Source organism: Desulfofundulus salinus, from assembly GCF_003627965.1.
In the GTDB taxonomy this organism is placed as follows: Bacteria; Bacillota; Desulfotomaculia; order Desulfotomaculales; family Desulfovirgulaceae; genus Desulfofundulus; species Desulfofundulus salinus.
In genome coordinates, this window is sequence record NZ_RBWE01000001.1 from 1856222 (window position 1) to 1900211 (window position 43990).

Sequence of the window (43990 nt, forward strand, 5' to 3'; positions counted from 1 at the left end):
CCCCTGTGTGCAGGGTTAATAAATAAGCCAGATTATGTCCCCACCTGATTGCAAGGTGGGGTTTATTTTACGCTTACACTGGATTGTGGGGGGCAAAGATGTAAGGGTGGAGTGGAACAGTAACGGCTCACATATTGATGCCGACTGGGTACAGTTGTGGCGCACGGATTCCACGTCAGGCATCTGGATGCCGGTGAAAGACATAACAGGCAGCGAAATAAACTCTTTTACGTGGACGGATACAATGGTTACTGCCGGCCTGAATTACAAGTACCAGATCCGGGCTTATAACACGTCTAACTGGTCCTGGGATGTGATCTGGGAATCGGATTGGGCAGTAAACCCCCGGCCCTTTAACGCCCCCGGCGGGCTAAAAGTAACTTACCGGGGGGACACTACGGCAACTGTAACCTGGACACCGGTAAACGGGGCAGATCAGTATCAGGTTCAGGTCAGCACTGACGGGGGAGTTACCTGGCAGACATCAACCGTCAGCGGCCCTCCCGTAACGGTCCCCAGGCCCTGCCAGGTGAGAGTTAAGGCCGGGACTCACGCAAGGAGCCAGTGGTCGGGTGTGCTTACGGTACAGTAAAAGGTTAACTTGCTTCCAGGCTTGCATAATTGACCTGTAGCGCGAGATGTTTTGTCCTGAAGGTAATCACATTAACCCGGTAATTATCTCTTGCTACAGGGCAAATTAGGAGGGAGGTGGGATGAGTGTTTTTCAAACAGACGCTGGTGACGTTCTGAATAAATTGTGGATGGTTGTGCAATTTCTAGCCCCCATATATGCGATAGCCTTTGGAATGCTTGGAGCACGTATGCTTATTGAATACGGGCTCGGGAAACTTATGGATAAGTTTTTCCCGGCAAAGTCCAAAACAACTGCCAAAACTAAAAGTTCCACTACTACCAGCCAACGGCGCCGCCGGGCTTCAGTATATGTCAGCTCGGAAAGAAACCCCCAAATCAGGAGGACCAAAACAGGGGTTTATGTTTACTATGATTAATTCATCAGGTCCCGGGTAGAAAGAACACCCGGGGCTTACTTTATTGCAAAAAGAATGCAGTTTTTATTCATTGTGCGAAGGCCTAACATACCTCAAAATGGTATCAGGGGGTGTAATCATGGGTGTCTTTGAGTTCTTCTTTGCGGCCACGGCAGGAATAGCGGCAGGGTTAGCCGTGGTGGTCATACCCTCCATGTATGTTTACAATAGGTATTTTAACTCCTCAAGGAGGAATAGGGCGTGATCTTTAAGCGAAAGAAAGAAGCGGTCGATGACGTTATACTGATAAACGAAAACGAGATAAGGATTCTCGAAGTGACGGCACTGGACGAAAACTCCGTCCATGCCGGCAACCTTGTCCTGCCCCGGGCTGACGCGCAGGTAAGGTATTACCCTGGGGGCGGTAGGGCGTTTATCTATGGGTACACCGGCCCTTACCTTGCCGAAAGTCAGAACATCGCGGATCTAGAAAAATCCGTTGTGCTGAAAAACATGTTTAACTACGGATCAGCTTCTAAGCTGCAAAATATACAGTTCTATGTCATGCTAGCGGCCCTGATTATAACCATTTTTCTTTTACGTAATTAGGGGGGTAAAAGATGGCCGAAGAAACTACCACCAGTGGGGGCAAGACCCTCCAGGATATAATGTCTAACGAGCTCTTTGCCAGTTCCCGGGGTGACCTGGTGGAAACCCTGCGGTTTATGGAGGGACACGGTACCCCTCTGAGTGAAATGCAGGTGCAGGGGGTAGCCCTCTTGCGCTACCTCCAAACCAGGAGAGGGGATAAAACTTACGAGCCTATTATCCAGACCATGACCAAGATGGCAAAAGATATTACTCCTCCCGGAGTGTTCGTCGAGGTCATCGAAAAGATGACACTGGGCGGTTTTGTGACCGGGAAAATAAACCTCCGCAAGGCTTTTGGAGGAGATAAATAATGTATGTCTGGGTTTTCCAAGGCAACCTGGGGGAAGGTAAGACGTTCGGAATGAGTGTCCTGGCTCATTATTTCGCGGCCAAGGCCCGCCGGGCCGGGATACCGGTGGATCTGTACGCAAATTACGGGCTGAAAGGTGCCCGGCAGCTGAACCATTACACTGATTTTTACCGGGTGGCGAAAAGCCCAAACTCAATCTGCCTTTTAGACGAGGCCCACGTTAACCTTGACTCCCGGCTGTTCCACCGGGGGGCAAACATCTACATGACGCAGTTCTTTTTCTACCTCCGAAAGCTCCATTCCAGCCTTTTTATGACTACCCCTCACATTCGCAATCTGGATTCGCGAATGCGGCAATTAACCAACATTCTTGTTGTCTGCCAGAGGGTAGGTGGGGGGTTTATGTATGACATATACGACTACCAGGCTGAAAGGCTCTTGAGGCGCAGGTTTATGCCCAAATATATCGTTCAGCAGTTGTTTGAGGTGGGGTTGTACGATACCCACGCCATCATCCGCAGCATTGAGTTTCCGGCCAACGAGCGGACCTTTGACAGCTTTTTGACAAAACTCATAGCGGTTAGAGACGGAGCGGATTTAAACGCCGTAATGGGGAAAACAGAGGACCCGGAAGAGATGGAAGAGGGTGAAGAGGTTGAACAAGAACCAGCACCAAGAAACAGAAAAAGAACGGCCCACGGCGTGTAAGTCCTTAGGAAATCCCTGGGGGACGGAACAACTTGACTGGCGCATGGTTGACGGTAAGTGGGTCAAGGATCCGGGGTGGTGGAGGAAGATCCCCCAGGCCAAAAGACGCACATAATACCTTCGGCTAATGTCTCTTAGGCGCAGGATACGGCCGGAACCGGAACGGAGTTATACGGGTTTCCGGCCTCATTATCTATTAAAAATGGCTTCGCATAATGCGGGAGGGGTAAATTTGATTAATTCCCCCGTCCGGGTACCGGAAGAAAACTTTACCCCCGGGGTGATTCGCAACGAGAAAAGAAAATACCCCCGGGTTAATCCGCCGAGGATATGCAGAAATTGTAAGCAAAACGACAACGGTTACTGCAATGTGTTTGGTAACTGGCATTACCGCCCTTCTGATTGCCTGTTTGCGGAAAAGTATGAAGGTGACCAGAGAATGGAGGAAGCATGATGCGGAAAATCCAAATCCGTGCTGACAGGATTCTCCGTCAGATAGCCCGGCGTCATAAGGATGAACTGTTCTTAACCGAGGTAAAGAACGGGCCGACGCTATTTGGTGAAGGCCTCCTGATCATGGACGCCGTGGCCGTAAAAAAGTCCTGGAAGAAACCCTGCATCACAGGGTATGAAATAAAAACCAGCCGGCAGGATTTTCTACGGGATAACAAGTGGCCCTACTACCTGAAATACTGCCACCGCCTGTACTTTGCCTGCCCGGCGGGATTGATCGCGCCGGAGGAGGTGCCGGAAGATGTAGGACTTATCTACTACAACCCTGAAAAGGACTGTATCCACACCAAGAGGGCCGCCGCCTTCAGAGATATTGAGATACCTTGGAAAATGCTGTATTACATGCTCATATGCCGGTCCAAATCGGACAGGCACCCGTTTTTCAGCAGCCAGCGCGAATACTTGGAGGCATGGGTTCAGGATAAAGCCGAGCGAAAAGAGCTTGGCTGGCGGGTTAGAAACAAAATGACTGAAAAGATCGAGGAATTGACGAAAAGGGTAAGGGATCTAGAGTTTGAACTATCTTTGCAGAAAAGAGAAATCGAGGTTTTTAAAAGAGTTAAAGATATTCTGGCGAGATATGATGTCAACATCTACAACGGCGAGATAGAACGGAGCTTGGAGAATGTCCTGAGCCGCGGAACACCTCCAGTATTTCGGGACAAGCTGCGGGTAATCGCCCGGGAGGTGGAAAAACTCATGAAATTAACGGAAAGGATAACATGCCTGCCTGCGGAGCAATTAACATACAGCGCGATTAACGAAGGTGATCAATAGTGCAGGAGTTTCTTAATACCCTGGACGGCAGCACCGCCCGGGCATACCGGGAGGACCTGACCGACTTCGCCCGGTGGTTTGCCCATACCAACGGGCAGGATCCCACCCCGGAATTAGTGACCGGCATCGACCTGCGGGAGTACCAGGGGCACATGCTGGCGGTGCGCGGCCTTAAACCGGCCACCGTGAACCGCCGGCTGGCCGCCGTCCGGGCCTGGCTCCGGTGGGCCAGGGAGAACGGAATAATAGAGGACCTGCCTTCCTTCCCCCGCCGGGCAGCCGAACCCAAAGGGGCTCCCCGGGCGCTATCCCGGGTGGAAGAGGCCCGTTTCCTTCGGGCCGTGGAGAGGGAAGGATCTCCCCGTGATCAGGCCCTGATTGCCCTCATGCTCCATGCCGGGCTGCGGGTGGGAGAGGCTGTCCGCACCCGCACCGCCGATGTAGAGATAAGTGAGCGCAAGGGTAAGGTGGTGGTCCGGGCGGGCAAGGGGATGAAAAGGCGGGAGGTGCCACTGTCAGCCGAGGCCCGGGCCATGATCCGGCCCTGGCTTTCCCAGGCCCGTGGGGAGTGGCTTTTCCCCGGCCTGGGTGATAAACACCTTTCCACCCGGGCCGCCCAGGACGTAGTGAAGAAATACGCTTACCTGGCGCGGCTGGACGTTGAACACGTTACCCCCCACGTCCTGCGGCATACCTTTGCCACCCGGCTTTTGCGCCAGGGGGTGGATATAGTGGTGGTTGCCGCTTTGCTTGGACATGCCCGCATAGACACCACCGCCAGGTACACCCGGCCCGGGTGGGCTGACCTGGAACGGGCCGTGGAAGGCTTACATGAATCCGTTAACAAAGGAGGCGTATCAAATGCGTAAAGTATGTGCTGTCCTGTTAATTATGCTGGTGGCGGTTGCGGGTTGTGGCATTAAGAACGGCAACGGTACAAAAGATGGTGAGGGCAAAAAGGTAATCAAGGTGGGATTTATCGCTCCCCTGACAGGAGACAGGCGAGTACAGGGGGAAGCAGCCAGGAGAGGCTTTGAGCTTGCCATACAGCAGTATAAGGGTGACTTTAAAATTGTGCCTGTTATAGCTGATGACCGCAACAACGACATGACCTCTAAGGTTGCCAGAAAGCTTATCGAGCAGGACAAAATTGTAGCTCTTGTAAGTCCCCTGGCCAATCCTGCCCTGAACAACGATAAGGTGATCCTGCTAACCGGCACCCAACGGGACTTAGAACCTGATGCATTAACCAAGCTTACCTATGGCGTTACTAACCTGCTGCTCAACGCTATCAACAACGCGAACAGCGACAATCCGGTTAAAATTAAAAATGCACTAAACCAGGAGGCGAAAATCCTTGAGAGTAATTGAGCATAACGGCAGACTGAAGGTGGACTGGCAGGCAGTACGGAACCGGAACAAAGGCTGTATATGCGTCGAAAAAGACTACCAATTCCCCGGAGGGTTCTATTTACGGCATAAGGAAACCCCTTACTACCTGACCGCCAGCAGGTACGACATAGAATGCATGATCGAAAATGCCCTGGCCGCCCTGGGGCTGAATACCGGCCCGATCATCGTGCCCACCCGGGAACAGGCCGACATGATCAACATGATGATCCAGCCCACCATGGAGGTCCTGGACACCCGGTTACCCGGGGCAAACGGGTGGTTTTTAAACCTCCTGTGGGCCGTCCTGGGTAAGGTGAAAGTACATCCCCGGGCGGTAAATATTGCCGATGGTGCCCAGTCCGCCATAAATGGCCTGGAAGGGCAGGATGATATGCTGCAGCGGTTTCTTTTTGAGTTAACCCCGGAAGAAAGAGAGAAACTTTGGGCGGTGGTGAGTGAGTGGTGCCAGAGGTAAGACCGACATTTGATGAGATATACATGGACGTGGTGGACGTCATCTCCCGCCGGTCCACATGCCTGCGCAAAAAGGTGGGGGCGGTGATTGTGGTGGACCGGCGCATCCTCTCCCACGGTTACAAACACTGCATTGATACGGGACGTTGTTTGAAGGATTTAGCCGGCCGGGAAGACTACAAACCCTGCGTCCACGCCGAGCAGAACGCCATCTGCCTCTGTGCCAAGCGCGGCCTGGCTGTGAAGGGCGGGACCATGTATGTGAACGCGGATCCCTGCTTGACCTGCGCCAAGCTGATTGTCTCCTGTGCTATTTCCCGGGTGGTAGTGCGCCGGGAAGGGCATACGGACGAGGGAATAGAGTTTTTGTGGCGGCATGGTGTGAGGGTGGAGGAGTGGCGGTGAGTAATCCCCGGGCTCAGGCCCGGGGATTTTTGTTTTGTTTGCTTTTGGGGCATATTATTGTATTATCGGATGTATAAGGGAGCTTGTGGAAGGTGGAGCATCATTTTAGGCGGAAAGCCAAAATTGCAAAATATAGATTGGTTGCATATACTAAAGTTACGAAACATAGAGATAATGGAAGAGAGGGGGCGGTGAACGTGACTCAATTTGTCCAAAAAATTCATAGCATTAAACTGCCACCTCATCAAATGAGAGAACTTGGTTTGTCTGAAGGCTGGCAAAAAAAGGTTCCGGCTCAATACATTGAAAAGGTAGTAAAAACCGCTGAGAGGTTTAAAAAAGATCTAAGGGAGTTGTCCAAACGTTAAAAAGGTAAAGTATCTGAGCCTCGAAGAATTGTTGATTATTCATTATGTTGTGGCAGATGAGTATTTTAGTGAGTTTTACGGCAGGGATGGCGACGAAGAGAGAGGGGTTAAAGACCCCTCTTTAGTGCTTTCCGCCCTCGGTGCTCCAAAACACACTTTTGATGGGAAGGAGCTGTACCCGGATATACTGTCCAAAGCTGCTGCTTTATTTCGTTCGATAGCCCAGAACCATGGCTTCTATAATGCCAACAAACGGACGGCGATGATGGCTACGATAATTTTCCTAGAAGAAAATGGCTATGAGGTTATTGCACCAAAAAACAAGATGTATCGGTTAGCAATGAAAATAGTTATGGATAAACCAAGTGTCAATAATATTGCGCGGACTTTAAAAAAATATACCAGAGTCCCGGAGCGCAAGCCTAAGTCTAAGCTTGAGGTGTACTGGGATAAGATAATTAGCTTGATAGAAAACCTGCGCGATTGAAGATATAGCGAGGTTTGTTTAGCTTAAGTATCTTTTCCGCTTGCCGTCGCGGGCTCTAACTGTCCCGGTTTGGCCAGGTTCCTGGTCGGCGCTGCGCAGGAGTCGAGTGGTAAAGTGGCCCCCGAGGAAGTGACCCCGGGGGAGGTTAAGAAAAAGGATATTTTACGGGAATTCGCAGGTTCAAATCCTGTCATCCCGACCAGTATTTTTTATGGCGGAATGAACCCGGGTCAAGCCCGGGTTTTGTTTTTGACGCTTGACAAACCTGTTTCCCTGGTGGGTAATCCATGCTATAATTTATATTAATTGATTACGGTTATTTTCAGGAGGGGATAGTTTTGAAACTACTCATCATGGGGCCGCCAGGGGCCGGGAAGGGTACCCAGGCCGAAATGCTGGTGAAGGAACTGAATATTACACACATTTCCACGGGAGACATGTTCCGGGCAGCAATTAAAGAAGGTACGGAGATGGGAAAAAAAGCTAAGGAATATATGGATAAGGGCGAATTGGTCCCCGATAACGTGGTCGTGGGCATGGTGCGGGACCGCCTGCAAAAGCCCGACTGTAAGAAGGGCTTCCTGTTGGATGGATTCCCCCGGACCCTGGCCCAGGCCCAGGCACTGGATGACACTCTTCAAACCATGGGCATCCGGCTGGATGCAGTAATTAACATTGCCGTACCCCGGGACAAGCTTATGGCTCGCCTCACCGGCCGCCGGGTCTGCCGCGGTTGCGGCGCCAGCTATCATATTCTGTTTAACCCACCCCAGGTGGAGGGTAAATGCAATAGCTGCGGCGGCGAGCTCTACCAGCGCAGCGATGATAACGAGGAAGCGGTAGCCAACCGCCTGGATGTTTACGAAGCCCAGACCCAACCGTTAATTGATTATTACGCCGGCAAGGGGTTGCTCAAAAATATTAACGGTGACCAGGAAATTAAAAAGGTGCTGGAAGACATTCTGGCCAGCCTGAAATGATAAATTTCCTCAAAGCCCCCGGAATTTTACCGGGGGCACATTTAACTTAATTTTTGTGAAAGGAAATGGTTATGCAGTGTTATGCCGGTCTGGCACACATTTACGATTTTTTATTGGCCGGGGTGGACTTTGAGGGCTGGGCCGACTACCTGGAGGAAATTCTACTGCGATTTAACTATCACCCCCGCACGATCCTGGATCTAGCCTGTGGTACGGGGAACACCACCCTGCCCCTGGCCCGCAGGGGTTACCAGGTCATGGGATTGGATCTCTCCCCGGCCATGGTTGCCATTGCCAGGGAGAAGGCTGCAAAACAAGGGCTGGCGGTAAATTTCTTTACAGCCGATATGCGTTCTTTTCAGCTTAAGGAACCGGTAGACTTGATTACCTGCTTTCATGATGGATTAAACTATCTAGCAGACTACAGGGACCTGGAAAGGACCTTTCAACAGGTGAGAAAAAACCTTACGCCAGGTGGAATGTTCGTTTTTGATTTAAATGCCATTCAGTGGTTGGCTGGCACCACCCCCGAAGTAACCGTAGTGGACGAACCGAATTTCACCCTCGTCTGGCAGAGCTGTTACCGGTCTTTCGACTGCAGCTGGGAAATCCACCTCACCGCTTTTATCCGGGAGGGGGAATACTACTATAAATTTACCGAACAACACCGGGAGTACGGCTACACGCCGGAGCAGGTACGGCAGGCCTTACAAGCCGCGGGTTTTAAGCATCTCGCTTCCTACGATGCCTTTTCCTTTACCCCCATTCATACAGAAAGCCGGCGCCATTTTTATGTGGCCCAAAGGAGTTGATTGCGTGTCCGCACCAAACATCCCACGGGTGGTTTTTGCCATCATTGGCGGGTCAAGCACCTTTAGCTTAAATTTCCCTCAAGATCTGGGTGCTCCCGATGTCCAGGTTCTGGCTGAAAACCTGGTTTTCCCCACTCCCTACGGTGACAGTCCTCCTTTAAAATTATTTACCCTGGGTGAGAAAAAAGTGTTGACGGTAAAAATGCACGGCTGGCGCCGGGGGATACACCGGGGTAAGGCCTCCCAACAACTATTCTGGGTGCTGAGGGAAGCAGGAGTAAAGAGAATTTTGGCCGAGGGCGGGGTAGGGTCCATCAACCACCTGCTTAAGCCCCGGGATATTCTGGTTGCCTCGGATTACCTGGACTTTTCCATGCGCAAAGACGTGGGCCTTGATGGTGAATTCTTGCTCACCATGCGCCAGCCCGTTTGTCCTGTCCTCCGGAATGCCCTGATTAACGCGGCTGAAAAAAATACCCCGGAAGGGGGGCGGGTCTTTGACCGGGGGATATATGCCGTTACCGACGGACGTCATTTTGAAAGCCCGGCCGAGGTAGCCATGCTCGGACGTTTAGGAGCCGATATAGTGGGGCAGAGCATGTGCCCCGAGGTTTATCTGGCCAGGGAAATTGGTGCCTGCTACGGCAGGGTGGATATAGTGACCAACTACGCCGAGGGTGTGATCAGGGAATGGGAGCACTGGGAACTGGCCGACATTTTTTATCATGAAGCGCACCGCATGGGGGACATTCTCCTGGAGGCTATGCGCCAAATCGATGACCGGCAGGAATGTGGTTGTGCAGATTTACGCCATCCCACCCTGCTCAAGGAATAAATTACCAGACAAAATACCCGGGTGCCTTTAATATAGTTTTAGTGTAATCGGGTTACAAGGAGGTGGATGGGCAAGAGGAAAGGATTCCCTGCCACAATTAATAAATTGTCCAGAAATCTCCAAAAAACATGAAAAAAGCTATGTGGAGCGCCAATAAAGGCGCTCCAAAATTTTTATCCTCCCACAAGGAGAGTTTAAAAGGATTTTTGAATATTTTGTGGAATTAACTTACCGTTTAGTTAAAAAATATGACTAACCCAGCCAAAACAAAAGGGAGGTGACGGTGCCCGGGAGGAAACAAAAGCTTGTTTGGCAGCTCGCAATCTAAAAAGAAGGAGGTACGACCCGTGCGTAAGAAATTATGGTCTATCCTTTTAGTTGTGGTGCTCAGTCTGGTCCTGGCGGTTACGGGCTGTGGCGGCCAGGGTAAAACGGGAACCCAAGGCGCCTCGGGGGAAAAGGTAATCAAGATCGGGTTTATTGCCCCCTTGACCGGCGATGTAAAAACCTTTGGTGAATCAGCCCAGAAAGGTTTTGACCTGGCTTTAGAACAGGCCGGATATAAGGCAGGGGATTATAAAATTGAAGTTTTTAAGGCCGACGACCGCAACGACGCCACAGAAGCCGTCAACGTAGCCACGAAACTGATCACCCAGGATGGCGTCAAGGCCATTGTAGGCTCCCTTACTTCCTTAACTACCATCCCCATTTCCAAGTTTGCCAATGATAACAAGGTGGTCTTAATTAGCGGCACGGCCACCAGCCCCAAGGTTACTGTAGATGAGGGTAAGCGCAAAGAGTATATCTTCCGGGCCTGTTTCATTGACCCCACCCAGGGCACAGTGGCAGCAAAGTTTGCACTGGAAGAACTCAAGCTAAAAACTGCCGCCATCCTCTATGACCAGGGTAACGACTATACCATTGGTCTGGCCAACAACTTCAAGGAAGCCTTCACTGCCGGCGGAGGACAGGTACTGGCCATGGAAGCCTATGCCAAGAATGATACCGATTTCTCCGCAGTGCTGACTAACATTGCCAAGAAAAACCCGGACATTCTGTACCTGCCCGATTATTACCAGAAGGTCAGCCTGATAGGCAAACAGGCCAGGGATAAAGGCATCAAGGCCGTATTTATCGGCGGTGACGGTTGGGACTCCAGCGACCTGGATTACACGACCATGGAGGGCGGTTATTTCACCAACCACTACTCCGCACAAGACCCCAGGCCGGAGGTACAAAACTGGGTCAAGCAATTTAAGGAGAAGTACAACCAGGAGCCCGACGCCTTTGCTACCCTGACCTACGACGCCACCAACCTGCTGCTTAATGCCATTAAGACCGCAAACAGCGATGACCCGGCCAAGATCAAAGAAGCCTTGCAGAACACCAAGGACTTCTCCATCGTAAGCGGCGAAAAAGTTTCCTTCGACGAGAACGGCAACCCGATTAAGCCGGTAACCATACTCAAAATTGAGGGCGGCAAGCAGAAGTTCGTCACGGCCATCAAGCCCAATTAAAACAGCAACAGGAAGCGGGGAGGCGGGAAACCCCTCCCCGCATTCAGATTGGTTGACTGCAGGAGGTTTAGTGGAGTGGAGCATTTCCTGGAACAGGTGTTGAACGGCTTACAACTGGGACTCATGTACGCCCTGATTGCCCTGGGCTACACTATGGTTTACGGAGTAGTGCAGCTGATTAACTTCGCCCACGGTGACGTCTTTATGGTGGGGGCTTTTCTCGGCTACTTTGGCTTTGCCGTATGGGGGCTGCCCCTGCCCGTGGCCATACTTACGGCCATGGTGGCCTGTGCCCTGCTTGGGGTGATCATTGAACGGGTAGCTTACCGTCCCTTGCGTTACGCCCCGAAAATTGCCGCCCTGATTAGCGCCATTGGTGTATCTCTCTTTTTAGAATACTTCAGCAGCCTTAAGTTCGTATTTGGCCCCAATTACCGGGTGGTGCCGCGACCTTTTCCTGAAGTGCACTGGAATATTGCCGGCCTCTCCGTCAGCAATATTCAAGTGATCGTTTTTGTGGTTGTTCTGTTCATGCTTATCCTGCTCCAAATACTAATTTACCATACGAAAACTGGCATGGCCATGCGCACGGTAGCCGTGGATCATAACGCCGCCCGGCTGATGGGCGTAAATGTGGATACCACCATATCCATTACCTTTGCCATCGGGTCGGCCTTTGCCGCCCTGGGAGGCGTTTTATACGCCATTGCCTATCCCCAGATTCACCCCTTCATGGGTATCATGCCCGGTTTAAAGGCCTTTACCGCCGCCGTACTGGGCGGAATCGGGATTATTCCGGGAGCAGTACTGGGCGCGCTTATTATGGGTCAGGTGGAAACCCTGACTTCCGCGTATATCTCTTCCCAAATGCGAGATGCCATTGCCTTTGCCATTTTGATTCTGGTTCTCCTATTCCGGCCTACGGGGCTGTTGGGCCGTACGGAAGCAGAAAAAGTATAACGTCATAAAGCAGGTGAAGGGGCAGATGAAATTATCACGCAACACGTTTATCTTTTTTGCAGGGGCAGCGTTCTCCTTTGCCCTGGTCAAGGCCATGCAATTTAGTGGGATGCTTACTCCCTACTGGCAACTGGTGCTGGACCAGGCCCTGATTATTGTCATCGGTGCCCTGGGGCTTTCCATCATCTACGGCTTCACCGGGCAGTTTTCTTTGGGCCACGCAGCTTTTTACGGTCTGGGAGCTTATACAGCCGGAGCCCTGGACAAGGTCTATGGAAACGGCAATATGCTGTTTTTCTTCCTATCCCTCCTGGCCGGAGCCGCGGTAGCAGGTCTGGTAGCATTGCTGATCGGCCTGCCTATTTTAAGATTGCGTTCCGACTACCTGGGCATCGCCACCCTCGGGTTTGGAATTATTGTTAGAGTAGGCATGGAAAACGGCAACAAGCTGTTCCCGGTGCTGGGTGGAGCCACGGGGATGAGCGGCACACCCCAGGTAGCCCACTTTGATCTGATCTTTATCTTGACACTGATTGTAATTCTGCTGGTGCGTAATTTCATTTTTTCCACTTACGGTCGTGCCTGCACCTCCATCCGGGAAGATGAAATTGCTGCCGATGTAATGGGCATTGATACCACCCGTTACAAGGTCATGGCCTTTGTCCTGGGCTGTGCCTTAGCGGGCCTGGCCGGAGGCATTTACGCCCACCGTTATCCCTTTTTACACCCGGCCAGTTTTGATTTCCTGAAATCCTTTGACTTCCTCCTCATTGTGGTGCTGGGCGGACTGGGGAGTATGACGGGCACTATTGTCACGGCAGTGGGCTGGGTTTTCTTGCTGGAAGTTTTGCGTGTGGTCCTGGGACAAAACTTTATTGACTGGCGCGGAGTTATTTATGCCCTCATTCTAGTCGTTTCGATTATCGTCAGACCCCAGGGTCTTTTCAGCGGCAAGGAATTGCGGTTATTAGTCCCTGATCATCTGAAAATGGTGACCAGAAAGGAGCACACCCATGCCGGTTCTGGAAATTAGTAATCTGTCCAAAGCCTTTGGCGGCCTCAAAGCAGTGAACAATTTTAACTTAAGACTGGATGAGGGAGAGATTGTCGGCCTCATCGGCCCCAACGGTGCGGGCAAAACCACAATTTTCAATTTGATCACCGGCCTTTATAAACCAACCGCTGGTACCATACATTTTTGTGGTGAAGATATTACAGGCTTACCACCTTTTAAGATTTCCCAGCGGGGCATAGCCAGGACATTTCAAAATATTCGCCTCTTCAAAGGAAACACGGTGCTGGACAATGTGCGGGCAGTGTTTCATCCCCGCATTAAATATAACTTTTTTGATGCCCTTTTACGAACGCCCCGGTATAACGCTGAAGAAGCAAGGGTTACTCGGGAAGCAATGGAACTGCTGGAGGCATTAAACCTGGCCCACCGGGCAAATGAAAAGGCAGCCAACCTGGCTTACGGGGATCAACGGCGGCTGGAAATTGCCCGGGCGCTGGCCACGCACCCCAAGCTACTGCTCCTGGACGAGCCGGCGGCGGGAATGAACCCGGCAGAAGTAAAGCGCATGGTGGAATTAGTCCGCTACATCAAGGAGAGATTCAAACTGACGGTATTACTAATTGAACACCAGATGAGTATGGTTATGAACCTGTGCGAGCGGCTTGTGGTCATGGACTTTGGACAAATTATTGCAACAGGTACGCCCCTGGAAATCCGAAACAACCCGGTGGTTTTGGAGGCCTACCTGGGCAAGGGGGCGACGGTGGCTTGATCCTGGAAGTAAAAGACCTGGAAGTTTATTACGGTTCCATCCGGGCATTACAGGGGATTTCATTTTACGTCGAGAAAGGGGAAATAGTTACCCTTATCGGAGCCAATGGCGCGGGGAAATCCACCACCCTGCGTACCATCTCGGGGCTGTTAATTCCCCGCCAGGGAGAAATATATTTCCAGGGCCAAAAAATAAATCGTACCCCGGCCCACCAGATAGTGAGATTGGGCATTTCCCATGTGCCGGAAGGGCGGCAAATATTCCCCAACCTCACCGTCATGGAAAACCTCTTAATGGGAGCATACACCCGCCGCAACCGGGCCGAGGTACAGGAAAGCCTGGAAGAAGTACTGAACCGTTTTCCCCGTTTACGGGAACGGGCCAAACAGCTGGCCGGCACCCTGTCCGGCGGGGAGCAACAAATGCTGGCCATGGGCCGGGGATTAATGAGCAAACCCACTTTGCTTATTCTTGACGAGCCGTCCATGGGCCTGTCACCCCTGCTGGTAGAAGAGATCTTTGAAATTATCAAGAATATCAACCAGCAGGGAACTACTGTGCTCCTGGTGGAACAAAATGCCTATATGGCTTTGCAGATAGCTCACCGGGCGTACGTGCTGGAAACAGGCCGCATTGTCTTAAGCGGTACCTCAGCAGAAGTACAGGCCAACCCGCAAATACGGAGCGCCTATCTGGGCGAAGTAGAGGAGGAGGCTTAAATTGCCCCGCAGAGGGGTGTCATTTTAGGGTTAAATGCTTTTGAGATGTGGCCGCTGCTATGTTATACTAAAGAGAAACAAATTATGTCAAAGTTATGCCGGGAATAGCTCTTAATACAGCCTTATTTTTCGGGGGTGTGCGTAATGTACGATGTAGCCATTATCGGAGGTGGCCCGGCAGGCTTAACGGCCGGGATTTATGCTGCACGAGCAAAACTGAAAAGCGTATTAATTGAACGGGGTATGACCGGTGGCCTGGCAGCCACCACGGAATTTATTGAAAATTATCCGGGTTTTAGCGAAGGCATTGGAGGACCGGAACTGATGAGCCGGATGGAAGCCCAGGCCAGGCGCTTTGGCCTGGAAATCCTTAATTCCAATGTTGAGGACCTCAAAAAGGATAACCTTAACTTCATAGTGAAAACAGAGGACGCGGAAATCAAGACCCGTACGGTCATCGTGGCCACCGGGGCGCAACCCCAAAGACTAAACGTCAGGGGTGAAGAAACTTTTCATGGCCGGGGTGTTTCCTATTGTGCCACCTGTGACGGGGCCTTTTTTAAAGATAAACGCGTGGCGGTAGTGGGCGGTGGAGACGCCGCAGTAGAAGAAGCCATGTTTCTGACCAAATTTGCTACCCGGGTGTTTATCATTCACCGGCGGGGTGAATTAAGAGCCACCAAAATCGTGCAAGAGCGAGCCCGGCAAAACCCGCGCATAGAATTCATCTGGCACAGTGTGGTGGACGAAATCATGGGCAAGGAAACTGTCACCGGTGTACGCATTAAAGACGTGCGCACCGGCCAAACCAGCGAATTGCCCGTTGATGGGGTGTTCATTTACATTGGGTACAGCCCCAATTCTTCTATAGTGAAAGAGCTTGTTAAGCTGGATGAATGGGGCTATATCCTCACCGACGCAAACATGCAGACCAGCTGTCCCGGCCTTTTTGCCGCGGGCGACGTCCGGCAAAAGTCTCTGCGCCAGGTAGTCACCGCCGTAGCTGACGGCGCCATCGCGGCAGTCAGTGCGGAAAAGTATCTGGAACATAACCGCTAAAAAAACAAAAAAGAAAGCTGTATCTATTGATACAGCGGAGAAAGGGAGAGGAGATTAGGTTGTTGTCAGCCTTTGCCCTTATTGTACCCATTACCCCGGGAGCGGAAAAGTTTTGCCGGCCAAACGGTTAGATTTACTTCCTTAGCGGAAGATAATAGCTCTTACAGTTCAGCGACCCCCTCGTTTCATGGCGGGCTCTATTTTTTTCCTCGCAGTTACCATTCGGCAGTTCATAAAAACCACCTGGCTGATACCTGTGGCATTCCAGCTGCCCCGGCTGGTAAATATTTTTTATAATTTTCTCTTTTCACATAACAATAGAGCCGTGGGGGTAGATTTTTCAGTTATAATAAAAAAGGGGGGAGGGGTACGAATTGAAGGATGTGGCAAGCCTTATAGAAAGATTTCGGGCCGGCGACCCCAGAGCACTGGCCCGGGTAATCAGTTACCTGGAAAATGAGGAGCCTGTTGTTGAACACATCATGGAACAGATTTATCCCCTAACGGGCCAGGCGTATATTGTGGGTATTACCGGTTCCCCGGGTGCAGGCAAAAGCTCTCTGGTGGACTGTCTCACCACCCTGTTGCGCCAGAAAGGGAAAACCGTAGGCATTGTTGCAGTGGATCCTACCAGCCCTTTCACCGGAGGAGCACTGCTGGGAGACCGCATAAGAATGCAAAACCACGCTACTGACCGGGGGGTATTCATACGGAGCATGGGCACCCGGGGAAGCCTGGGGGGGTTGGCTCATACCACCGGCGAAGTGATTAAAGCTATGGATGCTTTTGGCTTTTCCTGGATCATTGTCGAAACAGTGGGGGTGGGCCAGGCCGAACTGGATATTATGCACCTGGCCGATACCACTGTGGTGGTGTTAACCCCAGGGGCCGGGGACGCCATTCAGACCATTAAGGCCGGCATTATGGAAATAGCCGATGTTTTTGCCATCAATAAGTGCGATTTACCGGGGGCAAACAAAATTGCGGCGGAAGTGGAAATGATGCTGGATATGCAGGGCGACCGTTTAACCTGGCGTCCTCCGGTGGTGAAGACTTCTACCCTGGATGGACGGGGAGTAGCTGAACTGCTTGCGGCCATTGAAAGCCACCGGCAGTACCTGCTCCAGGATAAAACCCTGGGGGAAAGACGCTTGTTCCGGGCACGAAACGAAACCCTGGAACTGGCACAATACCTCTGGCAGCGCATTATTACCCAGGAGCTGGATTATATTAATCCCATTCTTGATGCAGTTGCCAGGAGGGAAAAAGACCCTTACCGGGGAGCACGGGAGATAACCAGATACCTGCTGGAGAAATATCACCAAAAACTGGTATCAGAGATTGAAATAGATACCAAAGAAGGAAAGGTTGGGGTATAATAATTATAATCTAACATTCTTTAGCGGAAAGGAGTGGATGTTGCCAGATGAAGGTTACCTTTTTGGGCCACGCAGCCTTTCTCCTGGAGGGAGAGGCAACGGTATTGATTGATCCCTTTATTACTGGTAACCCGGTGACCACCGTCCGGGCAGAAGACCTGCACCCGGACCTGATCCTGGTCAGTCATGGCCATAGCGATCACCTGGGGGACGCAATTGAAATCGCTAAAAGATCCGGCGCAACGGTAGTTTCAGTTTTTGAACTGGCCAGTTATTGCAGCCGTCAAGGTGCACAGGCCCACGGCATGCATATTGGGGGCAGCCATCAATTTGGTCCGGTAAAAGTAAAGTTAACGCCCGCCTGGCACGGTAGCGGACTGATTACCAACGGACCGGCTGAATATCTTGGCACCCCCTGTGGCTTTGTTCTTACCCTGGACGGAAATACCATTTACCATGCCGGAGACACCGGACTATTTGGGGACATGGCCATGGTGGGGCGCCTGCATCCCATTGATCTGGCCCTGTTGCCCATCGGGGATAATTTCACCATGGGCCCCGAAGACGCCCTGGAAGCAGTACACCTGATTAAGCCAAACCTGGTCATTCCGATGCACTATAATACCTGGCCCCTGATTAAGCAGGATCCGCAGGAATTCAAGCGGGTGGTGGAAGCACAAACACCGGCGCGGGTAATCATTCTCGCCCCGGGAGAGAGCTATGAAGTCTAATCACCAGCCGGACCCAGCCTGGATGCGGGAACAGGGACAAAAGCTCCTAACATTGTTTAACCAGGCCCTGAACCAGCTGCAGGCGCTCCCACCTGACCCGCAACTGGCCAATTACGCGGCCTTCCTTCACGGGCAGATTTATGGCCTGGCCATTGCCCTACATTTTCTCTTCCCAGGGCCCGGCAATCTGGGGGAAAAGGCCGCTTTAATGGTAAGACCCGTTCTTACCGAACACCGGTGTGAATGTGAAGGTTAAAGGGAAGGTTAAAGAGGAGGCTTACCGGAACGGTAGCCTCCTCTTTTCGTTTCTCTTTTTTCCTTTCTTTGAAATATTTGTCTAACAGCGTCACACCACCCGAGTTATCCTCATATTATAAACCAGAACGATGCACCCGGGTGTCGTTCAAAAACTAAAAATCTAATACCATACATAAGGAGGAATTTACGATGCCCGATGTGGTGGAAAAACCGGAAGTGGGGACCAAGGCTACTAGCGTCACTGAAGTTTTTGCGGGTATTTTCTTGATTCTAATTGGCCTTTTGCTGATCAGATTCGGGTTCTTCTTCGCCGGTGCTCTGGTTGCCGTGGTAGGACTGGTTGTCCTGGCCTTTTAAAGCCAGCATGCTACCGGTGCCCATGAGGAACCTTTCCCTAACCAGGAGGGCTACACCAGTGTAGCCCTCCACCCGCATCTTAGATGAAAGGATGTGCAGAGCGTGAGCTATGAAAAGCCCATCCACGAAGCTCTCGATGACCTGGTAGAAAAACTGGAAAACCTGCAGGCAGAAAAAAGCGGTCAGATTGAAGATACTGGAAAAGTGTCGGCCAGCCTGGACCGCCTGGCGGAATTAATTGCCGATCTTGAAGTACAGCGTTCACGGGAAAATAAACTGACCCAGAAGCTAGAAGTAGTCATTAATCAACTGGAGCGCCTGACCAAGGAACCTCTTTTTCGTTCCGAAGCCCCAAAAAAGGATCTGGAGCTCACACTGCGCAAGATTATCGCTGGCACCAGAACAGTCGGCCAGGTAATTGAAATCATCGCCAACAGTGTACAGATCATGTTTGATTCCATACTGAAAACCTTCAATGACTTCAAGGTAACTGCTAATCAAAATACTCGCAGCGGTAAGGGCAATTCTCTGGATCTGGCCAGGGTTCTAGAGCCCATGAACACCTTTTTAAGAAGCCTGGCCACCAACATGGAAAAAAAAAGTAACGCCGAACCAACGGCAAGTTCGGAAGATACCCCGAGTGTTAGCGGCAGCAAGCAGGCGTAGGGAGATGGGGCCGATGAAGCTTTTTGCCCAAGAAAAAATCTCAAACATAGTACTTTTTAAAAAACCCGCTTTTGACGGGAAGGAATTGCGCAGGGAATACCAGGACCTTCTCCGTAAACATGGTGCCACCCGCATTGAACCTCTGCCTTTGGTAAACGGCGTGGTTTGCAATTTTTCCTTGGGGATTCAGCTACAGGCCCTGAGAGAAGAGGAAGAAGTAGCTGTCCTGGAAGAAAATCTCCAGGTAAAATTGCACCCGTTCGAGGTACAGTCAAAAAATATCTTTCTGGAACAGGAGAGTTACCAGATCATCCCCTGGGGCATTCACCGCATTGGAGCCGACCAGCTCTGGTCCCAGGCCACGGGAGAAGGCATGAAAGTAGCCGTTTTAGATACGGGAATTGACCTGCACCACCCCGACTTACAGGAAAATATTGCTGGGGGCGTGAATTTTGTGGAACCCCACCTTCCCCCCCAGGATGATAACGGCCACGGCAGCCATGTGAGTGGTACCATTGCGGCCGTAAAAAACAACTATGGTGTGGTCGGTGCCGCTCCCGGAGCCAAACTTTACGCCGTAAAGGTTCTCAACCACAAGGGCGAAGGTTATTTCGCTGATGTAATCCGGGCTCTTGGGTGGTGTCTGGAACAGGGCATCCAGGTGGTTAACCTGAGCTTCGGCTCCAACACTCCCAGCAAGGCCCTCCATGAGGCCATCCGCCAGGTAACCGACAAGGGAATGATCGTGGTGGCTGCAGCCGGCAATGACGGTACCACCCGTTCGGTGGATTATCCCGCCGCCTATCCGGAAGTAGTGGCGGTAGGTGCGGTGGATGAACAAAATCGCCTGGCCTCCTTTAGCAGCCAGGGGCCGGAAATTAATCTTGTCGCCCCGGGAACACGTATACTTTCCACCGGAAACGGGGGGTTATTCTGGCGTTTAAGCGGTACCTCCATGGCTACTGCTCACGTCAGCGGGATAGTGGCCTTAATATGGTCCATGGCACCCCAACTAAACTCCGGTCAAATCCTGCGGACCCTTTATTCCTCGGCAGAAAGACTGTCTGATCTGACCCGTGAACAGCAGGGGGCAGGAATGGTACGGGCGGATCTGGCCGGCAAAAAACTAAGCCGGGGAAAAGAAGAAGAAGAACTGGAAACCCCGGCAATGGAAACAACCGGTGCCGATCAGGTACATGAACCAGGCCACCGCTTCCCACCACTGCACTTTGGCCCTTTGTTTCGGGAACCAGTGAGGGAACAATAAGAATTTGGGGTAGCTTCTAAAGCTACCCCAAAATTTATTTTAGCTTTTACCCTGCTGATTCATTAACTGCATCACATTGGCCAGCAATTGATTTAGTGCCTGATTATCTTGCTCACTGAGGGATTGACGCATAAATTCCATGGCATTACTAAAAAAAACCATCAAAGCTGCCGGATCAACGCTGGCCTTTAACTGTTCCAGTGTGGCCGGATCGATGCTCTGGAACAGATTACGCAAGGGTTCGGGCAACATGCCCAAATCCAAAGGTGATTTTTCCATCTACTCTTCCCCTCCTTTAATTTGATACTATATATATGTGTGTGCTTATTTTTTTGCCCCCACTACCAGAATTCGAAAAGGGGAGAGTGTGCGTGGTGCCTCATTCGGTGGTAGTTTGTGATGTGGAAACAACGGGTTTGAATCCTCAACATAATGAAATCATCGAAATAGCTCTCCTCCGGCTGGAGGAAGGAGAAATAACCGGGCAGTTCCATAGCCTAGTCCGCCCGCGACAACGGGTCCCGGTTACTATCCGCCGTCTCACCGGTTTAAGTGAGGAACTTCTGGCCACTGCCCCGTCGCTGGATGAGGTGTTACCATCAGTGATGGATTTCCTTGGCAAGAGTTCCCTGATGGGTCATAACGTATCCTTTGACCGGGATTTCCTGCAAGCCGCGGCAGGTACCCCGATCGCAGTTCAGCTTTTTGATACCCGGGAACTGGCCCGCATTCTTTTACCCAACGCCCCGGGTTTTCGACTGGCCGACCTTTGTCGGCTTTTGGGGATAGAACAAAGGCGTGCTCACAGGGCACTGGATGACGCCCTGGCTACGGTCTCCCTTTATCGCCGGCTGCTCCATAAGGCCGCGGAAATGGAGGGGCAGGTGTTGTTACACCTGGCCGCCTTTTTGCAACGGGCCGGATCGGCCTGGGCAAACGAAATAGCACAGCTGGCCTGGCAATCCTGCTCAAGGAAGATTACCCGTCCCGCCTTCTTTTTGCCCCCTGAACTGGAAGAAACACAGGAACCGGTTTGCCCGCGAAACCTTCCTCAATCCTCCCGGGAACTGGCCGCTTTGCTGGAGCCCGGCGGTCCCCTGGCTCTCCATCTGGAGAGTTATGAATACCGCCCGCAACAGGGACGCATGGTAGAGGCGGTAACCCGGGCCCTGGAGGAAAAAAAATTTTTGCTTATAGAAGCCGGCACGGGAACGGGAAAATCCATGGCCTACCTGATTCCGGCCTTTTACTGGTCCCTATCCCGGGGGCAGCGTGTCCTTATTGCTACGCGAACCATTAACCTCCAGGAACAGCTATGGCAAAGGGACATCCCCCTGGTGAAAGAGGCCCTCGGCTGGTCCTGCCGCGCGGCATTACTTAAAGGCCGCCAAAATTATCTGTGCCTGCGGCGCTGGTTAAACACCCTGCAGGCCCGTGACTGGACTGCTGCGGAAGCAGCTTTCTATGCGCGCATACTGGTCTGGACACAGGAAACCTCCACCGGGGACAGGAGCGAACTCAATCTTTCCAGTTTGGAGCAGGAACTCTGGCAGGAACTGTGTGCCGATAGTGAAGCCTGCCTGGGCTCCCGTTGCCGATGGTTCGCCCGGGCCTGTTATGTTTCCCGGGTCCGAAACCAGGCTGAGAAAGCTAATTTGATCATTGTCAATCATTCTCTCCTCTTTTCTGATGTGCGGGCCGAAAACCGCGTACTTCCAGAATATGCCGCTCTGGTGGTGGACGAAGCGCATCATCTGGAAGACGCGGCCACTGAACAACTGGGGCGCGCAATTTCGCGCACCGTGCTTTTCCGCTGGTTAAACAAGCTCAACCGGCTCCTGGTTCGCTTGAGCGAAATGGCACCACCCCGGGGCGATTCTTCCTGGCTTTCCAGCGTCCAAAAGGCCCGCGATGCCAGCCACAGGGCATTGCAGGGGGCGGAGTTGTTTTTTAACGCCTTGCAGCAGCTGGTAATCCGGCAAGCCTCTTTCCAAGGAAAAGAAAATAGACCCCGGTACGTTCTTCGCTTACAACCGGGCTTAGAGGGAGATATCACTGCCGAGCTGCAATCGGAACAGTCTAACCTCCTTTTTTATCTCAAGGACTTGCTGGCTGGCTTGAAAAAACTCATAGAGCACCTGGAGTTCAGCCAGATAGAAGATGAGAGCTGGGCCGACCTGACCTGGGAGCTATCATTCCATGCCACAGATGGTACCAGGATGGTGGCGGACCTGGAATCCATTCTTCAGGGTACCCTGGAGAAAAACGTCTACTGGGTCGAAGTACATGAAGGAGGGGAAAAGACCAGTTGCAGCCTGCGGGCCGCACCAATTCAGGTAAATAAAATACTTTACGAGCACTTGTATCAAAGTAAAAAATCAATCATTTTCACCTCGGCAACGTTAACGGTAGAAGAATCTTTTGATCATTTTATGGAACGTACAGGCCTGGACCTTATTCCTCCCGAACGTGTAGTAACCATGCAGGTAGACTCACCTTTTGTGTACGAATCCCAGTCCCTGCTATGCATTGTGAGAGGAATGCCCACCCCCGGAGAAGGAGCCGAAGATACATACTTCGCAACCCTGGCAAGTACACTCCTGGACCTGGCTGAAATTACGGGAGGTCGCATGCTGGTCCTTTATACCTCCCACCGGGCACTGCAGGAAACCTATCGCCGGTTAAAGCCCGCATGTGAAGAGAGGGATATCTGTCTCCTCGGCCATAATCTTGACGGCAACCACTGGCAACTGTTGGAGGAATTTCGCACTTCCGAAAGGGCTATCCTTATGGGGGCGTCCAGCTTCTGGGAAGGTGTGGACATTCCCGGACCGGCTTTAAGCTGTGTGGTCATGGTCAAACTCCCCTTTTGGGCTCCCCAGGTTCCGGTAGTGGCAGCACGCCTGGAAGAGCTGGCCTCCCAGGGGAAGGATGGTTTCCGACATTTCAGCCTCCCCCAGGCCATTATTCGCTTTAAACAGGGCTTTGGCCGGCTAATCCGAACAACCCAGGACCGGGGTGTAGTGGTGGTTTTAGATGGACGCCTGCTGCACAAAAAATACGGCCGCCATTTTTTACATTCTCTACCTTTAAAAAGCCACATCCAGGGAAACCGCCACCTAATTATGAGGCGGATTGCCCACTGGTTTGCCCACCCCGGCAGTCGGCCCGACTGGCTTGCGATCAATCAACCCGAAGATATGGAGCGATTTGCTTCTTCCAGTCAAAAAAGGAAAATTAATTTCTAAAACTGTCACATTTCGGCCAGCGGCACATACTATATTAAGGACTAACAAAGTAAAGGGGTGAGTTGTCTTGCGCGTGTATTTCGTGCGGCTGCCATCCTTCATAAGAGCCCTTTTGCTGAGGGTTTGGAAATAGGATCGGGGACAGGCCAAAAACCTGTCCCTTTTTTGTTCCCTTTTTTGTAATATTGTGATCTCCGTCATTTTTCCAACGGAGATTTTTTTTAGACTTTAAAAAGGATTTACCATTTAGGCGTCGAAAGTATATCTTAAAAATCACATAGCATTTATTGTTTTAGTGAAATTAACCCCTATCATATTCGAAAAGGGGCAAGTTCATTACAAAAGAGGGGTTGAGATGGAAACCATCAGACTCAACGAAAGTGAAGATAGGGATTTTATCGAACGTGTATCCCGGGAAAGCGGACAGGCAGTGGAAAATTGTTACCAGTGCGGCAAGTGTACCGCCGGCTGCCCGGTAGCATTCGCCTACGACTTAATGCCCCACCAGGTAATGCGTATGGTACAAATGGGATTAAAGGAAGAGGTGCTCCGTTGCCAGAGCATCTGGCTCTGCGCCTCCTGCGTTACCTGTACGGCCCGTTGTCCCCGGAATATTGACGTGGCGATGGTAATGGATACCTTGCGGATTATGGCCCGGCGCAAGGGCATGATACCCCCGGGCAGGGGCCGCAACGTAGCCCTGTTCAACAACAATTTCCTGAGGTCCATTCAAAAGTACGGGCGGTTGTTTGAATTTGCCACCATGGCCATGTTCAATCTTAAAACCGGCCAGCCTTTCCGGGAAGCCGATACGGGGCTAACTATGTTAAGGCGGGGCAAGTTAAAGTTATCGGTAACCAAGCCACGGGGCCTGGAAGAAATCAACCGTATTTTTGAAAAAGTACGCCAGGCGGAAAAGGAGGTTTAAACGTGAAGTTTGCCTATTACCCCGGTTGCAGTTTGGAAACCAGCGGGAAGGAATACGATCTTTCCACCCGGGCAGTAAGTAAACACCTTGGTATTGAACTTACGGAGGTCCCCGACTGGAGCTGCTGCGGGGCCACTGCCGGACACAGCACGAGCCACCTTCTAGCCCTGGCCTTGCCCGCCCGCAATCTGGCCCTGACCGAAGAAACAGGTCTCGACGTAACCGCACCCTGTGCTGCCTGTTACCAGCGCCTGGCCCTGGCCTGCCACGAATTGAAACAAAACCCGCAGTTGCGGGAAAAAGTCAATGAAATTACAGGGCGGCCTTTTCACGGCAAGATTAAGGTGATATCCATCCTGGAAGTGATCAGTTCCGTTGGTTTGGAGCAGATCCGGGCCCAGGTAGTGAAGCCTTTAAAAGGGCTAAAAATTGCCGCTTATTACGGCTGTCTTTTGGTGCGGCCCCGGGCCATCCAGATCGACGATCCCGAAAACCCGCAAATTATAGAGCAAATCATGCAGGCCGCCGGGGCGGATACGGTGGACTGGTCGCACAAGACCGAATGCTGTGGGGCTTCCCTGGCGGTAAGCAATGAAGAGGTAGCCATTCCCATGGTTTCCCGTATTCTGAAGGCGGCGGCACTCTCCGGTGCCAATTGCCTGGTGTGCGCCTGCCCCCTGTGCCACTTCAACCTTGACATGCGCCAGTTAAAGGTTAACCGACTGCGGGGAACCAATTATTACTTGCCAGTATTTTATTTTACCCAGCTTTTGGGAGTGGCCATGGGGTTGAATCCGCAGGACTTGAGCCTGCACACCCATTTTGTAGATACCGGCCAGGTACTTAAACTGGTTGGTTAGACTATCACCGACAAGGAGCGATAGAAGTATGCAGCATATCGGCGTCTTTGTCTGCTGGTGTGGTTCAAACATCGGCGCGGTGGTAGACATACCCCGGGTAGTGGAAGCTGTTTCCAAATTTCCGGGGGTAGCGTATGCCACCGACTACAAGTACATGTGCTCTGAACCCGGGCAGGAAACCATTATCCAGGCAGTGCGGGAATACCGCCTGGACCGGGTGGTGGTAGCCTCCTGCTCTCCCCGTCTCCACGAAGCTACCTTCCGCAAAACCCTTGCCCGGGCTGGATTGAACCCCTATCTTTTAGAAATGGCCAATATCCGGGAACAGTGTGCCTGGGTACATCAGCGGGAACCGGAAAAAGCCACCCAAAAAGCCATTGAATTAATCCGCCGGGCCGTATCCAAGGTAAGCAAGCTGGAGCCCCTTTTTGAATCCATCATTCCCGTCACCAAGCGGGCGCTGGTCATCGGAGGCGGCATTGCCGGTATTCAGACCGCCCTGGACATTGCCGACGCCGGTTACCAGGTCATCCTGGTGGAAAGGGAGCCTACCATTGGCGGGAAAATGGCCATGCTGGATAAAACCTTTCCCACCCTGGATTGTTCGGCCTGAATTAGCACGCCCAAGATGGTTGCTGCGGCGCAGCACCCTAATATAACCCTGTTTACTTACGCCGGGGTAGAAAAGGTAGAAGGCTATATCGGCAATTTCGAGGTTACCATCAGGCAAAAAGCCCGCTTCGTCGATCATAGCAAATGCACCGGATGCGGCACCTGCTGGGAAAAATGCCCCACCAAGGTGGTAAGCGAGTACAATCTGGGACTGGGAATGCGTAAGGCCATTTACATCAGCTTTCCCCAGGCCGTGCCCAATAAACCGGTTATCGACCGGCAACACTGCAGGCAATTTACCAGGGGTAAATGCGGCGTTTGTCAGAAGGTTTGCCCGGCACAGGCAATCGATTACCAGCAGGAAGACCAGTTTATTAAGGAACAGGTGGGGGCTATTGTTGTGGCCACCGGTTACGACTTGTTTGAATGGGAACAGGTCTACGGCGAGTATGGTTACGGGCGCTATCCCGATGTAATCAGCGGGCTGCAATTTGAAAGGTTGAACAACGCTTCCGGGCCTACAGGGGGTAAGATTTTAAGACCCTCCGATGGGAAGGAACCGAAAAACGTAGTTTTCATAAAGTGTGTAGGTTCCCGGGATGCAGCCAAAGGGAAGGAATACTGCTCCCGGACCTGCTGCATGTACACGGCCAAACACGCCCACCAGGTGCTGGAAAAAATCCCAGGTTCAAAGGTCTACGTTTTTTACATGGATGTCCGTACCCCCGGTAAAGCCTACGAGGAATTTTACCTGCGCACGGTCCATGAAGGTGCCCGGTATATCCGCGGCCGGATATCCAAAATTTACCCCGAAGGTAACCACCTGGTGGTCATGGGTGTGGACACCCTTTTGGGCCGGCCGGTAGAAGTAGCCGCGGATCTGGTGGTGCTGGCCACGGCCATGGTACCCAGCAAAGGATCGGCCGAAATTGCCCGCATTGTTGGCTTTTCCACCGACCAGGATGGATTCTTTATGGAGAGCCACCCCAAACTGCGGCCGGTGGAAACCAATACCGCGGGAGTCTTCCTGGCCGGAGCCTGCCAGGGACCTAAAGATATCCCCGATACCGTTGCCCAGGCCAGCGCGGCCGCGGCAAAGGTATGTGCATTGTTCTCCCGTAGCGAGATGGCCGTGGATCCCATGATTGCCCACGTCAACCAGATCCTTTGTTCCGGTTGCCTGGAATGCAAAAACGTCTGTCCCTACCGGGCCATTGAAAGGGCAACGGTCAGCGAACGGGTGGGCAGTAAAACAGTGGAACGCACGGTGGCCAATGTTAACACCGGACTGTGCCAGGGATGCGGCGCCTGCACCGTAGCCTGCCGGGCCGGGGCAATCAACGTCAAAGGCTTTACCAATGAGCAGTTGCTGGCGGAGGTGGACGCGCTGTGTCTGTAACAGAACAATGGGAACCTAAAATTATTGGCTTTTGCTGTAACTGGTGCAGTTATGCCGGCGCCGATCTGGCGGGCGTTAGCCGTTTGAACTATCCCACATCAATCCGGGTGATCCGGGTGCCCTGCTCGGGAAGGGTTAATCCTGTTTTCATCTTGCGTGCCTTCCAGAGGGGTGCCGACGGTGTGCTGGTAAGCGGGTGACACCCGGGGGACTGCCACTATGTTAGTGGCAACTATCATACACGGCGACGCTACCTTATTTTTAAGCGTCTGCTGGAATACGTTGGCTTTGAACCGGGACGCTTCCAGGCCCGCTGGATCAGCGGCTCCGAAGGGGCTAAATTTGCCCAAACAGTGGAAGATATTACGGCACAAATTAAAGCCCTGGGACCGAATAGCAAGATGAGACAGAAACCATTGCCGAAACCTATTGATGTTTCCACCGGGGTGAGGGTGGAGTGAGTGAACAAATGAAAATCCAAGAAAATTTAAGGGAAACAGCCCGGAAATTGTTAGCCGGTGGGGAGGCCAGCCTGGTGATCGGTTATGCCCCGGGCAGTGAAGTAAGCCGGGTAGTTCCCGCCTTCATCAGCCGGGAAGAAGAGGTAAACCGTCTGGTCTGGAATCCCCTCTGTATCAATAATCTGGCTAAATACCTGCTGGATTACCGTTATGAACCGGGGAAAGTGGCGGTGGTAGTCAAGGGCTGTGATTCCAGGGCCATCATTCGCCTGCTGCAGGATAACCAGATCATCCGGGAAAAGGTGATCATCCTGGGCATCCCTTGCTCAGGCCTGATCAACCCCGATTTGGTGGCAGCCCGCCTTGACCCGGGAGCACAAATTACGGCAGCAACCGTCAGTAAGCAAGACTTTTCTTTACAGACGGGGGAGGGAACTTTCACTTTTACCCGGGACGAGGCCCTGCTCGAGAAGTGCCGGGACTGTGAACACCACACCCCGGTAATTGCCGATTTTATGCTCGGGGAAGAAATACCGCCTAACGATCCGGGGGATCCCTTTATCGCAGTAAAAACGCTGGAAGAACTACCGGTAGAAGAAAGGAGCGCATACTGGGATAAGCAGTTCAGCCGGTGCCTGCGGTGTTATGCCTGCCGCAATGTATGCCCGGCTTGCACCTGCCGGGAATGTGTCTTTGACCAGGCGGAACCGTGTTGGGTGGCCAAAGCCAATAACCTCTCGGAGAATACTGCTTTTCACCTCATCCGGGCCTTTCACGTGGCCGGACGATGCGTGGATTGTGGTGAATGCGACCGGGTATGCCCGGTAAATATACCCCTTTCGCTCCTCAACCGGAAGATATTAAAGGACATCAAGGACCTGTTCAACGTCCCCACTCCGGGTACCAGTCTGGAAGAACTGCCGCCCTTAGGGACATTTACCAATTCCGATCCCGATGAATTTATGTAGAGGGGGACGCCCGATGAAAGCATACACCATTACCAGGGATAATTTAGGGGCCTGGCTCGATGCCCTGGCCAGGGATTATACCTTGATCGCTCCCGTCAGGGAAGAAGAAACCGTTTCTTTATTTAAACCCGTAAGTGGCTTTGCAGAGATAAACCTGGGTTATACCAATAGCACGGTATCTCCAAAGGGTTGGCTTTTCCCCCAGACCGAAGAAATGTTTTTCTTTTCCACCGGCGATGGTCAGATTACCCTCGCGGACGCGCAAACTCCCGGACCGGCCGTACTCTTTGGCCTTCGCCCCTGCGACATTAAAGGGATCCTGGTTCTAGATCCGGTTTTTAATGGTGCCTACCAGGACTGCTATTACCAGAAGCGCCGCCAGAATACCATTCTGGTGGGTCTATCCTGTACCCGGGTGGAACGCCACTGCTTTTGTACCTCCATGGGAGGAGGTCCCACCGACGGGGGGGGAGCCGACCTTTTATTAACAGAGATGGACGGTGGCTATGGCCTCGAGGCACTAACTTCCCGGGGGGAAGAGTTGATTCATCGCTATCAAGACTACTTTATCCCTGACCGGGATAACCGTGTAACCGCCGCCAGGGAAGAGCTGGGTAAAAAATTAGCAGGCCAGTTTACCCGTGCCGTAGACACCACGGGCGTAAAGGAATTTCTGGATGAAAATTTTGAATTGCCTTACTGGGGTGAGCTTGCCCGTCGCTGCCTGGGGTGCGGCATCTGCACCTATATCTGCCCGACCTGTCACTGCTTCGATATCTTCGACCAGAGCCCGGATGGGGAGTCGGGAGTGCGGTCGCGCTGCTGGGATTCCTGCATGTTCAGCCACTTTACCCGTATGGCCGGCGGACACAACCCCCGGCCTACCAAAAAGGAACGGGTGCGCAACCGTTTTTTGCACAAACTGAAATACCACCGGGACCGCTATAACCTGGATGGATGTGTCGGTTGTGGCCGCTGCGTCACCAGGTGTCCGGTAAATATTGACATCCGCCAGATCATTGCCGACCTGCAGGAGGTGGCCCGGCATGAGTAACTGCCATTGTCGCAACCCTTTAAAGCCCTACCCAGCCACCATCGTGAAAATTATCGATGAAACCCCGGACGTGAAAACCTTCCAGATGGTGTTCGATGACCCGTCGGTAATGGAAAGCTTCCGGCAAAAGCCGGGCCAGGTGGCCCAGCTCTCAGTGTTTGGTGTGGGGGAGGCTACCATTTCCATTACTTCCTCACCCACCAGAAAGGGCATACTGGAGTTTAGCGTGAAAAAGGTGGGCATGCTGACCGGTGCCCTGCATCGCCTGGAACCGGGCAGCAAGGTGGGTATCCGCGGTCCTTACGGCAACCACTTTCCGTACGAGGTAATGAAAGGCAAGGATCTCTTGTTCATTGGCGGTGGCATTGGCCTGGCTCCCCTGAGGGCACTCATCGATTTCGTACTGGCCGAGGAAAACAGGGGGGACTACGGAAAGGTAGATATTATCTACGGTGCCCGGTCCATGGATGACCTTTGTTTTAAATACGATATCCTGGATCGCTGGCCCAAAATGCCGGGCACTACCGTCTACACCACCATTGACCGGGCCGAGCCGGGCTGGGAGGGGCATGTAGGGTTTGTCCCAGCCTACCTTGAGGAAATCAATCCCTCCCCGGAAAACAAGTATGCCATTACCTGTGGTCCGCCCATCATGATCAAGTTTGTGCTCCAGGCCCTGGAAAAGATGGGTTTTTCCGACGACCAGGTGGTCACCACCCTGGAACTAAAGATGAAGTGCGGCATTGGCAAATGCGGCCGTTGCAACATCGGCAGCAAGTACGTGTGCCTGGACGGGCCCGTATTTTACTTGAGTCAGCTAAAACAGCTGCCGCCGGAATTTTAACATGCGCTTAGGCTCCGGCCCCTGTCCGGGCCAGCGAAACGGCCTCTCAAAAGCGGGCAGGCAGTAGCCCGGCACACCCGGGAAAATCGGCCCTTTACTGTGAAAACCCCGGGATGGCTAAGGGCGGGCGGTCGTCCGGCCTCCTGCAAGAACGGGGCGACGGCCGCTCAAGGTTTAAATAGCAGTTTTTGGTAAAAACAAAAGACACCGTCTTTCAAAGACCGGTGTCTTTTTCTCCACATATAATATTGCAGGTCTTTTTTTCCAGGGTGATAAGGATGGCAAAGGCGTCACGTTGGCGCATTTATGTGGGGCTGTTTCTTTTAAGTGCGGGAGGGATATTGCTGGGCATAACCCTGTTGCTGCGCTAAAAAAGGATTTCGCCATAATCCCGTAGAAGTTTAAATGGTCTAACCTTGATCGCTGAAACCTACCCCCAGTATGCCTCCCAGGGCACCCGCCACGAGGGCCAGGATCAATTTTTGGAACAGGGAAACGGGCATGACCTGGGAGGGAAGTACGGTGGTGGCTAGAAGCCAGGAAACGAGGAAAAAAAGTACGGCCACCCCTAAACCGTGAAGCAAACCCCGATTCCCGGCCCGGCTGGCAGCGGACCAGGCTCCCACCAGCACACTGAAGAAAAATAGACCTGCGGCAAACCAGGGCAGGCTGCTTTCAGAGAGGCTGGTAAAATAATAACCCGCGCCTATTAAAGCGCTGCCCAGAAAGGACACCGCCAGCCCCCAAAAAGCCCCCCGCAACACTTCCCAGAGGCTAAAGGAACCGGGAGTTTCCTGATTGAGCAAGGTTGATCACCTCCGTTTTTTATTTTCCATCTATAGTAGGTGACCGTGGATAATATGACTAATTATGGTCGGGAGAGGAAAAATGGCAGGACAAATTGTGGCTTATCCACTGAGGCAAAATTTATATCTCAATATCACCAACCGATGTACAAATAACTGCCTTTTTTGCATCCGCCGCACCTCCGAGGGTGTTGGCTATGATCTCTGGCTCAAACAGGAACCATCCCCGGAAGAGGTGCTTGCCGCGGTACAAGACCCCACCTGCTACCAGGAAATAGTTTTTTGTGGTTACGGGGAACCGCTAATGCGTTTGGAAGTGGTCAGGGAGGTATCAGAACAGCTAAAAAAAAGGGGGACGCAAATTAGAATCAATACCAACGGGCAGGCGAATCTAGTCTATCAAAAAAACGTGGTCCCGGAATTAAAAAACCTGGTAGACACCATTTGTATCAGCTTAAACGCACAATCGGCCGACCGCTACCTGGAAATTTGCCGGCCCATATATGGGGAGAAAGCCTACCAGGCCGTGCTGGATTTTGCCCGCTGTTGTGTCGGGCAAATTCCCAGGGTGGTCCTTTCGGTAGTGGAATGGCCGGGAGTGGACGTAGAAAAGTGCCGGGAAATTGCCCGCAAGCTGGGAGCAGAATTCCAGCTGCGGCGGTTTTCCGGTACGCTCAAACAGGCATGAGCCAGAGGCAATCCCAGCGCCCCTGGCTTTTGGTCGAACGCCCGTAACTAGGGCCTTTTGCCTGGCGCATCATCCGCCCTTTCTGCAGACTTTTCTTCGGGAGAACCGGGGGGAGTGGGATCATCAACAAAATCGTGTTCCCACTGGCCATCGAAGTTAACCATGGTGGCCGAACCGGTGGCCTCCGGGATAAAGGCATCGCCTTTAGCAAAAGGGTGCTTTTTTTTCTTTTTCGTCACCATTTTTCCCTCCTTACTTAATAAAAGATTTAAGAAAGGTGGTCGTCCCCCGTCGTTAGAACGTTTAGGGCCCGACGCATAGTACTGATTTTATATCATCACCGGCTGTTCCTGCTCTTATACGAATATAACCCGGGGATAATAAAAAACGGCTATCTGGTAAAGGAAGGGGGTGAAAAATCCTTTGACGGCACAAACGACATTGATAAAGATTGAAGGGATGTCCTGCAACCATTGCAAGGCAGCAGTAGAAAGGGCTTTAAAGCAAATTGACGGCGTAAAGGACGTTTTTGTTGATCTGGACAATAAAAGGGCCATGGTTACCCACGATCCCAAGGTAACCATGGAGGTACTGGCCAGGGCAGTTGAAAAGGCGGGCTATAACGTGCTTCCATAACTTTAGTTTTGCCAGTATCCGGAGGTAACATATTGTCGCCTCCGGTTTTCTGTTTGAACCTCCTGTCGTAAGAAGAGAATATTTGATGGAATAAAGTTACAGTTATTAGCAGGAAAAACCAGGACACAGAAAGAAATGGGATTTAACAGATAACAGGAGAAGGAGCGATTCAGATGTGGAACCCACTACCTGCACTGAAGCGCCAGAGTGCCTTGGCCGTTTTGTGGCAAGTAGGGGCCCGCATCCTGGAAGCCCTGGGGGCCGATGAACAGGCCCTGCGCTGGATTGATCGGGCCATGCGGCTTGAACCCAGACAAGCAACACTCCACCTGCACGCAACCAGGCTGTGCCTGAAACGGGGCCGCCTGGACCGGGCAATCCTGCACTGGAAAAAAGTGGCCGGTGAACAGGGTAAAACCAGCCTCTTGTACTGGCTTAACCGGACCAACCAACGGGCTTTTAATGCCTCCCGGTTGATACAAAAGACCGGTACTTACTCCCTGGAAGAAAAGGAGAAAAATCCTGCTCCTCCCGTTAAAGAGAGAAAGAATTCCCTGCCCCGCTTTTTAGGTCGGTTTGGAGATCTTTTCCAGAGGCGGCCCGACACGCCGCCTCTGGATGAAATAGGCGTGCAACTACTGGAAATAGGGAGGGCCGAACATGCTCTGGCCGTGTTCAGGCAGGTTCTGCTCTGTCAGGGAGCCAGTCCTGAACTATACCTGAATATGGGGCTGGCGGCCAGCAAGCTGGGCCGGCATGAAGAGGCCCTGGAATATTACCAGCGGGCACAGGCCGGGGGATTAAATAACGTAGAAATTATGAACAACAAGGGATACAGCTTGTCCCATTTGGGGCGATATGAGGAGGCCATTGCCTGTTATGAACTGGCCAAAGAAATGTGCCCGGGTGACGCCACCGTGCTTTCCAATCTGGCCTCCTGCTACCATCGGGCACAGTTTTATCAAAAAGCCCTTTCCTGTTATGAAAACGCCCTGCGTTGTAGCTCCAATGACGCCACAACCTTGAACAACTATGCCTTGTGTTTAGATGAAGTAAGCAGGCACGAGGAAGCCCTCCAGCTCTACGACCGGGCCCTGACCATGGATCCGGATAACCAAACAATTCTTCTGAACAAGGCAGCATGTTTAGTGAAGTTGAAACGCTACGACGAGGCCATGGCCATATGTGACCAGATACTGGCCCGGCAACCCGGCTGCCCGGAAAGCTGGGGCATGCGGGGAAACGTGCTGAACGAGATGGGGCGCACCTCGGAAGCCGTGGAATGTTACAACCGGGCTTTGGGCCTGTCCTGCGGAAAATTTGTAGGCAGCTAAATTTCATATAATCTCTTTCGCCTTTTACGGCGGTCTTCCCGCATCGCCCGGGGATGACCGCCGTCTTTGTTTTCGTTGCCGGGTTTCTTTTTTTGTCTTTGTCCCGCCGGAAGTAGAAGGACGTTCGGGAAGGGTGGCGAAATAGTTTAAATCCAGGTAGTTGAGTTATACTACTCGGTGGAGGAATTAAACATATGTACCGATTAACTGTAATTAAGCGCTTTGCAGCCGCCCACCGCCTGGTCAATTACCAGGGTCAGTGTGCCCGACTGCACGGACACACCTGGACCGTAGAGGTTTCGGTGGGGGGAGAGAAACTGGACTCTTGCGGTATGCTCATTGACTTTCGAGCCTTAAAGGAACTGGTAGGCAAGATAGTAGGGGAACTGGATCATAGCTATTTAAATGATTTACACCCGTTTAATGAACTTAATTTTAACCCCACCGCGGAAAACCTGGCCAGACACATTTTTTATAAACTGAAGTCGTTGCTGCCCCCCGATTTGACCATGAGCGAAGTACGGGTTTGGGAATCCCCCGATGTCTGTGCCAGCTACCGGGAGGATGTCATACCGTGAAAAGTATCGTTTTGCTTTCCGGTGGCCTGGATTCCACCGTTTCCATGGCCCAGGCCTTACGCGAAGGCCAGGTAGAGCTTTGCCTGACCATGGATTACGGCCAGCGGGCGGCCGCAAGGGAAATTGCCGCTGCCTCCGCCCTGGCTGCTTATTATAAACTGGCCCACCGGGTAATCCAGCTGCCCTTTCTGGGTGAGGTTACCACTACCTCCCTGGTGAACAAGGAAGAAACCATCCCGGAACCCGCGGAAGAATCTTTAAACGATCCCCAGCAGGCTACGGCTACGGCCGCCGCAGTATGGGTACCCAATCGGAATGGCCTGTTCATTAACATTGCCGCGTGTTTTGCGGAAGCTTTGGGCTGTGAGCAGGTGGTGACCGGTTTTAACCGGGAAGAAGCGGCTACTTTTCCTGATAACAGCCTTGATTTTTTAGAGGCCATCAACAACTCCCTGGCCTATTCCACGGCCAGCGGTGTGCGCGTAGTCAGCTACACCGCCAGACTAAATAAAGCGGAAATAGTGCGCCTGGGGCAACACCTGGGGGTACCGTGGCACCTGATCTGGAGCTGCTACTATGGTGGACAGACCATGTGCGGGCGCTGTGAAAGTTGCCGGCGACTCGGTCGGGCCATGGCCGCCGCAGGGCTAGAGGATCAGGTCCGGAGGTGAAATCCATGCACGTTTATTTTGCTCCCCAGACCATCCTGTACGACGGTACACAACTTTCATCCCTTTGGGCCTACCGCTCCTTTGGCCTGTTAGGGGACAGTATTGTGGCCTTCAGGGGGCCCTGCCGCGTCCATTTCGATCACATGGTTGATCTGGAGGATGTACGGGCACAATCACCCATTTACGGTGATGATATGTTGCATTTCATTGTGGAACACTTTGATCACGATTTAGAAAGGGCGGTCCTGCGACAACGGCTGCTGGTGGCCATAATCCGAGAAATACTGGAGCAAAAGGGGCACGGCCTGCAACGGGCAGGGGATGACTTATATTACCAGGAACGCAAGCTGTCCATTTCCATTGCTACCACCACGCCCGTATCCACCATGATTCATACGGCCTTAAATATAACGGCGAAAAACACACCGGTACCGGCAGCCGGCCTGGTGGAACTGGGCTGGCCGGTGGCACTAATCCCGGAGTTGGCCAGGGAGATTGGCCGGGCCTATGCTGACGAAATGCAGGGCGTGAAACGTTCCAGATGTAAAGTAAGGGGGGTGGGTTAGGTGTCCTCCCCGGTTGCCCCCCTGGTTGAAATTTTCTCATCCATCCAGGGCGAGGGTATCTGGGTGGGTTGCCGGCAAATTTTTTTGCGCTTTGCCGGCTGTAACCTGACCTGTAGCTATTGTGACACACCCAGAGACATACCCCGGCACTGCCGCTGGGAAGCCCGGCCGGGCAGCCGAGAATTTCTTTTGTTACCCAACCCCCTCACTCCCCAGGAGGTGGCCTTGAAGATCAGGAAATTAAATCCAGCCATCCATCACTCCATCAGTCTAACGGGGGGAGAGCCGCTGCTCCATACATCCTTTCTTTTGGAGCTCATTCCCCTCCTTAAGGGAACCCGGCAGGGTATTTATCTAGAAACCAACGGCACTTTACCGGATAACTTGGAAAGGATACTTCCCCTGGTGGACATTATCGCCATGGATATCAAATTACCGGGAACTGCCAACATAAACCCCTGCTGGCAGGAACACAGGGCATTTCTAAAGCTGGCCCGCGGGAAACATGTATTCGTGAAGCTGGTAGTGGATGAAGACAGCAAACCGGAAGAAATAGAAAGGGCCTTGGACTTGATCTGCAGCGTGGGGGATATCCCCCTGGTGATCCAGCCGGTGACAACCCCTGAAGGTAAAACCCGGTTAAAACCGGAAATAGCAATCACCTGGCAATCCCGGGCTCTGGAAAGACTGACCGACGTCAGGGTCATCCCCCAGACGCACAAATTTTTGGGTCACTTGTAATGTCAGGAGGGAGAGGTAATGATTGATACCGAAAAGATTGAAAAAGCGGTACGCATGATTTTAGAAGCCATCGGCGAGGACCCTGACCGGGAGGGACTTAGGGAAACGCCGGCCCGGGTAGCCAGAATGTACAAAGAAATTTTTTGTGGTTTGTGGGAAGATCCGGAATTACACTTAGAGAAAATATTTACCGAGGAACATGAAGAAATGATCCTGGTGAAGGACATCCCCATATATTCTATGTGCGAGCATCACCTGTTACCCTTCTTTGGCAAGGCCCATGTAGCCTATATACCCAGGCGGGGTAAAGTAACGGGGCTTTCCAAGCTGGCGCGGGTGGTGGAGGGATTTGCCAAACGCCCTCAATTACAAGAACGCCTGACCACCCAGATCGCCGACAGCATTATGCGCCGGCTAAATCCGCAAGGTGTGCTGGTTGTAATTGAGGCGGAACACATGTGCATGACTCTGCGGGGAATCCGTAAGCCTGGCTCGAAAACCATTACCTCGGCAGTCCGTGGTTCCTTCCAAAGAAGCGAGGCCACAAGGGCAGAAGCCCTGGCCCTTATTAAAGGCTAGCTAACCAATACCTTTGGAGGTCAAAACCGATGAAAGAAAAAGAAGGCAAGCTGGAATTAATAGCCACCAAAAGCTTTACTCCTTATCCGGAAATGTACAGGGTAATTGATTTCTTAAATAAAAACCTGAAGCATAAAAAAGTAATGTTTGGTTTAACCAAAGATCCCGAGAAAGGTAAGATGATTATTTCAATTTATGAAATATAAGCGGAGGGTACCATGATTGTTTTGCTCAGCAATGATGACGGCATTCATGCCCCCGGTTTAAAAGCCCTGGCCGAGAGCCTGCAGGGATTGGGTGAGCTTTATATCGTGGCTCCGGACCGGGAACGCAGCGCCACCGGCCACGGGATTACCGTTCACCGCCCCCTGCGCCTGGAAACGGTTAGTATTCCCGGTATTAAGGCCAGGGCCTGGGCCGTGGACGGCACACCGGCCGATTGTGTGAAGCTGGCCGTGGAGGATCTGTTGCCCGATCCCCCGGCCCTGGTGGTTGCCGGCATTAACCAGGGACCTAACCTGGGCACCGATGTCCTTTATTCCGGGACGGTTTCCGCAGCCATCGAAGGAATTATCAATGGTTTTCCGGCCCTGGCCATTTCCTTAACCACCTATGGCAGCCATGATTTTACTACGGCTGCGGAAGTGGCCCGGAAGATGGTCAACCTGACTATGCAAAAGGGCCTGCCCCGTGGAACATTATTAAATATTAATGTACCGGCAGCTAAGCCCCGGGGCATACGCTTTACCCGCCTGGGCAACCGGCGGTATGTGAATATTTTCCACAAACGTACCGATCCCCGCGGACGCATTTATTATTGGATGGCCGGAGAACCGCTGGACCTGGATGAAAACGGCGATGACACGGACGTGCAGGCCATAAAACAAAATTTTATCTCCATCACGCCAATCCAGCTGGACCTGACTGATTACCAGTCATTGCAAATTCTTCGCCAGCAGTGGGGGGAGGTAACCTTTAATTTTTAACGGCGCCAGCCCAGGAAGGAGGCCAGGCGTCGTAAATCATGGCTGTGCACCCCACCGGAAAGAAACAACAAAAGTAAATAGGTCGCGGCCCCCAGGAAAAGCACAATCAAAAGGCCGGCACGGGATAAATCATCGGAACCCAGCATAAAGTTACGGACATACCACATAACCACCGCCATGCCCGCGGTGGCCACGAGTGGTTTACCCAGGCAATAACCAAAATCCACCCTTAGAGCGATGATTTTCTTTAAGTCCCGGTAATTCAACAGGGACATAATGATATAGGCGGCACACAGGGAGAGGGCGGTACCCCTGATGCCCAGCGTGGGAATGGCTGTAAGGTAGTAAATGCCGGCTACCTTAAAAGCAGAGGCAATAATCAGGTTGCGCAATGGCCTTTCGGCACGACCCAATCCCTGTAAAATCCCCGTGGTAGTCTGCTGCAGGTAAAGAAACGGCCCCCCCAGGGCCAGGGTGCCCAGAGCCACGCCGGCGTCGGCATAGCCGAAAATTGCATGACATAACTCCCTTGGCAAAAGGAAAAAGACCGCCGTGGCGGGCAATCCGGCCAGCATGGTCAGACGCAAAGCTTCTTCCGTACGGCCACGCACCAATGAAAGGTCATTTTGCGCCAGGGCATCACTTATGGCCGGAACCAGAGCCGTGGCTAAAGAAATGGTCACAATACTGGGGGTAAACAGGAGGGATTCGGCAATTCCAACAAATTGACCGTATACTCCAGTAGCCTCATTTATGGTCATACCTGCTGCCTGGAGGCGCCGGGGAATCAGCATGGCATCCACCGATAAAAAGGCAGTGGAAACAAAACGGGTCAGGGTCACGGGTACGGCCAGATCGAAAATCCGGCCGGTAACCTTCAGTGCCGGTTCCGGACAATAAACGGCAAAAGGGGAAAGGAAAGGGCGTTTTTTGAAATAGATGGCCAGCATGAACAGAAAACCGACAAATTCTCCCAACACCACCCCCAGGGAAATACCCATGGCTGCATACTCGATTCCCCGGGGAAGCATGAACCAGGCAATTCCCAAACCGGCAATCACCCGGACCAGCTGTTCCACCACCTGGGTTACGGCCGTAGGGGTCATCTGCTGCAGTCCCTGGAAAAAGCCGCGAAAAGCCGAGCAAAGGGATACGATGATAATGCCCGGGACCAGACTAAGAAAACAGTAGTACACCTTCGGGTTGGGGAAGACGTACTTTTGCAATAGGGGTGCGCCCAGCATGAGCACCAGGGTAAAGAATAGACTGCTGGCTACAATACACCAAAAGGCGATGGAGAAAACCCGGTAGGCCCCCCGCAGGTTACCCCGGGCCACCTCTTCGGCCATCAGTTTGGCAATAGCCACCGGAATTCCGGCTGTAGCCAGAACCAGCACCAGGACGTAGATGGGATAGACCATGTTAAAAAGACCAACCCCCTCCGGGCGGATCAGCCGGATCATCAAAATCTGATAAACAAACCCGATCAGCCGGTTGCACAGGCTGGCCAGCAAGAGGATAAAAGCACCATAGACAAAGGATTGCCGGGACATGTTCTGCCACCTCTTGCTATATGTATGTTCGTGCCCAGGTGCCTATGTGGCCAACCTTGTCAAGCCCGCCAGAATGTCTGTCGAAAAAATTTTTCGTATTTCCAAAGGATTTTGCGAGTATGGCGTAGAATAATAGAGGTTTAAGCAACGCAATTACCCCAACGTGCGTTGCATAAAAGTGCACCCCTGGTGGGGCTGTTTTTTGTGCCTAATCCAGATATGCCCAGTTCTGGCTACGATAGAGTATAGAATACAGACCTGGGGGGAAACCATTATTTACAAAAAAGGGAGGTAACGGGATTTTGAAAAACTACCAGACTTCTCAACTCCGTAACATCGGCGTGGTAGCCCACGGCGGCGCCGGGAAGACCTCTTTAGTAGAGGCAATGCTTTTTAATACCGGGGCCATTACCCGACTGGGCCGGGTAGAAGATGGCACCACCACCGCCGATTACCATCCTGAGGAAATCAATCGCCAGGTAACCATTCATACCAGCCTGGTGCCTTGCGAATGGCAAAATTGCAAGTTGAACATTTTAGATACCCCGGGCTACTCCGATTTTATCGGGGAAGTGCGCGGTGTACTGCGGGTGGTAGAGACTGCCCTGTTTGTAGTCTCCGCGGTCGACGGGGTAGAAGTACAGACCGAAGTCATCTGGGATCTGGTAGAACAGGGCAATCAATCCCGGATAGTCTTCATTAATAAGATGGACCGGGAAAACGCCAATTTCTACAAAGTGCTGGATGATCTGCAGGCCAAGTTTAATGCCAATTTTGCCCCCATTCAACTGCCCATCGGCCAGGCCAATGATTTTACCGGGATTGTAGACCTGGTGGAACAAAAGGCCTACTCCTTTGAAAATGGTAAACCCAAGGAAGTAGCCGTTCCCGACAATCTGGCCTCAGAAATTTCCTCCTACCGGGAAAAGTTGATCGAGGCAGCGGTGGAAGCCGACGATGAACTGATGATGAAGTACCTGGAAGGGGAAGAATTAAGCAGCGAGGAAATTAAAGAGGGCCTGCAAAAAGGGGTTATTGCAGGCAAGGTAGTCCCCATTTTATGCGGATCGGCCACGAAAAACATGGGTGTAACCAACCTCATGGATTTCCTGGTGAAAAACTGTCCTGCCCCGCCGGTAGAGGAAGGAGCTCCCTTCTCCGGCCTGATTTTTAAGACCCTGGCCGACCCCTACGTGGGCAAAATGAACTTTATCCGCGTTTTCACCGGAACCCTGAAGAGTGATAGCGTCGTGCTTAACAGCACCAAGGAAAAACAAGAGAAGATCGGACAGATCCTCTACGTACGGGGCAAAAACTCCACTCCCACCACCGAGGTGCCCACGGGCGATATAGCCGTGCTGGTCAAACTGCAGGACACCAGTACGGGCGACACCCTGTGTGATAAGGATCATCCCGTCAAGCTGGAGGGGATCAACTTCCCCGAACCAACCCTGACGGTAGCCATCCAGCCCAAGAGCAAAGGCGACGAAGATAAACTGGGTGATGCCCTGTCCAAGTTGCTGGAGGAAGATCCCGCCGTCCGGGTGGAGAAAAACACGGAAACAAAGCAGACCCTGCTCACCGGTATGGGAGAGTTGCACCTGGATATCCTGCTTGAGAGGTTAAAGCGCAAATACGGCGTGGATGTAACCATGGATTCCCCGAAAGTGCCCTACCGGGAAACCATTCGCGCCGAAGTAAAGGTGGAGGGCAAGCACAAGAAGCAAACCGGCGGTCGCGGTCAATACGGTCACGTCTGGCTGCGCCTGGAGCCCCTGGCCGATGCGCCCTTCGAATTTACCGAAGAGATTTTTGGCGGGGCGGTACCAAAGCAATACATCCCGGCAGTAGAAAAGGGCGTGCGGGAGGCCATGCAGGAAGGCGTACTGGCCGGTTACCCGGTTACCGGCGTGAAAGTGGTACTATACGACGGTTCCTTCCACCCGGTAGACTCCTCGGAACTGGCCTTCAAGATTGCCGCTTCCATGGCCTTTAAGAAGGGACAACAACAGGCCAAGCCAGTACTGCTTGAACCAATCATGGAAGTGGAAGTCACTGTGCCTGAAAACTTCATGGGCGACATCATCAGCGACTTCAACACCAAGCGGGGACGCATTCTGGGCATGGAAGCGGCCGGGAAAAATTCCCGGGTAAAGGCTCTGGTGCCTCTGGCGGAAATGTATCGCTATGCCATCGACCTGAAATCCATGACCCAGGGCCGGGGTTCCTTCCGCATGAAATTCTCCAGCTACGAAGAAGTGCCCGCCCGCTTAGCCGAGGAAATCATCAAAAAGGCCAAAGCGGCGGAGGCAGAAAAATAGGCAGGAGCAAACCTCCTGCCTTACTTTTTCCTCAAAAAGTTTACGCTAAAAAAGCCTTCCCTTTGGGAAGGCCGCAATTTTACTGGCTGGCAGGGGAGACAGGACTCGAACCCGCAACCTACGGTTTTGGAGACCGTTGCTCTACCAATTGAGCTACTCCCCTACAACCACCTATTCTTAGCATTGTTATTATAAAATATTTTCAACAGCCCGTCAAGGACCATTTCAAAAGAGCTATTTGCGTTGTAAACATTTTTGCCCTCTGGGAGGCTAACGCCCATACCAGACATGGACGTTTTCCAAGGCATCGGAACTGAAGCGGATGCTGGTTTTGCAGCGGGTTCTGGAAGGTCAGATTTCAACCTTTGAAGCTGCCCTGGTATTAGGCTTAAGTGAACGTCAGGTATACAGGTTAAAGGCCAAATTCCAGTCGCAGGGGCCTGCTGCCCTGGTCCATGGGAACCGGGGCCGCAAGCCGGTTCACGCTGTTCCCGAGGAGACCCGGCAGCAGGTCATCCAACTCGCCCAAACCATTTACAGGGGGTGCAATTATACTTTTCTTAGCGAGTTGCTCTGCGAACGGGAAGGAATCACCTTGAGTCCTTCTTCGGTGGGTCGCATCCTGAAAAGCGCCGGCATTCCGAGCCCGCGGAAGCACCGTCCGCCTAAACTGCACCGCCGTCGTCAGCGGAAACCCCAGTTTGGGATGCTGGTCTTGATCGATGGCAGCCATCATGATTGGCTCGAGGGAAGGGGACCAAAACTGGTTTTGCTTTTGGCGGTGGACGACGCCACCAGTATGATTTTGGCCGCCCTTTTCAGTCTAACGGAAGATTTCGAAGGTTACCGGCGTCTTCTTTTCGACCTGGTTACCCGTTATGGTATTCCTCTGGCCATTTACTCTGACCGGCACACCCTTTTCTTCCCCCCGGAAAAGGAAGTATCCCTTGAGCAGCAGTTGCTGGGAGAGGTTCGGCCGCTGACCCAAATCGGCCGCATTTTAAATGAGTTGGGGATTACCCCGCTCCCCCCAGGCAAAGGGGCGTGTTGAAAGGGCTTTTGGGACTCTTCAGGAACGCCTGACCGTTGAGCTTCGCCTGGCCGGGGCATGTTCCCTCGAAGAGGCCAACGAGGTCCTTGAACGTTTTATTGAACGTTACAACCAGCGGTTTGCGGTACCCCCGGAAAGTTCTGCGTCTGCCTTTCGCCCCGTTCCTGCCCATTTGCGTTTGGAGCACGTTTTTTGCTGGAAGGAGCGCCGGGTTTTGAACCCCGGCTACACCATTCAGTACCAGAAACAGACCTACAGGGTGGTGAATACCAAAGGTGTTCCGGTCATTCCTTTGCGCACGGTGGTGGAGGTGCACAGGCTCGCTGACGGCAGTCTCTTTGTTGGCTGGAACGGCCATATTTACCCCCTTGAACCGGTTCCGGCGAGTTCCTTGTCGCCGAAGAATAAAGAAGCTGGGAAAAAGGGCGGGCAGTCTATGGGCAGAAAACCCGCCCCCGACCACCCATGGCGCAGGCCATGGAAATCAAGTCAGATCAATCATGGCGTCAGTTTTTAGCATGTTCTTTGGTGAGCCCCTGAGGCCTTCCTCTGGCGGCGCCGAAGGGGAGTCTTGACAGTCGGGGTCCCCTCACGTGGTACAATGGATTACTTGACGGGGGCGTGCTACGTCTTTGTTGCATGTTCCCCGGAGCCGCCCCGTCGGCATTTTTAACTTAACCACGTGAGGGGTGGCTGTCAAGACCG

The 43990-nt window shown here is 52.4% G+C and carries 53 protein-coding genes and 1 tRNA gene; 49 read left to right on the forward strand and 5 right to left on the reverse strand.

All coding sequences use genetic code 11. The features are described from left to right. The first annotated feature begins 106 nt into the window (after positions 1 to 106). The 28 genes from D7024_RS09505 to D7024_RS09635 all read left to right on the forward strand — a co-directional run bounded on the left by D7024_RS09505 (position 107) and on the right by D7024_RS09635 (position 20401). Positions 107 to 592, forward strand: coding sequence for a fibronectin type III domain-containing protein (locus D7024_RS09505; protein ID WP_165859331.1), 486 nt, complete (start codon positions 107 to 109; stop codon positions 590 to 592). 121 nt (positions 593 to 713) lie between these two features. Continuing rightward, the gene (locus tag D7024_RS09510; protein ID WP_121451578.1) at positions 714 to 1010 is read left to right on the forward strand and encodes a hypothetical protein; all 297 of its coding nucleotides are present in this window, start codon (positions 714 to 716) and stop codon (positions 1008 to 1010) included. A 118-nt stretch (positions 1011 to 1128) separates the two neighbouring features. Next, on the forward strand, positions 1129 to 1254 hold the full coding sequence (locus D7024_RS15395; protein WP_279220985.1) for a hypothetical protein: 126 nt from the start codon (positions 1129 to 1131) through the stop codon (positions 1252 to 1254). Beyond that, positions 1251 to 1598 carry a hypothetical protein gene (locus D7024_RS09515; RefSeq protein ID WP_121451579.1) on the forward strand — a complete coding sequence of 116 codons (348 nt, stop codon included), beginning with the start codon at positions 1251 to 1253 and terminating at the stop codon, positions 1596 to 1598. Before D7024_RS15395 ends, D7024_RS09515 begins: the two co-directional genes overlap by 4 nt. Before the next feature lie 11 nt (positions 1599 to 1609). Then, entirely contained in the window at positions 1610 to 1951 is a 342-nt protein-coding gene (locus D7024_RS09520) for a hypothetical protein (protein WP_121451580.1), read from the forward strand. Continuing rightward, entirely contained in the window at positions 1951 to 2658 is a 708-nt protein-coding gene (locus D7024_RS09525; RefSeq protein WP_207666917.1) for a hypothetical protein, read from the forward strand. The genes D7024_RS09520 and D7024_RS09525 overlap by 1 nt, the downstream gene beginning before the upstream one ends. A 453-nt stretch (positions 2659 to 3111) precedes the next feature. After that, positions 3112 to 3948 carry an MmcB family DNA repair protein gene (locus D7024_RS09535; RefSeq protein ID WP_165859332.1) on the forward strand — a complete coding sequence of 279 codons (837 nt, stop codon included), beginning with the start codon at positions 3112 to 3114 and terminating at the stop codon, positions 3946 to 3948. Next, the gene (locus tag D7024_RS09540) at positions 3948 to 4817 is read left to right on the forward strand and encodes a tyrosine-type recombinase/integrase (RefSeq protein WP_243113746.1); all 870 of its coding nucleotides are present in this window, start codon (positions 3948 to 3950) and stop codon (positions 4815 to 4817) included. The genes D7024_RS09535 and D7024_RS09540 overlap by 1 nt, the downstream gene beginning before the upstream one ends. Continuing rightward, positions 4810 to 5319, forward strand: coding sequence for an ABC transporter substrate-binding protein (locus D7024_RS09545; protein ID WP_165859333.1), 510 nt, complete (start codon positions 4810 to 4812; stop codon positions 5317 to 5319). The genes D7024_RS09540 and D7024_RS09545 overlap by 8 nt, the downstream gene beginning before the upstream one ends. Further along, positions 5306 to 5815 carry a hypothetical protein gene (locus D7024_RS09550; RefSeq protein ID WP_121451585.1) on the forward strand — a complete coding sequence of 170 codons (510 nt, stop codon included), beginning with the start codon at positions 5306 to 5308 and terminating at the stop codon, positions 5813 to 5815. The genes D7024_RS09545 and D7024_RS09550 overlap by 14 nt, the downstream gene beginning before the upstream one ends. Continuing rightward, positions 5800 to 6219 (forward strand): deoxycytidylate deaminase, encoded by a 420-nt coding sequence (locus D7024_RS09555; protein WP_243113747.1) that lies wholly within the window; start codon positions 5800 to 5802, stop codon positions 6217 to 6219. The genes D7024_RS09550 and D7024_RS09555 overlap by 16 nt, the downstream gene beginning before the upstream one ends. Before the next feature lie 92 nt (positions 6220 to 6311). Then, complete coding sequence (locus D7024_RS14590; RefSeq protein WP_125185645.1) at positions 6312 to 6587, forward strand: hypothetical protein; 276 nt, start codon at positions 6312 to 6314, stop codon at positions 6585 to 6587. A gap of 13 nt (positions 6588 to 6600) precedes the next feature. Then, a complete protein-coding gene (locus D7024_RS09560) occupies positions 6601 to 7074 on the forward strand; it encodes a type II toxin-antitoxin system death-on-curing family toxin (RefSeq protein ID WP_121451586.1) in 474 nt (157 codons plus the stop codon). 338 nt (positions 7075 to 7412) lie between these two features. Further along, positions 7413 to 8054 (forward strand): adenylate kinase, encoded by a 642-nt coding sequence (locus D7024_RS09570; protein ID WP_121451588.1) that lies wholly within the window; start codon positions 7413 to 7415, stop codon positions 8052 to 8054. A gap of 71 nt (positions 8055 to 8125) precedes the next feature. Beyond that, positions 8126 to 8866, forward strand: coding sequence for a class I SAM-dependent DNA methyltransferase (locus tag D7024_RS09575; RefSeq protein WP_121451589.1), 741 nt, complete (start codon positions 8126 to 8128; stop codon positions 8864 to 8866). A gap of 4 nt (positions 8867 to 8870) precedes the next feature. Further along, positions 8871 to 9701, forward strand: a complete 831-nt coding sequence (locus D7024_RS09580; protein ID WP_121451590.1) for an MTAP family purine nucleoside phosphorylase — start codon at positions 8871 to 8873, stop codon at positions 9699 to 9701. Positions 9702 to 10048: 347 nt separating this feature from the next. After that, on the forward strand, positions 10049 to 11218 hold the full coding sequence (locus tag D7024_RS09585) for an ABC transporter substrate-binding protein (protein ID WP_121451591.1): 1170 nt from the start codon (positions 10049 to 10051) through the stop codon (positions 11216 to 11218). 75 nt (positions 11219 to 11293) lie between these two features. Next, a complete protein-coding gene (locus D7024_RS09590; RefSeq protein ID WP_121451592.1) occupies positions 11294 to 12178 on the forward strand; it encodes a branched-chain amino acid ABC transporter permease in 885 nt (294 codons plus the stop codon). 25 nt (positions 12179 to 12203) lie between these two features. Further along, the gene (locus tag D7024_RS09595; RefSeq protein ID WP_121451593.1) at positions 12204 to 13211 is read left to right on the forward strand and encodes a branched-chain amino acid ABC transporter permease; all 1008 of its coding nucleotides are present in this window, start codon (positions 12204 to 12206) and stop codon (positions 13209 to 13211) included. Next, positions 13192 to 13965 (forward strand): ABC transporter ATP-binding protein, encoded by a 774-nt coding sequence (locus tag D7024_RS09600; RefSeq protein ID WP_121451594.1) that lies wholly within the window; start codon positions 13192 to 13194, stop codon positions 13963 to 13965. The genes D7024_RS09595 and D7024_RS09600 overlap by 20 nt, the downstream gene beginning before the upstream one ends. Beyond that, positions 13962 to 14684, forward strand: a complete 723-nt coding sequence (locus tag D7024_RS09605) for an ABC transporter ATP-binding protein (protein ID WP_121451595.1) — start codon at positions 13962 to 13964, stop codon at positions 14682 to 14684. Before D7024_RS09600 ends, D7024_RS09605 begins: the two co-directional genes overlap by 4 nt. A 144-nt stretch (positions 14685 to 14828) precedes the next feature. Next, positions 14829 to 15743, forward strand: coding sequence for a thioredoxin-disulfide reductase (gene trxB / locus D7024_RS09610; protein ID WP_121451596.1), 915 nt, complete (start codon positions 14829 to 14831; stop codon positions 15741 to 15743). Between the two features lie 374 nt (positions 15744 to 16117). Next, a complete protein-coding gene (gene meaB / locus D7024_RS09615; protein ID WP_121451597.1) occupies positions 16118 to 17122 on the forward strand; it encodes a methylmalonyl Co-A mutase-associated GTPase MeaB in 1005 nt (334 codons plus the stop codon). A 47-nt stretch (positions 17123 to 17169) separates the two neighbouring features. Continuing rightward, positions 17170 to 17853, forward strand: coding sequence for a metal-dependent hydrolase (locus D7024_RS09620; protein ID WP_121451598.1), 684 nt, complete (start codon positions 17170 to 17172; stop codon positions 17851 to 17853). Next, the gene (locus tag D7024_RS09625) at positions 17843 to 18109 is read left to right on the forward strand and encodes a hypothetical protein (RefSeq protein ID WP_121451599.1); all 267 of its coding nucleotides are present in this window, start codon (positions 17843 to 17845) and stop codon (positions 18107 to 18109) included. The genes D7024_RS09620 and D7024_RS09625 overlap by 11 nt, the downstream gene beginning before the upstream one ends. A 191-nt stretch (positions 18110 to 18300) precedes the next feature. Then, the gene (locus D7024_RS14835) at positions 18301 to 18468 is read left to right on the forward strand and encodes a hypothetical protein (protein ID WP_165613191.1); all 168 of its coding nucleotides are present in this window, start codon (positions 18301 to 18303) and stop codon (positions 18466 to 18468) included. A gap of 102 nt (positions 18469 to 18570) precedes the next feature. Beyond that, positions 18571 to 19134, forward strand: a complete 564-nt coding sequence (locus D7024_RS09630; protein ID WP_121451600.1) for a hypothetical protein — start codon at positions 18571 to 18573, stop codon at positions 19132 to 19134. 13 nt (positions 19135 to 19147) lie between these two features. Next, positions 19148 to 20401 (forward strand): S8 family peptidase, encoded by a 1254-nt coding sequence (locus D7024_RS09635; protein ID WP_165859335.1) that lies wholly within the window; start codon positions 19148 to 19150, stop codon positions 20399 to 20401. A gap of 39 nt (positions 20402 to 20440) precedes the next feature. Here D7024_RS09635 and D7024_RS09640 read toward each other — a convergent pair whose 3' ends face one another. Continuing rightward, the gene (locus D7024_RS09640; protein ID WP_121451602.1) at positions 20441 to 20680 is read right to left on the reverse strand and encodes a flagellar basal body L-ring protein FlgH; all 240 of its coding nucleotides are present in this window, start codon (positions 20678 to 20680) and stop codon (positions 20441 to 20443) included. Between the two features lie 92 nt (positions 20681 to 20772). Between D7024_RS09640 and D7024_RS09645 the strand changes: the two genes are divergently transcribed. From D7024_RS09645 to D7024_RS09685, 8 genes are all read left to right on the forward strand, one after another. Then, positions 20773 to 23649, forward strand: a complete 2877-nt coding sequence (locus tag D7024_RS09645) for a helicase C-terminal domain-containing protein (protein WP_165859336.1) — start codon at positions 20773 to 20775, stop codon at positions 23647 to 23649. 355 nt (positions 23650 to 24004) lie between these two features. Then, positions 24005 to 24577 carry a 4Fe-4S dicluster domain-containing protein gene (locus D7024_RS09650; RefSeq protein WP_121451604.1) on the forward strand — a complete coding sequence of 191 codons (573 nt, stop codon included), beginning with the start codon at positions 24005 to 24007 and terminating at the stop codon, positions 24575 to 24577. 2 nt (positions 24578 to 24579) lie between these two features. Continuing rightward, a complete protein-coding gene (locus tag D7024_RS09655) occupies positions 24580 to 25437 on the forward strand; it encodes a CoB--CoM heterodisulfide reductase iron-sulfur subunit B family protein (RefSeq protein ID WP_121451605.1) in 858 nt (285 codons plus the stop codon). 28 nt (positions 25438 to 25465) lie between these two features. Further along, entirely contained in the window at positions 25466 to 27448 is a 1983-nt protein-coding gene (locus D7024_RS09660; RefSeq protein ID WP_121451606.1) for a CoB--CoM heterodisulfide reductase iron-sulfur subunit A family protein, read from the forward strand. Then, positions 27439 to 27909 (forward strand): hydrogenase iron-sulfur subunit, encoded by a 471-nt coding sequence (locus D7024_RS15190; protein WP_243113748.1) that lies wholly within the window; start codon positions 27439 to 27441, stop codon positions 27907 to 27909. The genes D7024_RS09660 and D7024_RS15190 overlap by 10 nt, the downstream gene beginning before the upstream one ends. 8 nt (positions 27910 to 27917) lie before the next feature. Further along, positions 27918 to 28877 (forward strand): Coenzyme F420 hydrogenase/dehydrogenase, beta subunit C-terminal domain, encoded by a 960-nt coding sequence (locus D7024_RS09675; RefSeq protein WP_243113749.1) that lies wholly within the window; start codon positions 27918 to 27920, stop codon positions 28875 to 28877. A 13-nt stretch (positions 28878 to 28890) separates the two neighbouring features. Continuing rightward, positions 28891 to 29931, forward strand: a complete 1041-nt coding sequence (locus D7024_RS09680; RefSeq protein WP_121451610.1) for a 4Fe-4S dicluster domain-containing protein — start codon at positions 28891 to 28893, stop codon at positions 29929 to 29931. After that, positions 29924 to 30775 (forward strand): FAD/NAD(P)-binding protein, encoded by an 852-nt coding sequence (locus D7024_RS09685; RefSeq protein ID WP_121451611.1) that lies wholly within the window; start codon positions 29924 to 29926, stop codon positions 30773 to 30775. The genes D7024_RS09680 and D7024_RS09685 overlap by 8 nt, the downstream gene beginning before the upstream one ends. A gap of 410 nt (positions 30776 to 31185) precedes the next feature. Here the strand turns inward: D7024_RS09685 and D7024_RS09690 are convergent, their stop codons facing one another. After that, positions 31186 to 31581 (reverse strand): TIGR04086 family membrane protein, encoded by a 396-nt coding sequence (locus D7024_RS09690; RefSeq protein WP_121451612.1) that lies wholly within the window; start codon positions 31579 to 31581, stop codon positions 31186 to 31188. A 97-nt stretch (positions 31582 to 31678) separates the two neighbouring features. Between D7024_RS09690 and D7024_RS09695 the strand changes: the two genes are divergently transcribed. After that, the gene (locus tag D7024_RS09695; protein ID WP_243113750.1) at positions 31679 to 32269 is read left to right on the forward strand and encodes a TatD family nuclease-associated radical SAM protein; all 591 of its coding nucleotides are present in this window, start codon (positions 31679 to 31681) and stop codon (positions 32267 to 32269) included. Positions 32270 to 32316: 47 nt separating this feature from the next. Here D7024_RS09695 and D7024_RS14965 read toward each other — a convergent pair whose 3' ends face one another. Then, positions 32317 to 32508 carry a hypothetical protein gene (locus tag D7024_RS14965; protein ID WP_207666918.1) on the reverse strand — a complete coding sequence of 64 codons (192 nt, stop codon included), beginning with the start codon at positions 32506 to 32508 and terminating at the stop codon, positions 32317 to 32319. Positions 32509 to 32692: 184 nt separating this feature from the next. Here D7024_RS14965 and D7024_RS09705 point away from each other — a divergent pair, with 184 nt between their 5' ends. From D7024_RS09705 to surE, 9 genes are all read left to right on the forward strand, one after another. Further along, a complete protein-coding gene (locus tag D7024_RS09705) occupies positions 32693 to 32905 on the forward strand; it encodes a heavy-metal-associated domain-containing protein (RefSeq protein WP_121451614.1) in 213 nt (70 codons plus the stop codon). Positions 32906 to 33078: 173 nt separating this feature from the next. After that, the gene (locus D7024_RS09710) at positions 33079 to 34239 is read left to right on the forward strand and encodes a tetratricopeptide repeat protein (protein ID WP_121451615.1); all 1161 of its coding nucleotides are present in this window, start codon (positions 33079 to 33081) and stop codon (positions 34237 to 34239) included. Between the two features lie 194 nt (positions 34240 to 34433). Continuing rightward, positions 34434 to 34817 carry a 6-carboxytetrahydropterin synthase QueD gene (queD, locus tag D7024_RS09715; protein ID WP_121451616.1) on the forward strand — a complete coding sequence of 128 codons (384 nt, stop codon included), beginning with the start codon at positions 34434 to 34436 and terminating at the stop codon, positions 34815 to 34817. Beyond that, on the forward strand, positions 34814 to 35488 hold the full coding sequence (queC, locus tag D7024_RS09720) for a 7-cyano-7-deazaguanine synthase QueC (RefSeq protein ID WP_121451617.1): 675 nt from the start codon (positions 34814 to 34816) through the stop codon (positions 35486 to 35488). Before queD ends, queC begins: the two co-directional genes overlap by 4 nt. 5 nt (positions 35489 to 35493) lie before the next feature. Continuing rightward, positions 35494 to 36054: a DUF366 family protein gene (locus D7024_RS09725; protein WP_121451618.1), complete on the forward strand. Its 561-nt coding sequence runs from the start codon at positions 35494 to 35496 to the stop codon at positions 36052 to 36054. Beyond that, positions 36055 to 36795: a 7-carboxy-7-deazaguanine synthase QueE gene (locus D7024_RS09730; RefSeq protein WP_121451619.1), complete on the forward strand. Its 741-nt coding sequence runs from the start codon at positions 36055 to 36057 to the stop codon at positions 36793 to 36795. A gap of 18 nt (positions 36796 to 36813) precedes the next feature. After that, complete coding sequence (gene folE / locus D7024_RS09735; protein WP_121451620.1) at positions 36814 to 37374, forward strand: GTP cyclohydrolase I FolE; 561 nt, start codon at positions 36814 to 36816, stop codon at positions 37372 to 37374. A 29-nt stretch (positions 37375 to 37403) separates the two neighbouring features. After that, the gene (locus D7024_RS09740) at positions 37404 to 37580 is read left to right on the forward strand and encodes a YpmA family protein (protein WP_121451621.1); all 177 of its coding nucleotides are present in this window, start codon (positions 37404 to 37406) and stop codon (positions 37578 to 37580) included. Between the two features lie 12 nt (positions 37581 to 37592). Further along, positions 37593 to 38360 (forward strand): 5'/3'-nucleotidase SurE, encoded by a 768-nt coding sequence (surE, locus tag D7024_RS09745; RefSeq protein WP_121451622.1) that lies wholly within the window; start codon positions 37593 to 37595, stop codon positions 38358 to 38360. Here surE and spoVB read toward each other — a convergent pair. After that, complete coding sequence (spoVB, locus tag D7024_RS09750) at positions 38357 to 39913, reverse strand: stage V sporulation protein B (RefSeq protein WP_121451623.1); 1557 nt, start codon at positions 39911 to 39913, stop codon at positions 38357 to 38359. The two genes, surE and spoVB, sit on opposite strands and share 4 nt — an antisense overlap. 302 nt (positions 39914 to 40215) lie before the next feature. On the opposite strand from spoVB, the gene fusA reads away from it, so the two are divergent. Next, positions 40216 to 42234, forward strand: coding sequence for an elongation factor G (gene fusA, locus D7024_RS09755; protein WP_121451624.1), 2019 nt, complete (start codon positions 40216 to 40218; stop codon positions 42232 to 42234). An 87-nt stretch (positions 42235 to 42321) separates the two neighbouring features. On the opposite strand, the gene D7024_RS09760 is transcribed toward fusA, so the two are convergent. Next, positions 42322 to 42397 (reverse strand) — tRNA-Trp (locus D7024_RS09760). A 159-nt stretch (positions 42398 to 42556) separates the two neighbouring features. Here D7024_RS09760 and D7024_RS15655 point away from each other — a divergent pair. Beyond that, on the forward strand, positions 42557 to 43285 hold the full coding sequence (locus D7024_RS15655; RefSeq protein WP_207666919.1) for an ISNCY family transposase: 729 nt from the start codon (positions 42557 to 42559) through the stop codon (positions 43283 to 43285). Continuing rightward, entirely contained in the window at positions 43239 to 43802 is a 564-nt protein-coding gene (locus D7024_RS15660) for an integrase core domain-containing protein (RefSeq protein WP_207666920.1), read from the forward strand. The genes D7024_RS15655 and D7024_RS15660 overlap by 47 nt, the downstream gene beginning before the upstream one ends. The last annotated feature ends 188 nt before the right edge of the window (positions 43803 to 43990 follow it).

Bases quoted from the DNA above. Each gene is read 5' to 3' on its own strand.
- spoVB (WP_121451623.1), bottom strand. From the start codon at position 39,913: ATGTCCCGGCAATCCTTTGTCTATGGTGCTTTTATCCTCTTGCTGGCC.
- D7024_RS09725 (WP_121451618.1), top strand. From the start codon at position 35,494: ATGCACGTTTATTTTGCTCCCCAGACCATCCTGTACGACGGTACACAA.
- D7024_RS09635 (WP_165859335.1), top strand. From the start codon at position 19,148: ATGAAGCTTTTTGCCCAAGAAAAAATCTCAAACATAGTACTTTTTAAA.
- D7024_RS09625 (WP_121451599.1), top strand. From the start codon at position 17,843: ATGAAGTCTAATCACCAGCCGGACCCAGCCTGGATGCGGGAACAGGGA.
- D7024_RS14835 (WP_165613191.1), top strand. From the start codon at position 18,301: ATGCCCGATGTGGTGGAAAAACCGGAAGTGGGGACCAAGGCTACTAGC.
- D7024_RS09650 (WP_121451604.1), top strand. From the start codon at position 24,005: ATGGAAACCATCAGACTCAACGAAAGTGAAGATAGGGATTTTATCGAA.
- D7024_RS09710 (WP_121451615.1), top strand. From the start codon at position 33,079: ATGTGGAACCCACTACCTGCACTGAAGCGCCAGAGTGCCTTGGCCGTT.
- D7024_RS09740 (WP_121451621.1), top strand. From the start codon at position 37,404: ATGAAAGAAAAAGAAGGCAAGCTGGAATTAATAGCCACCAAAAGCTTT.
- D7024_RS09640 (WP_121451602.1), bottom strand. From the start codon at position 20,680: ATGGAAAAATCACCTTTGGATTTGGGCATGTTGCCCGAACCCTTGCGT.
- D7024_RS15655 (WP_207666919.1), top strand. From the start codon at position 42,557: ATGCTGGTTTTGCAGCGGGTTCTGGAAGGTCAGATTTCAACCTTTGAA.
- D7024_RS15395 (WP_279220985.1), top strand. From the start codon at position 1,129: ATGGGTGTCTTTGAGTTCTTCTTTGCGGCCACGGCAGGAATAGCGGCA.
- D7024_RS09675 (WP_243113749.1), top strand. From the start codon at position 27,918: ATGAAAATCCAAGAAAATTTAAGGGAAACAGCCCGGAAATTGTTAGCC.
- D7024_RS09600 (WP_121451594.1), top strand. From the start codon at position 13,192: ATGCCGGTTCTGGAAATTAGTAATCTGTCCAAAGCCTTTGGCGGCCTC.
- D7024_RS09520 (WP_121451580.1), top strand. From the start codon at position 1,610: ATGGCCGAAGAAACTACCACCAGTGGGGGCAAGACCCTCCAGGATATA.
- D7024_RS09525 (WP_207666917.1), top strand. From the start codon at position 1,951: ATGTATGTCTGGGTTTTCCAAGGCAACCTGGGGGAAGGTAAGACGTTC.
- D7024_RS09575 (WP_121451589.1), top strand. From the start codon at position 8,126: ATGCAGTGTTATGCCGGTCTGGCACACATTTACGATTTTTTATTGGCC.
- folE (WP_121451620.1), top strand. From the start codon at position 36,814: ATGATTGATACCGAAAAGATTGAAAAAGCGGTACGCATGATTTTAGAA.
- queD (WP_121451616.1), top strand. From the start codon at position 34,434: ATGTACCGATTAACTGTAATTAAGCGCTTTGCAGCCGCCCACCGCCTG.
- D7024_RS09685 (WP_121451611.1), top strand. From the start codon at position 29,924: ATGAGTAACTGCCATTGTCGCAACCCTTTAAAGCCCTACCCAGCCACC.
- D7024_RS09545 (WP_165859333.1), top strand. From the start codon at position 4,810: ATGCGTAAAGTATGTGCTGTCCTGTTAATTATGCTGGTGGCGGTTGCG.
- D7024_RS09620 (WP_121451598.1), top strand. From the start codon at position 17,170: ATGAAGGTTACCTTTTTGGGCCACGCAGCCTTTCTCCTGGAGGGAGAG.
- surE (WP_121451622.1), top strand. From the start codon at position 37,593: ATGATTGTTTTGCTCAGCAATGATGACGGCATTCATGCCCCCGGTTTA.
- D7024_RS09595 (WP_121451593.1), top strand. From the start codon at position 12,204: ATGAAATTATCACGCAACACGTTTATCTTTTTTGCAGGGGCAGCGTTC.
- trxB (WP_121451596.1), top strand. From the start codon at position 14,829: ATGTACGATGTAGCCATTATCGGAGGTGGCCCGGCAGGCTTAACGGCC.
- D7024_RS09680 (WP_121451610.1), top strand. From the start codon at position 28,891: ATGAAAGCATACACCATTACCAGGGATAATTTAGGGGCCTGGCTCGAT.
- D7024_RS15660 (WP_207666920.1), top strand. From the start codon at position 43,239: ATGAGTTGGGGATTACCCCGCTCCCCCCAGGCAAAGGGGCGTGTTGAA.
- D7024_RS09510 (WP_121451578.1), top strand. From the start codon at position 714: ATGAGTGTTTTTCAAACAGACGCTGGTGACGTTCTGAATAAATTGTGG.
- D7024_RS09535 (WP_165859332.1), top strand. From the start codon at position 3,112: ATGCGGAAAATCCAAATCCGTGCTGACAGGATTCTCCGTCAGATAGCC.